This window comes from Pseudomonas sp. SWRI92, from assembly GCF_014268685.1.
Classification (GTDB): domain Bacteria; phylum Pseudomonadota; class Gammaproteobacteria; order Pseudomonadales; family Pseudomonadaceae; genus Aquipseudomonas; species Aquipseudomonas marvdashtae.
On record NZ_JABWQY010000013.1, the window covers coordinates 1 to 57,671 of the forward strand.

At 61.8% G+C, this 57,671-nt stretch carries 51 protein-coding genes (1 of these 51 running past the window's edge); 29 read left to right on the forward strand and 22 right to left on the reverse strand.

Annotated elements, in window-relative coordinates:
• Positions 1-969: 969 nt before the first annotated feature.
• From HU762_RS18975 to ubiE, 10 genes are all read right to left on the reverse strand, one after another.
• The gene (locus HU762_RS18975; protein ID WP_186639605.1) at positions 970-2,886 is read right to left on the reverse strand and encodes a methyl-accepting chemotaxis protein; all 1,917 of its coding nucleotides are present in this window, start codon (positions 2,884-2,886) and stop codon (positions 970-972) included.
• 98 nt (positions 2,887-2,984) lie between these two features.
• Positions 2,985-3,692 (reverse strand): 16S rRNA (uracil(1498)-N(3))-methyltransferase, encoded by a 708-nt coding sequence (locus HU762_RS18980; RefSeq protein ID WP_186639607.1) that lies wholly within the window; start codon positions 3,690-3,692, stop codon positions 2,985-2,987.
• Positions 3,689-4,486 carry a twin-arginine translocase subunit TatC gene (gene tatC, locus HU762_RS18985; RefSeq protein WP_186639609.1) on the reverse strand — a complete coding sequence of 266 codons (798 nt, stop codon included), beginning with the start codon at positions 4,484-4,486 and terminating at the stop codon, positions 3,689-3,691. The genes HU762_RS18980 and tatC overlap by 4 nt, the downstream gene beginning before the upstream one ends.
• Positions 4,483-4,896 carry a Sec-independent protein translocase protein TatB gene (tatB, locus tag HU762_RS18990; protein WP_186639610.1) on the reverse strand — a complete coding sequence of 138 codons (414 nt, stop codon included), beginning with the start codon at positions 4,894-4,896 and terminating at the stop codon, positions 4,483-4,485. The genes tatC and tatB overlap by 4 nt, the downstream gene beginning before the upstream one ends.
• A gap of 10 nt (positions 4,897-4,906) precedes the next feature.
• Positions 4,907-5,191, reverse strand: coding sequence for a twin-arginine translocase TatA/TatE family subunit (locus HU762_RS18995; protein WP_186639612.1), 285 nt, complete (start codon positions 5,189-5,191; stop codon positions 4,907-4,909).
• A 22-nt stretch (positions 5,192-5,213) separates the two neighbouring features.
• Positions 5,214-5,546 (reverse strand): phosphoribosyl-ATP diphosphatase, encoded by a 333-nt coding sequence (locus HU762_RS19000; protein WP_003186671.1) that lies wholly within the window; start codon positions 5,544-5,546, stop codon positions 5,214-5,216.
• Entirely contained in the window at positions 5,539-5,937 is a 399-nt protein-coding gene (gene hisI / locus HU762_RS19005; protein WP_186639614.1) for a phosphoribosyl-AMP cyclohydrolase, read from the reverse strand. Before hisI ends, HU762_RS19000 begins: the two co-directional genes overlap by 8 nt.
• An 81-nt stretch (positions 5,938-6,018) precedes the next feature.
• Positions 6,019-7,623 carry a ubiquinone biosynthesis regulatory protein kinase UbiB gene (gene ubiB / locus HU762_RS19010; protein WP_186639616.1) on the reverse strand — a complete coding sequence of 535 codons (1,605 nt, stop codon included), beginning with the start codon at positions 7,621-7,623 and terminating at the stop codon, positions 6,019-6,021.
• Positions 7,624-7,626: 3 nt separating this feature from the next.
• Entirely contained in the window at positions 7,627-8,244 is a 618-nt protein-coding gene (locus tag HU762_RS19015; protein WP_186639618.1) for an SCP2 domain-containing protein, read from the reverse strand.
• On the reverse strand, positions 8,244-9,014 hold the full coding sequence (gene ubiE, locus HU762_RS19020) for a bifunctional demethylmenaquinone methyltransferase/2-methoxy-6-polyprenyl-1,4-benzoquinol methylase UbiE (protein WP_186615663.1): 771 nt from the start codon (positions 9,012-9,014) through the stop codon (positions 8,244-8,246). Before ubiE ends, HU762_RS19015 begins: the two co-directional genes overlap by 1 nt.
• A 154-nt stretch (positions 9,015-9,168) precedes the next feature.
• Here ubiE and HU762_RS19025 point away from each other — a divergent pair, with 154 nt between their 5' ends.
• The 3 genes from HU762_RS19025 to HU762_RS19035 all read left to right on the forward strand — a co-directional run bounded on the left by HU762_RS19025 (position 9,169) and on the right by HU762_RS19035 (position 10,981).
• Complete coding sequence (locus HU762_RS19025) at positions 9,169-9,444, forward strand: polyhydroxyalkanoic acid system family protein (protein ID WP_186639620.1); 276 nt, start codon at positions 9,169-9,171, stop codon at positions 9,442-9,444.
• 201 nt (positions 9,445-9,645) lie between these two features.
• Positions 9,646-10,068 carry a phasin family protein gene (locus HU762_RS19030; RefSeq protein WP_186639622.1) on the forward strand — a complete coding sequence of 141 codons (423 nt, stop codon included), beginning with the start codon at positions 9,646-9,648 and terminating at the stop codon, positions 10,066-10,068.
• A gap of 10 nt (positions 10,069-10,078) precedes the next feature.
• A complete protein-coding gene (locus HU762_RS19035) occupies positions 10,079-10,981 on the forward strand; it encodes a phasin family protein (RefSeq protein WP_186639624.1) in 903 nt (300 codons plus the stop codon).
• A 126-nt stretch (positions 10,982-11,107) separates the two neighbouring features.
• Here HU762_RS19035 and HU762_RS19040 read toward each other — a convergent pair whose 3' ends face one another.
• The 10 genes from HU762_RS19040 to HU762_RS19085 form a co-directional block, all read right to left on the reverse strand.
• Positions 11,108-11,728 carry a TetR/AcrR family transcriptional regulator gene (locus HU762_RS19040; protein WP_186639626.1) on the reverse strand — a complete coding sequence of 207 codons (621 nt, stop codon included), beginning with the start codon at positions 11,726-11,728 and terminating at the stop codon, positions 11,108-11,110.
• A 60-nt stretch (positions 11,729-11,788) separates the two neighbouring features.
• Positions 11,789-13,471: a class II poly(R)-hydroxyalkanoic acid synthase gene (gene phaC, locus HU762_RS19045; RefSeq protein WP_186639628.1), complete on the reverse strand. Its 1,683-nt coding sequence runs from the start codon at positions 13,469-13,471 to the stop codon at positions 11,789-11,791.
• A gap of 111 nt (positions 13,472-13,582) precedes the next feature.
• Positions 13,583-14,440, reverse strand: a complete 858-nt coding sequence (phaZ, locus tag HU762_RS19050; protein WP_186639630.1) for a poly(3-hydroxyalkanoate) depolymerase — start codon at positions 14,438-14,440, stop codon at positions 13,583-13,585.
• 144 nt (positions 14,441-14,584) lie between these two features.
• Complete coding sequence (gene phaC / locus HU762_RS19055; protein WP_186639631.1) at positions 14,585-16,264, reverse strand: class II poly(R)-hydroxyalkanoic acid synthase; 1,680 nt, start codon at positions 16,262-16,264, stop codon at positions 14,585-14,587.
• Positions 16,265-16,542: 278 nt separating this feature from the next.
• The gene (locus tag HU762_RS19060) at positions 16,543-16,920 is read right to left on the reverse strand and encodes a DUF971 domain-containing protein (protein WP_186615679.1); all 378 of its coding nucleotides are present in this window, start codon (positions 16,918-16,920) and stop codon (positions 16,543-16,545) included.
• Between the two features lie 71 nt (positions 16,921-16,991).
• On the reverse strand, positions 16,992-18,329 hold the full coding sequence (hslU, locus tag HU762_RS19065; protein WP_186639633.1) for an ATP-dependent protease ATPase subunit HslU: 1,338 nt from the start codon (positions 18,327-18,329) through the stop codon (positions 16,992-16,994).
• A 41-nt stretch (positions 18,330-18,370) separates the two neighbouring features.
• Positions 18,371-18,901 (reverse strand): ATP-dependent protease subunit HslV, encoded by a 531-nt coding sequence (gene hslV, locus HU762_RS19070; protein ID WP_003186641.1) that lies wholly within the window; start codon positions 18,899-18,901, stop codon positions 18,371-18,373.
• Between the two features lie 291 nt (positions 18,902-19,192).
• The gene (locus HU762_RS19075; RefSeq protein ID WP_186639635.1) at positions 19,193-19,888 is read right to left on the reverse strand and encodes an SPOR domain-containing protein; all 696 of its coding nucleotides are present in this window, start codon (positions 19,886-19,888) and stop codon (positions 19,193-19,195) included.
• A gap of 1 nt (position 19,889) precedes the next feature.
• Positions 19,890-21,626: an arginine--tRNA ligase gene (gene argS / locus HU762_RS19080; protein ID WP_186639637.1), complete on the reverse strand. Its 1,737-nt coding sequence runs from the start codon at positions 21,624-21,626 to the stop codon at positions 19,890-19,892.
• A 155-nt stretch (positions 21,627-21,781) separates the two neighbouring features.
• A complete protein-coding gene (locus HU762_RS19085) occupies positions 21,782-24,001 on the reverse strand; it encodes a primosomal protein N' (RefSeq protein ID WP_186639639.1) in 2,220 nt (739 codons plus the stop codon).
• A 169-nt stretch (positions 24,002-24,170) separates the two neighbouring features.
• Between HU762_RS19085 and rpmE the strand changes: the two genes are divergently transcribed.
• The 3 genes from rpmE to HU762_RS19100 all read left to right on the forward strand — a co-directional run bounded on the left by rpmE (position 24,171) and on the right by HU762_RS19100 (position 26,674).
• The gene (gene rpmE, locus HU762_RS19090; protein ID WP_186639641.1) at positions 24,171-24,395 is read left to right on the forward strand and encodes a 50S ribosomal protein L31; all 225 of its coding nucleotides are present in this window, start codon (positions 24,171-24,173) and stop codon (positions 24,393-24,395) included.
• Positions 24,396-24,436: 41 nt separating this feature from the next.
• Entirely contained in the window at positions 24,437-25,219 is a 783-nt protein-coding gene (locus tag HU762_RS19095) for a thermonuclease family protein (protein ID WP_186639643.1), read from the forward strand.
• 186 nt (positions 25,220-25,405) lie between these two features.
• Positions 25,406-26,674 carry a malic enzyme-like NAD(P)-binding protein gene (locus HU762_RS19100; protein WP_186639645.1) on the forward strand — a complete coding sequence of 423 codons (1,269 nt, stop codon included), beginning with the start codon at positions 25,406-25,408 and terminating at the stop codon, positions 26,672-26,674.
• 301 nt (positions 26,675-26,975) lie between these two features.
• Here the strand turns inward: HU762_RS19100 and HU762_RS19105 are convergent, their stop codons facing one another.
• The gene (locus HU762_RS19105) at positions 26,976-29,423 is read right to left on the reverse strand and encodes a penicillin-binding protein 1A (protein ID WP_186639646.1); all 2,448 of its coding nucleotides are present in this window, start codon (positions 29,421-29,423) and stop codon (positions 26,976-26,978) included.
• A 205-nt stretch (positions 29,424-29,628) separates the two neighbouring features.
• Here HU762_RS19105 and HU762_RS19110 point away from each other — a divergent pair, with 205 nt between their 5' ends.
• From HU762_RS19110 to gspM, 23 genes are all read left to right on the forward strand, one after another.
• Positions 29,629-30,693 carry a pilus assembly protein PilM gene (locus HU762_RS19110; protein ID WP_186639648.1) on the forward strand — a complete coding sequence of 355 codons (1,065 nt, stop codon included), beginning with the start codon at positions 29,629-29,631 and terminating at the stop codon, positions 30,691-30,693.
• Positions 30,693-31,259 (forward strand): PilN domain-containing protein, encoded by a 567-nt coding sequence (locus HU762_RS19115; protein ID WP_186639650.1) that lies wholly within the window; start codon positions 30,693-30,695, stop codon positions 31,257-31,259. The genes HU762_RS19110 and HU762_RS19115 overlap by 1 nt, the downstream gene beginning before the upstream one ends.
• Positions 31,256-31,879, forward strand: coding sequence for a type 4a pilus biogenesis protein PilO (gene pilO, locus HU762_RS19120; RefSeq protein WP_186611751.1), 624 nt, complete (start codon positions 31,256-31,258; stop codon positions 31,877-31,879). Before HU762_RS19115 ends, pilO begins: the two co-directional genes overlap by 4 nt.
• The gene (locus HU762_RS19125) at positions 31,876-32,403 is read left to right on the forward strand and encodes a pilus assembly protein PilP (RefSeq protein ID WP_186639652.1); all 528 of its coding nucleotides are present in this window, start codon (positions 31,876-31,878) and stop codon (positions 32,401-32,403) included. The genes pilO and HU762_RS19125 overlap by 4 nt, the downstream gene beginning before the upstream one ends.
• Positions 32,404-32,416: 13 nt before the next feature.
• Complete coding sequence (gene pilQ / locus HU762_RS19130; protein ID WP_186639654.1) at positions 32,417-34,489, forward strand: type IV pilus secretin PilQ; 2,073 nt, start codon at positions 32,417-32,419, stop codon at positions 34,487-34,489.
• A 4-nt stretch (positions 34,490-34,493) separates the two neighbouring features.
• A complete protein-coding gene (gene aroK / locus HU762_RS19135; protein WP_186611754.1) occupies positions 34,494-35,012 on the forward strand; it encodes a shikimate kinase AroK in 519 nt (172 codons plus the stop codon).
• A 148-nt stretch (positions 35,013-35,160) separates the two neighbouring features.
• A complete protein-coding gene (aroB, locus tag HU762_RS19140) occupies positions 35,161-36,261 on the forward strand; it encodes a 3-dehydroquinate synthase (RefSeq protein WP_186611755.1) in 1,101 nt (366 codons plus the stop codon).
• A 10-nt stretch (positions 36,262-36,271) separates the two neighbouring features.
• The gene (locus tag HU762_RS19145; protein ID WP_186639656.1) at positions 36,272-37,846 is read left to right on the forward strand and encodes an AAA family ATPase; all 1,575 of its coding nucleotides are present in this window, start codon (positions 36,272-36,274) and stop codon (positions 37,844-37,846) included.
• Positions 37,847-38,196: 350 nt separating this feature from the next.
• Positions 38,197-42,645, forward strand: a complete 4,449-nt coding sequence (gene gltB / locus HU762_RS19150) for a glutamate synthase large subunit (protein ID WP_186639657.1) — start codon at positions 38,197-38,199, stop codon at positions 42,643-42,645.
• A gap of 33 nt (positions 42,646-42,678) precedes the next feature.
• A complete protein-coding gene (locus HU762_RS19155) occupies positions 42,679-44,097 on the forward strand; it encodes an FAD-dependent oxidoreductase (RefSeq protein ID WP_186639659.1) in 1,419 nt (472 codons plus the stop codon).
• A 203-nt stretch (positions 44,098-44,300) separates the two neighbouring features.
• On the forward strand, positions 44,301-45,368 hold the full coding sequence (gene hemE / locus HU762_RS19160; RefSeq protein WP_186639661.1) for a uroporphyrinogen decarboxylase: 1,068 nt from the start codon (positions 44,301-44,303) through the stop codon (positions 45,366-45,368).
• A gap of 335 nt (positions 45,369-45,703) precedes the next feature.
• Positions 45,704-47,170 carry an N-acetylglucosamine-binding protein GbpA gene (gbpA, locus tag HU762_RS19165; RefSeq protein WP_186639663.1) on the forward strand — a complete coding sequence of 489 codons (1,467 nt, stop codon included), beginning with the start codon at positions 45,704-45,706 and terminating at the stop codon, positions 47,168-47,170.
• A 204-nt stretch (positions 47,171-47,374) separates the two neighbouring features.
• Positions 47,375-47,899 (forward strand): type II secretion system protein N, encoded by a 525-nt coding sequence (locus tag HU762_RS19170; RefSeq protein WP_186639665.1) that lies wholly within the window; start codon positions 47,375-47,377, stop codon positions 47,897-47,899.
• Positions 47,900-47,907: 8 nt separating this feature from the next.
• Positions 47,908-49,836, forward strand: coding sequence for a type II secretion system secretin GspD (gene gspD, locus HU762_RS19175; protein WP_186639667.1), 1,929 nt, complete (start codon positions 47,908-47,910; stop codon positions 49,834-49,836).
• Positions 49,833-51,305 carry a type II secretion system ATPase GspE gene (gene gspE / locus HU762_RS19180; protein ID WP_186639669.1) on the forward strand — a complete coding sequence of 491 codons (1,473 nt, stop codon included), beginning with the start codon at positions 49,833-49,835 and terminating at the stop codon, positions 51,303-51,305. Before gspD ends, gspE begins: the two co-directional genes overlap by 4 nt.
• Positions 51,306-51,308: 3 nt before the next feature.
• Positions 51,309-52,514: a type II secretion system inner membrane protein GspF gene (gene gspF, locus HU762_RS19185; protein WP_186639671.1), complete on the forward strand. Its 1,206-nt coding sequence runs from the start codon at positions 51,309-51,311 to the stop codon at positions 52,512-52,514.
• A gap of 3 nt (positions 52,515-52,517) precedes the next feature.
• Positions 52,518-52,973, forward strand: a complete 456-nt coding sequence (gene gspG, locus HU762_RS19190) for a type II secretion system major pseudopilin GspG (RefSeq protein ID WP_186639673.1) — start codon at positions 52,518-52,520, stop codon at positions 52,971-52,973.
• A gap of 2 nt (positions 52,974-52,975) precedes the next feature.
• A complete protein-coding gene (gene gspH / locus HU762_RS19195) occupies positions 52,976-53,443 on the forward strand; it encodes a type II secretion system minor pseudopilin GspH (protein ID WP_186639675.1) in 468 nt (155 codons plus the stop codon).
• Positions 53,436-53,822, forward strand: coding sequence for a type II secretion system minor pseudopilin GspI (gene gspI / locus HU762_RS19200; RefSeq protein ID WP_186639677.1), 387 nt, complete (start codon positions 53,436-53,438; stop codon positions 53,820-53,822). The genes gspH and gspI overlap by 8 nt, the downstream gene beginning before the upstream one ends.
• On the forward strand, positions 53,815-54,348 hold the full coding sequence (locus HU762_RS19205; RefSeq protein WP_186639679.1) for a type II secretion system protein GspJ: 534 nt from the start codon (positions 53,815-53,817) through the stop codon (positions 54,346-54,348). Before gspI ends, HU762_RS19205 begins: the two co-directional genes overlap by 8 nt.
• Entirely contained in the window at positions 54,345-55,190 is an 846-nt protein-coding gene (locus tag HU762_RS19210) for a type II secretion system protein GspK (protein WP_186639681.1), read from the forward strand. Before HU762_RS19205 ends, HU762_RS19210 begins: the two co-directional genes overlap by 4 nt.
• Positions 55,190-56,293 carry a type II secretion system protein GspL gene (gene gspL, locus HU762_RS19215; protein WP_186639683.1) on the forward strand — a complete coding sequence of 368 codons (1,104 nt, stop codon included), beginning with the start codon at positions 55,190-55,192 and terminating at the stop codon, positions 56,291-56,293. The genes HU762_RS19210 and gspL overlap by 1 nt, the downstream gene beginning before the upstream one ends.
• A complete protein-coding gene (gene gspM / locus HU762_RS19220; RefSeq protein ID WP_186639685.1) occupies positions 56,293-56,748 on the forward strand; it encodes a type II secretion system protein GspM in 456 nt (151 codons plus the stop codon). Before gspL ends, gspM begins: the two co-directional genes overlap by 1 nt.
• 150 nt (positions 56,749-56,898) lie before the next feature.
• Here gspM and HU762_RS19225 read toward each other — a convergent pair whose 3' ends face one another.
• Positions 56,899-57,671: the 3' portion of an MFS transporter gene (locus HU762_RS19225; protein WP_186639687.1), read on the reverse strand. It continues 502 nt past the right edge of the window; the window shows 773 of its 1,275 coding nt (coding positions 503-1,275); its start codon lies beyond the right edge, outside the window; the stop codon is at positions 56,899-56,901.

The following is a 57,671-nucleotide window of genomic DNA, read 5'->3' on the forward strand; positions in this document are numbered from 1 at the left end:
GCGTCACGCTGTTCATGAGAAAGCCTCCTCAGGAAAAGGGAGAACCTCAGAAGTTTAGACCTGAGGTTCTCGCCGGGCTGACCATCTCATTAACGCTTTTGCCCCACCACTCGGTGCCTCGCCTAGGCTCGGCATGCCCGAACGAAGGCATTGCTCCGTGGGCCCGCCGCGAAGGACCATCCATGGTCCAGCGCGGCTATCCCGGCATCCATGCCGGGATGCCCACTGCGCAATGCCTGCGTTCGGCCAGCGTGGTTAACGGGGCGCCGAGGTCAACGTCCGCCGCGAGGCGGCCTGAAAGCCGACCTGTCTCTAGGTGACCGCGTTCATCCTGTAGGAATGGGTTTGCTTGCGAACAGCCTGCACATTCGACGTTTTCGTTGACGGTCGCATTTAACCCCGTGGCGAGGGAGCTTGCTCCCGCTGGGCTGCGGAGCAGCCCCAAAACCATTCTCCAAGGTGCATCCAGGAAACAGCGGGGTGGTTTTTACAACTGCGCGCAGCCGAGCGGGAGCAAGCTCCCTCGCCACGGGTTTGTTGTTTGCTAGGAAAATGGTTCTCCATGTGGGGAGCGAAGGCCAGATCATAGCCCACGGCCATCGCGAGCAAGTTCGCACTGGAGAAACCCGGTCCCCATCAAGAGCCAGGTCGGCTATAAGGCCGCCTCGCGGCGGACGTTGATTTCGGCGCCCCGTTAACCACGATGGCCGAACGCAGGCATTGCGCAGTGGGCATCCCGGCATGGATGCCGGGATAGCCGCGCTGGACCATGGATGGTCCTTCGCGGCGGGCCCACGGAGCAATGCCGGAGTGAGGGCACACCGAGCCTAGGCGAGGTGCCGAGTGGTGGGGCAAAAGCGTTTTGCTTACTTTTGCGCTTCCCAAAAGTGAGCCGCTGTAAGAGCGGAACCGTCATCAGCCGTTACCGAAGCAATGGATATGCACACGAGTGAGCAGCCCCAAAGGGCATCAAACCCTAAACCGCCCCACCAAAGTCTGCAAATGAACCCCCAACCGCGCCAGTTCAGCACTGGAGGCGGCAGTCTCTTCACTGGACGACGCCGTCTGCTCCGACACATCACGCACATTCAGCACGCTACGGTTGATCTCCTCAGCCACCGCGCTCTGCTGCTCAGCCGCCGCAGCGATCTGCTGGTTCATCGACTGGATCGCCGAAACCGTACGAGTGATGTTCTCCAGCGAGCTCCCGGCACGGCGGGTCAGTTCGACGCTGCTGTCGGTCAGGCTACGGCTGTTGTCCATGATGGTCGCGACCTGTTCGGTGCCGTTTTGCAGGCCGACGATCAGTTCTTCGATTTCTTCGGTGGACTTCTGAGTGCGCTGGGCCAGGCTACGGACCTCATCGGCCACCACGGCGAAGCCTCGTCCGGCTTCACCGGCACGGGCGGCTTCGATGGCGGCGTTGAGGGCCAGCAGGTTGGTTTGCTGGGCCACGGACTTGATCACGTCCAGGACGCTGCCGATCTTGTCGCTTTCGCGCTTCAAATCGCCCATGGCGGTGGTGGAGTTACCGACTTCCCGCGCCAGGCGTTCGATCTGGGCGATGGCTTCGCCGACGACTTTGTCGCCTTCGCGGGCCTGTTGGTCGGCGGCGACGGCGGCTTCGGAGGCTTCCTCGGCGTTGCGCGCCACTTCCTGCACCGTGGCGGTCATTTCATGCATGGCGGTGGCGACCTGATCGGTCTCGATCTTTTGGCTGTTGACCCCGGCACTGGTCTGTTCGGTCACCGCCGAGAGCTGTTCAGCGGCGCTGGCGATCTGGGTGACGCCTTCACCGATACCGCCGATCAACTGCCGCAAGCCTACGGTCATGCGTTGCATGGCACGTTGCAGTTGGCCGAGTTCGTCGCGGCGTTCGGAGGTTAGGTTGTGGGTCAGGTCGCCCGCGGCGACGCGTTCTGCCACCTTCAAGGTCTCATCCAGCGGGCCTACGATCTGTCGGGTAATCAGCAGGGCGGCGATTACGCCGAATAGCAGGGCCAGGGCGGCCGCCACTACCAGCAGCATCTTGGCTTGGGCGACGTCGTGGTCGCGCACGGCTGTCTGTGACACGGTCAGCTTCTGGCTGGAATCGATCAGCACTTGGCCTTGCTCAGCCATGCGCTGCTGCGCGGCGCCGTTATCGATCTGCGAGTCGCGGAACTGGGCGACTGCGGCGCGGTAGAGATTGAACGAGTCGTTGGCCTGTTGAAGGCTATCGGCATGCTCTTCAGGCAACTGGGCTGGCAAGCGTGCCAGTAGTTTCAGGGCATCGGTGATTGCATCGATGGCCGGCTGCTGGGCTTCGTTTTTGCCGCTGTAGGTGTAGCCGCGAACCTGATAACGGGCCTGTTGGATCGCTTTGCTCAGGGCCACCACGCTGTTGAATTGGGTGACGTCGCCGCCTTGCAACAGCGCTTTTTCCACCTCGGCGACGCGAGCCACGGCGCTATCGGCGCTGGCGCCCAGCTTGCTGCGGGCGTCTTCGCGGTTGACGGTGGCGCTGGTCATTTGGGCGAAGGCGCTTTTATATTCGGCAACGGCAGCCAGTTGTGTGTCGATCAGCGCCACATCAGCCGGCTGCTCAATCGAATCACGAGCAGTTTTCAGCCCGGCTTCGAGCCTGCCAAGCAGATCGTTGACCTGTTGCGGCCCTTTCTCGCCTCGCGTGGTGTTGTAGTCGATGCTGGCCAGGTTCAAGTCTTTGCTCAAGTCGTTGAGACTGGCAATGAACCCCAGCTTGTCACCCCGGCTGATGACATTGCCCAGGCCGGACCAACCGGTGAACGCGATCATCAAGGTAAGGAACAGCACCAGGCCGAAGCCTGCACCGAGTTTGCGATTAACGCTTACATTTCCCAGACCCTGGGCAAGCCACCGGAACATGCTGATACTCCCTTGGAGCGTTGAATTGGTTTTATGGGGACTGTATCGGCGGCTTTGGCGGGATCTGTAGAAAAGGAGGGAGGCTTTTTGTGACGGGCTTAGAACAACCGCGCCAGCAGCGCCGTTACTGCGGTCTCGACCCGCAGGATCCGCTCGCCCAGCTGCACCGGTTGCAAACCGGCCTTGCCCAGCAGGTCGACCTCGTAGGGGATCCAGCCGCCTTCGGGGCCGATCGCCAGCGTGACCGGTTCCGTCAGTGCCCGAGGGCAGGGCGGGTGATCGCCAGGGTGACCGACCAGGCCGAGGGTGCCTTCGACGATGGCCGGCAAGCGGTCCTCGACGAAGGGTTTGAAGCGTTTTTCGATGATGATTTCAGGCAACACGCTGTCCCGGGCCTGCTCCAGCCCCAGGATCAGTTGCTCGCGAATGGCTTCTGGCTCCAGGAACGGCGTCTGCCAGAAACTCTTTTCCACGCGATAGCTGTTGACCAGGATCACGCGCGGCACGCCCATGGTCGCAACGGTCTGGAACACCCGCCGGAGCATTTTCGGACGCGGCAATGCCAGCACCAGTGTCAGCGGTAATTTGGCTGGCGGTGGCTGGTCGAGAGTCACTTGCAGTTCGGCTTCGCGAGCTTCCAGGCGCAACACCTGGGCGGTGCCCATCAGCCCGCCGATGCGCCCGACCCGCAAGCTGTCACCGACAGCGCTGCGGTGGACTTCCTGCATGTGGGTCAACCGGCGATCGCTCAGGATGACCCGGTCCGGCCCGATGAAATCGGCCTCTTCGAGCAGCAGCAGGTTCACGCTTGGGTCGCTGGCGGCTGGTCGTTGTGGTCGTCCACGGGCTGGTCTTCGGGCTCTTCTTCCCGGCGCTTGCGCACCAGGCCACCGAACAGGATGCCGATCTCGAACAGCAGCCACATCGGCACGGCCAGCAAGGTCTGGGAGAAAATGTCTGGCGGGGTCAGGATCATGCCGACCACGAAGCAACCGATGATCACGTACGGCCGGATCTTCTTCAGGTAGGCAACGTCCACCACGCCGATCCACACCAGCAGCACCACCGCCACCGGGATTTCAAACGCCACGCCAAAGGCGAAGAACAGCGTCATGACAAAATCCAGGTAGCTGGTGATGTCGGTCATCATCTCGACGCCTGCCGGGGTGGCGGCGGCGAAGAACTTGAAGATCAGTGGAAACACGAAGAAATAGGCGAAGGCCATGCCGGTGTAGAACAGCAGGATGCTCGACACCAGCAGCGGCACGGCGATGCGTTTCTCATGCTTGTACAGGCCCGGCGCGATGAATCCCCAGATCTGATGCAAAATCACCGGGATCGCCAGAAACAGCGAGACCATCATCGTCAGCTTCAGCGGCGTCAGGAACGGTGATGACACGTCGGTGGCGATCATCGTCGCGCCTACCGGCAAATACTCACGCAGCGGCGTGGAGACGAAGGTATAGATCTGCTGGGTGAAGGCAAACAGCCCGGCGAAGATGACGAAAACCGCCGCGACGCAACGCAGCAGGCGGGTGCGCAACTCGGTGAGGTGCGATACCAGCGGCATCGGCTGGTCGTTTTCAGGGATATCGCTCATGGGGCTCGCGGCGGCAAAGTAGCATCGTGGGGAGTCACAGTCGTCGTGGTTGCCGGTTCAACCGGTTTTGCCGGTTCAGCGGCCACTGGCGCAGCTTCGACAGCCGGTGCCTGGGGAGCAATGGTCGGCTCGGCGACGGGCTGGACCGGCGTCGGTTCCTGCTGGGTCGGTGTGAAGATCTTCCGCGCTTCCTGCTCCAGCGAGAGGATGTGTTCGTTGTGCAGTTGCCGACGAATGTCGTCGGCACCGATTTCACGTTCAACTTCCTGTTTGATCGCATTGAAGCTGCGCTTCAGGCGCCCGATCCAGAGACCGGCGGTGCGCGCAGCACCCGGCAGGCGCTCGGGGCCCAGTACCAGCAGGGCGACGAGGCCGACGAGCAGCAGTTCAGTGAAGCTGATCCCAAACATTAGTCAGTGCTCACGAGTCTTTGCGGGTTGGCTCTTCGACTTTCTGGGCCTGCACGTCGATGGTATTCGGTGCGTTCACAGGCTGGGCGGCCTGCGGATGCACCGGTTGGGCCGGCTGTACCGGTTGAGCCTGGGCGGTGGTGTCGGCCGGTTTTTCGTCATCGTTCATGGCTTTGCGAAAGCCCTTGATCGACTCGCCGACATCGGTGCCGAGGTTTTTCAGTTTCTTGGTGCCGAACACCAGCACCACGACAACCAGAATGACGACCCAGTGTTTCCAGTCAAAGATACCCATGTGGCTACTCCTCAAAAAATGATCAGGCGGACGGGCGCGAGGCTTTCTCGACGTGCCCGGACAGACCGAAGCGACGGTCCAGTTCATCCAGTACGGCCTGCGGATGCTGCCCCAGTTGGGCCAGCATGACCAGGCTGTGGAACCACAGGTCGGCGGTCTCGTAGATCACGTCGCTGCAGTCGCCGCTGATGGCGGCGTCCTTGGCGGCGATGATGGTCTCGACCGACTCTTCGCCGACTTTTTCCAGAATCTTGTTCAAGCCCTTGTGGTACAGGCTGGCGACATAGGAACTGTCGGCCGCGGCGCCTTTGCGCTCTTCCAGCACCTGGGCCAGGCGGGTCAGGGTGTCACTCATGGGAATGTCCTGGATAGATGGCATGCGGGTCCTTGAGCACCGGGTCGACGGTTTTCCAGTCGCCGTTCTCGAAGACGCGATAGAAGCAGCTCTGCCGGCCGGTGTGGCAGGCGATTTCGCCAACCTGTTCGACCATCAGGATGATGACGTCGCCGTCGCAATCCAGGCGCATCTCGTGCAAGTGTTGTACGTGCCCGGACTCCTCGCCCTTGCGCCACAGTTTGCCACGGGAGCGTGACCAATAGATGGCGCGGTTCTCGGCGGCGGTCAGTGCCAGCGCTTCGCGATTCATCCAGGCCATCATCAGCACGCGCCCGGTCTTGTGATCCTGGGCGATCGCCGGAACCAGTCCGTCAGCGTCCCACTTGATCTCGTCCTGCCAGTTTTTCATCTTCGACTCCGACCATGGGCCGCGCACTTCGAATCGGCGGGCCCAGCGTTGAAACAGTGTGCCAGCGAGAACCGGTGATGGCTATCGGCGAACGACCAGATACAAACCCACGGCCACCATGATGCCGGCGGGCCAATGACCCAGTTCGCTCAGTGGGCCGCCGGCCGCGAGCACCGCGCCGCCACCCAGGTGGGCTGCGCCGAGCAGGCGCAGGAACCAGTCGTCCCGACGGCGTTTCCACGGTGGAGCAGGATCGTGGGCGTGGGGCTGGGACATGCGCTCGAGCAGGTCGCGGGTCATGTTGGCCAGGTGCGGAAGTTGCTCGAACTGGCTCTGCACGTTGCCCAGCAAGGTCTTCGGGCTCATCCGCTCGCGCATCCAGCGCTCGAGGAACGGCTGTGCGGTGTTCCAGAGATCCAGGTCTGGGTAGAGCTGGCGGCCGAGGCCTTCGATGTTCAGCAGGGTTTTTTGCAAGAGCACCAGTTGCGGCTGGACTTCCATGTTGAAGCGGCGCGCGGTCTGGAACAGGCGCATCAGGACCTGGCCGAAGGAAATATCTTTTAACGGTTTTTCGAAGATCGGTTCGCACACGGTGCGGATCGCCGCTTCGAACTCGTTGAGTTTGGTCTCGGCCGGCACCCAGCCAGAATCGATGTGCAACTGCGCAACGCGGCGGTAGTCACGCTTGAAGAAGGCGAACAGATTGCGCGCCAGGTAATCCTGGTCCTCGGGGGTGAGGCTGCCGACGATGCCGCAGTCGATGGCGATGTATTGCGGACTCCACGGCTGCACGGTGCTGACGAAGATGTTGCCCGGGTGCATGTCGGCGTGGAAGAAACTGTCGCGGAACACCTGGGTGAAGAAAATCTCCACGCCGCGTTCGGCGAGCAGTTTCATGTCGGTGCGCTGGTCGGCCAGGGTCGCGAGGTCGGTGACCTGGATGCCGTAGATGCGCTCCATCACCAACACTTTCGGCCGGCACCAGTCCCAATAGACTTGCGGGACGTAAAGCAGCGGCGAGCCTTCGAAGTTACGGCGCAACTGGCTGGCGTTGGCGGCTTCGCGCAGCAGGTCGAGTTCGTCGAAGATGGTTTTTTCGTAGTCCTGGACCACGTCCACCGGGTGCAGCAGGCGCGCATCGGCCGACAGCCGCTCGGCGGCGCGCGCAAGGATGAACAGCCAGGCCAGGTCCTGGGCGATGATCGGCTTGAGGCCCGGGCGAATCACCTTGACCACCACTTCCTCACCCGTCTTGAGTTGCGCGGCGTGAACCTGGGCGACCGACGCCGAGGCCAGGGGCTCGACATCGAAACGGCTGAAGACTTCGCTGATCTTCTTGCCCAGTTGCTCTTCGATCAGCGCCACCGACAGCTTGGAGTCGAACGGCGGTACGCGGTCTTGCAGCAGCATCAGTTCGTCGGCGATGTCTTCGGGCAGCAGGTCGCGACGGGTCGAGAGAATCTGTCCGAACTTGATGAAGATGGGGCCCAGGTCCTGCAAGGCCAGGCGCAGGCGTGCGCCGCGACTCAACTCCAGGGTTCGGCGTGGGAACCAGCGCCACGGCAACACCAAGCGCAGCGCCAGGAGAAACCAGGGCAGCGGCAAGGCGAACAGCAGGTCATCGAGGCGGTAGCGGATCACGACGCGCTGGATGCGCAACAGACGGCGGACGGCAAGCAGCTTCATGCGTTATCGCTTGGTTTCAAGGGATCGGGAAAGGCGCTCGAAACGCGCCTCGAGACGTTCCAGATCAAGCTTGATCTGGTCCAGTTCATCAAAACGGGCCTGGGCTTCGCGTTGGCCTACGAGAGTACGCGATTCTTCGGCCAGGTATTCACTCAGATTCTGGCCCAGGCTGGCGAAGCCCTGGCGATACCAGCGGGTACGGCTGCGCAGATGACCGCTGAGCAACTGGGTGGCCACCGGACCGATCCAGCGGGACACCTCGTATTCCCAGTCCAGCTCAAGGTCCTGGAGAATCGCTGCCAGCTCCAGCAGCACACCGCTATCGCCGTCGAGTTCGACATCGGGGCCATGCAGCACCGCGGTCTTGTTCTGGCTCAGCGCCAGCTCCAGCAGGTTCGACGCAGGGGCTCGGAGCGTGCAGTCTGCCTCGGCTTCCCAATGGGCGGCGAGCATCAGGCCTTCATCGCTGGGCAGGATAAACAGCTTGAGCGCCGGGCTGCGACAATCGACGGCAATCACCTTGCCACTCAAGTGCGCCAGGCGCATCGGCGCCGTGCTGTCCAGGCGCAGGACCCGGTTGATGCCGAGTTCGACGCCGGCGAGCAGGCCGGTGAGCAGCATCAGGGCTTGATACCGCGGTGCAGGGCAACGATGCCCGAGGTCATGTTGTGGTAGGTCACGCGGTCGAAACCGGCTTCGACCATCATCGACTTCAGCGTTTCCTGGTCTGGATGCATGCGGATCGATTCGGCCAGGTAGCGATAGCTTTCCGCGTCGTTGGTGATCAGCTTGCCCATCAGCGGCATGAAGGCGAACGAGTAGGCGTCGTAGGCCTTGGACATCAGCGCGTTGGTCGGCTTGGAGAATTCCAGCACCAGCAGCCGGCCACCGGGCTTGAGTACGCGCAGCATGGAGCGCAGCGCGTCTTCCTTATGGGTGACGTTACGCAGGCCGAAGGCGATGGTGACGCAGTCGAAGTGGTTGTCCGGGAACGGCAGCTTCTCGGCATCGGCCTGGACGAACTCGACGTTGCCAGCCACACCCAGGTCCAGCAAGCGGTCACGACCGACCTTGAGCATGGATTCGTTGATGTCGGCGAGCACCACATGGCCGGTCGGGCCAACGATGTGGGAGAATTTTTTAGTCAGGTCACCCGTGCCGCCAGCGATGTCCAGTACACGATTGCCGGTGCGCACGCCCGACAGTTCGATCGCGAAGCGCTTCCACAGGCGATGCATGCCGCCCGAGAGCAGGTCGTTCATCAGGTCATACTTGGCGGCTACCGAGTGGAAAACCTCAGCGACTTTTTCCGCCTTCTGGCTTTCCGGCACGTTCTTGAAGCCGAAGTGAGTGGTGGGTTCGGCATCGCTGCCTTTGCGCTGATCAGTCATATCGCTGTCACCAAAAAAGAATGCGGGACATTCTAATCCCGGTGGAGTGCTTTGTCTTGGCAAGGCTGCAGGTAAGATGAACCACGGCCAGGACGTTTTGACGCAGGCAGGGTCTGAACGTTCAGGCAAGTCTCGATCAAGCAGGAGTTATCAGATGGCCCGTATTACTGTTGAGCGTGCCCATGCCCTGGGCAAGGAAGCGGCCCGCGAAAAGGCTGACAAGTTGGCGCAGAAACTTTCCGATAGCTATGGCCTGGAGCCCCAGTGGGAGGGCGACACGCTGAAGCTCAAGCGCTCCGGGGTCAAAGGCGAAGTGCATGTAGGCGAAGATTCGATCCGCGTCGATGTGGAACTGGGCATGTTGATGTCTGCCATGAGCGGCACGATCAAGACGGAAATCGAAAAAGCCTTGGATAAGGCGTTGGCTTGATTTAACCCAATGGCAAATTGGGATATGGAATTCAATTGCCTGACTAGCCCTGGTGCAAGCGAGCCTGCTTCCACCAGGGCGTCATTCCATTGGGTCTATCCGTTTTGTTAGGGTGCCCTTTCTAATTATTCTCACTACTTTGTGCCTGAGTCCGACCCTGTACGGGCAGTTCCTCCCACCTGTCTTCGAGTGAGGTGCACCATGGCCAAAGTTATTTTGAAGAAAAAAAACGACATTGAATCTTCCACGCTGAGCGACGTGAAAACGTATGCGCGCAAGATCTGGCTGGCTGGCCTGGGCGCCTATATCAAGGTAGGCCAGGAAGGCAGCGAGTACTTCCAGGAGTTGGTCAAGGCTGGTGAAGTTGTTGAAATAAAAGGCAAAAAGAACATTGCCGGAAAACTTCAAGCAGCCAACAGCGAACTGATTGAAGCCAAGACCGACGTCAACACTTTCAAGGCCCGGGTTGAAGTCCAACTCGACAAAGTCGAGAAGGTGTTCGACGCGCGTGTTGCAAGTGCCTTGAATCGTATCGGCATTCCGTCTAAACATGACGTTGAGACACTCTCTGCTAAGCTCGATGAGCTAACGGCATTGCTCGAACGTGTCGCGCGTAAACATTAAGGAGAACGGGATGGCTGGCAAGAAAATCACCGAAAAAGAAGGCAGCTCGTGGGCCGGGAAGATTGAAAAGTACTCCCGCAAAATCTGGCTTGCTGGTTTAGGCGTGTACTCGAAGATCGACACTGACGGCAGCAAACTCTTCGAGTCCCTGGTTAAGGACGGCGAGAAGGCCGAAAAACTCACCAAGACGGCGGTCGGCAAACAGGTCGATGCGGCTACGGTCTCCGCCGAGTCGGCGAAATCGAGAATCGGCGGCGTGAAGGATCGAGCCCTGGGTAAATGGGATGAGCTGGAGGGTGCCTTCGACAAGCGCCTGAACAGTGCGATTTCCCGCTTGGGCGTGCCGAGCCGCAATGAAGTCAAGGAACTGCACAGCAAGGTCGACACCCTGACCAAACAGATCGAAAAACTGACCGGGGCCAAGGTCACGCCTGTCGCGACCAAGGCTACTGCAAGCAAGACGGCGGCGGCCAAACCCGCGGCGAAGACGGCAGCCAAGCCACTGGTCAAGGCAGCGGCAAAAACCGTCGCCAAACCTGCGGCCAAAGCAGCGGCCAAGCCAGCGGCCAAGGCAGCGGCTAAAACCGCAGCGGCCAAACCAGCAGCCAAGGCGGCGGCCAAACCCGTCGCGGCAAAGGCAGCAGCCAAGCCAGCGGCTAAAACTGCGGCAGCTAAACCGGCTGCGGCCAAACCTGCGGCAAAAGCCGCTGCGAAACCGGCCGCCAAACCCGCCGCGGCGAAAAAGCCAGCGGTGAAAAAAGCGACTGCGCCAAAAGCAGCCGCACCGAAGGCGCCGACCGCGACCGCCAAACCGGCAACCCCGACGAGCACAGCGAACTCCGCTTCGGCTCCGACTCCGGTGGCCACCCCGACTCCAGCGCCGGCTCCGTTGACGCCTACCAGTCAGTCCTGATTTTCCAGGGCATGCAATAACGCCCGGCTTATGTAGGCCGGGCGCTCGTTCCCACGCTCCCGCGTGGGAATGCCTCCAGGGACGCTCTGCGTTCCGCTGTTTGGGGCGCGGAGCGTCACACTGGCGTCAATCGTGCTCTTCCAGATACCGCAGCGCCATCTGTTCGGTCGCGATCTTGACCGCAGGCGGCAAGTGCGGCGCCACCAGCATCATGACCTGGTAGACCACCAGGCGAACTTCGCCTTCGCGATCCAGGATCCGTTGATAGTCCAGCGAGAACAGCAAGGTCATGGTGATCTGCTCCACCAGTTGCCCCAGTGCCTGTGTATCGCTGACCAGAAATCCCTGGGCCTTGAGTTGCGCCAGCAGTGAGGCCAGGGTCCGCTTCAGCGCGTTGAGCAACTGGCGAATCCCCTTGGCCAGTTTCGGCAGGCGCCCGGCCAGGTTCGACAGGTCCTGGAACAAAAACCGATATTGAGCCAGGCGCTCTACGATCAGATGCAGGAACAGCCAGTAATCCTCCGGCGCCAGTTGCGCATCGGCCGGTGGGTCCAGCAGCGGCGCGAGCTCGGCCTGGAATCGCTCGAACAGCCCCAGTATCAGTGGTTCCTTTCCATGGAAGTGGTAGTAGAGGTTGCCAGGGCTAATACCCATTTCATTGGCAACTTCCATGGTGGAGACGTTGGGCTCGCCCTTTTCGTTGAATAACTGCAGGGCACATTCAAGGATGCGGTCGCGGGTTTTCATCCGGTCTTCTTAGTGATGAAGTCGTGCCACGGTCGGGAGCGCGACCGTGGAGTGAGGCGCTCAGCGCACGCGCACATAGGTTCCGGGCGCTGCTTCCAGGGGTGGGTATTTCACGTTGCCCAAGGCCATCTGCGTTTCGCGCTGGGCACCGGAGCGTTCCTGGATCCAGCCCAGCCATTGGGGCCACCAACTGCCATCGATGTGCTTGGCGTCGTAATACCAGGCCCGAGGGTCACTGCTCAGTTTCGGGTTCTCGATGTAGTTGGCCTTGGGGTTGCCGGGCGGGTTGAGAATGCTTTGGACATGGCCGCTGTTGGACAGCACGAAGCGCCGTTCGCCGCCCAGCAACAGCGTCGAGCGATACACCGCGTCCCAAGGGGTGATGTGGTCGTTGATGCCGGCCACGCTGAAGCTGTCCACCGTGACTTTCTGCAAGTCTATAGGCGTGCCGCAGACTTCCAGGCCGCCGGGATGGGTCAGCGGGTTGTGCTTGAAAAAATCCAGCAGGTCGCCGTGATACGCGGCTGGAAGTCGGGTGCAGTCGTTGTTCCAGTAGAGGATATCGAAGGCCGGCGGCTCCTTGCCCAGCAGGTAGTTGTTAACGAAATAAGTCCAGATCAGGTCGTTGGGACGCATCCAGGCGAACACCCGGGCCATGTCGCGACCCTCGAGAATGCCTTTCTGGTAAGAGCGGCGCTTGGCAGCCTCAAGGGTCTGTTCGTCGATGAATAGCGTGGCCGGGCTTTCGATCTCGCTGTCCAGCAAGCTCACCAGGTAGCTGGCGCTGGCGACCCGGCGCAGTTGGCGCTTGGCCTGCAGGTGACCTTGCAAGGCGGCGATGGTCATGCCTCCGGCGCAGGCGCCCATCAGGTTGATCTCGCGCGCGCCGGTGATCTCCCGGCAGGCATTCATCGCCTCCTCCGTCGCCTCGACGTAACTGGACAAGCCCCACTCGCGGTGGCGCACGTCGGGATTGCGCCAGCTGATGATGAACACCTGCAAGCCGTTTTTCAGGGCGTACTGGACGAAGCTATTGGAAGGACTCAGGTCGAAAATGTAGAACTTGTTGATCTGCGGCGGCACGATCAACAATGGCCTGGCGTATTGCTTTTCGCTCATCGGCTTGTACTGGATCAGCTCCAGCATCTCGTTGCGAAACACCACCGCGCCGGGAGTAGTGGCGAGGGTCTTGCCGACTTCAAAGGCCTGGGGCGTGACCTGCCGGGGCAGTCCATCGTTATGCAGCAGGTCATCCACCAAGTGGCTGATGCCGCGAATCAGGCTGGTGCCGCCAGAGTTGAACAGTTCCTTGATCGCCACGGGGTTGAGCAAGGTATTGGAGGGCGATACGGCGTCGTTGAGCAGCGAAAAAGTAAAGTGGGCACGGGCGCGATCATCCGGGCTCATGTCGCTTTCGTCGATCCAGCTCCTGACCTGTTTTTGCCAGCTCAGGTACGCCTGGAGGCTGCGCCGATAGAACGGGTTGTGCTGCCAGGTGGGATCAACGAAGCGCTTGTCGTTGGGGTTGGTGGGGTGCAGCGTTTCGCCCAGCAGCACGCGCCCCAGTTGACCGCCCAGCCGCAATGCATGCCGGGCGCTGTGCACCGGATTGCGCAGGCCATGGACGGCGACGTTGCGCAAGGTGGCAAGCAGATCCCTGCCGCGCAGGCCGGTGACCGCGCTTTGTGCATTGATGAAACTGGCAGGGGCGGGCATGGAACCCTTCGCCGGTTTGTCGCGCATGAGTCAACTCCTTCGTCATCAGGCTAAAAACAAACGCACCGAACCAGACAACATAGTCGCTGTTTCGGGTGGCTGCATGATCCGGCTTCCTGCCAGGCGCTCTCGGCGGTGTCAGCCGCCACTCAGCGGCGCGGGATGCGGATGCATGACCGCGCGCTGACGTTCTTCCTCCAGAAACTTCATGATGATCGGTGCCACGGCCTCGGCCCGGGTGATCAGGAACAGATGGCCGTCATCAATGATGTGCAACTGTGAATTTGGTATACGCCAGGCCAGCATGCGCATGTTGATCAATGGGATCAGCGGGTCGTCATCCCCGGCCAGGATCAGGGTTGGCTGATGGATCTTGTGCAGCCAGTGGATGCTGGTCCAGCCCAGGCCTGCAAACAACTGCCAGTAATAACCGAGTTTGCCCGCCGACCGAACCTTGGCGGCGTGACGGGCCGCCAGGCTCGGATCGCGGCGAAACGAGCCGCCGTAGATCAACGGGGCGATGCGCATTACATGGGACGGCTGAACGTAGCGCCGGGGGCTGGCCATCATCCACAGCACCTTCGGCTTGCCCGGCACCATCACCGCGCCGGCGGCCGTAGCGGCGAGCACCAGCTTCTTGCAGCGTTCCGGATAATCATGGGCGAACTGCTGGGCCAAGGCGCCGCCCCAGGACACGCCGATCACGTTGACCTGCCCATAGTCCAGATAATCGAGCATCCGCGCGGTGAGCTTGGCCAGGCCAGGGAAGCGATAGGGCCGGCTCGGTGTCGACGAGCCGCCGACCCCAGGCACATCGAAGGCAATCACTTCCAGGTCCGGGTCCAGGGCCTCGATGAACGGGAACACCAGCTCCAGGTTGGCGCCGATGCCGTTGAAGATCAGCAGTGGCGTCAAGTGAGGCTTGCCGGGACGTACCGCGGTGCGCAAGGTCTGGCCATCCAGATCGACGGTACGGAAGATGTACGGTTGCGGCATGCTTCAAGCCCTGTGGGTTGGGTCGCTGTCTTTCATTTTTTCCCCGGTTCCTCAAGGGAACGGGCCTCGCATTCACACCATGATGTCGGCGCTCGGCTTGTTTTCGTGAGCAAGCTCACGCCCGCACCGGACGAGGTGTATCGGTCACCGCTCGTGCACATACGTACCGGGCGCCGCTTCACCCGCCACGTAAGTCTTGTTGCCCAATGCGGTCGGTGCTTTTTTCAGCTTGCCCGAGCGCTCGGCCTGCCACGCCTGCCAGTGCAGCCACCAGGAGTCGGTGTGCTTGGTGGAGTTTTCCATCCAGTCCTCGGCCTTGGCGGGCATGTCTTCGCTGGTCATGTAGCGCGACTTGGGATTGCCCGGCGGGTTGAGGATGCTCTGGATATGACCGCTGCTCGACAGCACGAATTCAACCTTGCCGCCGAACAGTTGCGCCGACTTGTAGCAGGACTTCCATGGGGTGATGTGGTCGTTGGTACCGGCCAGGGAAAAGATGTCCGCAGTGACCTGCTTGAGGTCGATTGGCGTGCCGCACACTTCCAGTGCGTTGGGGCGGATCAGCGGGTTGTTCTTGAACATCTCGATGAGGTCACCGTGAAACGCCGCTGGAAGCCTGGTGGTGTCGTTGTTCCAGAACAGGATGTCGAAGACCGGCGGCTCGTTGCCCAGCAGGTAATTGTTGACCCAGTAGTTCCAGATCAAGTCGTTGGGGCGCATCCAGGCAAAGACCTTGGCCATGTCGCGACCTTCGAGCACGCCGGCCTGATACGAGTGGCGCTTGGCGGCTTCCAGGGTCTGCTCGTCGACGAACAGCGCCACGTCGGTGTCCAGGGTGGTGTCCAGCACGCTTACCAGCAAGGTCAGGGCATTGACCTTTTTCTCGCCCAGCGCGGCGTAGTGGCCAAGCAGCGCGGTGCAGGTGATGCCGCCTGAGCAGGCGCCCAGCATGTTGACGTCTTTGCTGCCGGTGATGGCCGTGACCACATCCACCGCTTCCTTGAGCGCCTCGATGTAGGTCGACAGGCCCCACTCGCGCTGCGCCTTGGTGGGGTTGCGCCAGCTAACGATGAAGGTCTGCACGTTGCTGCGCAGGCAGAAGCGCGCCAGGCTCTTGTCCGGGCTCAGGTCGAAGACATAAAACTTGTTGATCTGCGGCGGGACCACCAGCAGCGGTCGTTCGTGGACCTGCTCGGTGATGGGGCGGTATTGGATAAGCTCCAGCACGTCATTGCGAAAGACCACGGCGCCTTCCGTCACGCCCAGGCTCTTGCCGACTTCGAACGCGCCCATATCGACCTGGCTTGGCATGCCGCCGTTGTGCACCAGGTCCTTGGCCAGGTGGGAAAGGCCATCGAGCAGGCTCTTGCCACCGGTTTCGAAGAAACGCTTGACCGCCGCCGGGTTGGCCGCCGAATTGGTCGGGGCCATGGCTTCGGTCATCAAGTTGATGACGAAGTGCCCTCGACTGATGTCTTGGGGCGAGAGGCTGCTGTCGTCTATCCAGGCATGCAGCTCCTTGCGCCACGCCAGGTAGGTTTGCAGGTAACGTCTGTAAAGCGGGTTCTGGCTCCACGCCGGGTCGTTGAAACGACGATCGTCACCGGCGGGCTGCAACTCGGATTTGCCAAACAGGACTTTCCTGAGCTCAGCGCCGAAATGGGCAACGTGCTTGACGCTGTGCAGCGGTTGTTTGATGGTCTGGGTCAGCACCATCCGGGCAGAGGCCAGCAGGTCTTTCCTGCGCAAGCCGACGACGGGATTCAAGCCCAGGGTATTTTCCGAGGCTTGGTACTTCAACTCATCGTTGTTCTTGTTGCTCATCTACGACGCTCCATTGTCCTTCAGACGAGTACCGGGATCGTGCCGTGAAGCCGCAAGGCCAATACCAGGTACGCTGCTCGGGGTGACCATTAATTCCGCATCGAGGGCAATGAGGAAACGTGTGCCAGGAACTCGCCGGTTCCTTTGCAGGGAACTTGCCAGCTCCATTGGTTACCCGAGTTTAATTTTTTTCGCAAGCAGGCCAGTCATTGACGCTGCCGCGCGGGCATTCAAGCAGATGAGTCTAGAAAATTCGCCCTAATGCGCCAGCCCTTGAGCTAGAGCATCAGCTTGACCACGGATTCGTTCGGATCGCGGGTTTTTCCGGCGGCCTTGAGCTCGGCGAGATAATCGTTCCACAGGTCCTCTTGGCGCAGCGCCAATTGGTACAGGTAGTCCCACGTGAACAATCCGCTGTCGTGGCCGTCGTCGAAGGTCAATTTCAGTGCGTACTGACCGGCCGGTTCAACCTTGGTCAGGCCGACGCCGAGCTTGCCGTATTGCAAGATGGGTTTGCCGTGGCCCTGGACCTCGGCGGAAGGCGAATGCACCCGCAGGAATTCCGCGGGCAAGTGGTACTCCTCGTCCGGCGCGTATTTCAGCGTCAGGGTCTTGGAGGCTTTGTGCAGGTTGATGGCGGTGGGGAATTTGGTCATGAGGCGTCGCTCTCTTGAAGCTTGTGGCGAGGGGATAAATCCCCCTCGTCACAGAAGCCCGCTTATGTGGCTTACAGGATATACCGCGACAGATCTTCGTTCTCAGCCAGTTCGCCCAGGTGGCTGTTGACGTATTCGGCGTCGATGATGATCGGCGCCTCATTGTGGGCGCTAGCCAGGTCGCCGGCACTGAACGAGACTTCCTCGAGCAGGCGCTCAAGCAGCGTGTGCAGGCGACGGGCACCGATGTTCTCGGTCTTCTCGTTGACCTGCCAGGCGATCTGCGCCAAGCGCTTGATGCCCTCGGGCGCGAACTCGATGTTCAGGCCTTCGGTCTTGAGCAGCGCGCAATACTGCTCGGTCAGCGACGCGTGGGGTTCGCTGAGGATGCGTTCGAAATCTTCTGGCGACAGCGCCTTGAGTTCGACACGGATCGGCAAACGGCCTTGCAGCTCGGGCACCAGGTCGCTCGGCTTGCTCAGGTGAAACGCACCGGAGGCAATGAACAGGATGTGGTCGGTCTTGACCATGCCCAGCTTGGTGTTGACCGTGCAGCCTTCGATCAGCGGCAGCAGGTCGCGTTGCACACCTTCACGGGACACGTCGGCGCCCCCGACATTGCCGCGCTTGGCGACCTTGTCGATTTCGTCGATGAATACGATGCCGTGCTGCTCCACCGCTTCCAGCGCCTTGGCCTTCAATTCTTCTTCGTTGACCAGGCGACCCGCCTCTTCGTCACGCACCAGCTTCAGCGCTTCCTTGACCTTGAGCTTGCGGCTTTTCTTCTTGCCCTTGCCCATGTTGGCGAACAGGTTCTGTAGCTGATTGGTCATTTCTTCCATGCCCGGCGGCGCGGAAATGTCGACGCCAGCCATCTCGGCCACTTCGATCTCGATTTCCTTGTCGTCCAGCTGGCCTTCGCGCAGGCGCTTGCGGAACAGCTGGCGGGTGTTGGAGTCCTGGGTTGCGGCGGAGTCGGCGTTGAAGCCCATGCGCGCCGGCGGCAGCAGCGCGTCGAGGATGCGCTCTTCGGCGGCGTCTTCGGCGCGATGGCGGACCTTGGTGATTTCCTGCTCGCGCAGCAGCTTGATGGCGGCATCGGCCAAGTCACGAATGATCGACTCGACGTCGCGCCCGACGTAGCCCACTTCGGTGAACTTAGTGGCTTCGACCTTGATGAACGGCGCATTGGCAAGCTTGGCCAGGCGACGGGCGATCTCGGTTTTACCGACGCCGGTCGGGCCAATCATCAGGATGTTCTTGGGGGTCACTTCGACGCGCAGCTCTTCGGGTAGCTGCATCCGGCGCCAGCGGTTGCGCAGGGCGATGGCGACGGCGCGCTTGGCATCGTCCTGGCCGATGATGTGGCGATTGAGTTCGTGGACGATTTCGCGGGGAGTCATGGACATAATATTGGGGTCCTCAAGCAGGAATTCGGGCCTGGACGGGCTTATTCCGCGAGGTCCTGCTCCTCAATGGTTTGGGTGTGGTTGGTGAACACGCAGATGTCGCCGGCAATGCCCAAGGCAGTCTCGACGATTTCGCGGGCCGACAGGTCGGTCTTTTTCAACAGCGCGCTGGCGGCAGCCTGGGCGTAGGCGCCGCCGGAACCCATGGCGATCAGGCCGTCTTCGGGCTCAACCACGTCGCCGTTACCGGTGATGATCAGCGAGGCGTCTTTGTTGGCGACCGCGAGCATGGCTTCGAGGCGGCTCAGGGAGCGGTCGGTGCGCCATTCCTTGGCTAACTCGACGGCGGCGCGGACCAGGTGGCCCTGGTGTTTCTCAAGTTGGCCTTCGAAACGTTCGAACAAGGTGAAGGCGTCGGCGGTGGCTCCGGCGAAACCGGCGATGACCTGGCCGTGGTACAGGCGGCGGACTTTCTTCGCGTTGCCTTTCATCACGGTGTTGCCCAATGAAACCTGGCCGTCGCCGCCCATGACGACTTTGCCGTGACGGCGGACTGAAACGATGGTGGTCAAGGGAAGAGTCTCCACGCAGCGGGGCGAAAATGCCCGGATGAAACTCATATGGGGGTGGCGTGGGGTTTTTCAACTGCGGGGTGGGGGAGGGGACGAGTGGTGCGCTGTGATTGTTCCGCGATCCTGTGGCGAGGGGATTTATCCCCGCTGGGCTGCGTAGCAGCCCCAAAAAGCTTGATGTATTCGGCCCTGACACACCGAGGCGGCAGGTTTTAGGGCCGCTTCGCGCCCCAGCGGGGCGGTGCGACGTTTCGATAAATCCCCTCGCCACAAGGGGGGGTGTCGTTTGGATCAGCGGCTCTGGCGTTGTTGTAACAGCAGGTTGCTAAACCCACTGCCGGCCAGTTGTTTCTGCGCCTTGGTCAATTCTTCGCGATTGCTGAACGGCCCCACCAAGACCCGGTACCAGGTTTCGTCCTTCACGGTCCCGGACTCCACCGACACGGATTGGCCCAGCAAAATGATCTGCGCCCGGACCTTGTCGGCGTCGGCTTCCTTGCGGAACGAGCCGGCCTGCAGGAAGAACTTCGTCACCGGCGCAGCCTTTTGCACGGGAGGGGCCGGTGGCGGCGTGATGCCGGCCAGCGCCGCCTGGGCACGGGCGGTGTCGATCTTCGCCGCTTCAGCCGGGGTCACCGGCGTGGTGGGCACTTGCGGCGTCGGCAGGGTTTTCTCCGGCACGGCGTCTGGCGGCACGATGACTTCCGATTCCGGCAGCAAGGTATAGAAGTCGTATTTCGGCTTCACCGGTTGCGTCGGGCTCGGCGGGGTCTTGTTCGCCTCGGCGATGCGCGTGGCTTTCTGTTGTTCCTGGCGGACGCGCTTGACGTCATCGCCCTGGCCCGGCTCCAGTTTCATCAGGAACACTATGAAAGCGCCAACGGTCAGGCCGATGGCCATCCACAGCCAGCCCGGAATCGGCTGTTTGGCTGGAGGCTGGTAACGACTGGCGCCGCGCTTGGGTGCAGGTTTTTTCTTGGCGGCCAACTTACATGCGCTCCAGGGTTTCCAGGCCCAGCAGTTCCAGGCCTTGCTTGAGCGTGCGCCCGGTCAGCGCGGCGAGGCGCAGGCGGCTTTGCATCTGCGTGGGAGTTTCGGCATTCAGGATCGGGCAGTTCTCGTAGAAGCTGGAGAACAGGCCGGCAACGTCGTACAGGTAGGCGCACAGAGTGTGCGGCGTGCCCTTGTCGGCGACGTTATTCAGCACTTCGCCGAACTGCGCCAGTTTCGCCGCCAGCTCCTGCTCCTGCGGGGCTTCGAGCACAATCTGGCCGTCCACTTCGTCGAAGCCTTTGCCGAGCTTGCGGAACACGCCCGCCACGCGGGTGTAGGCGTACAGCAGGTACGGCGCGGTGTTGCCTTCGAAATTGAGCATCAGGTCGAAGTTGAAGCTGTAGTCGCTGGTGCGGTGCTTGGACAGGTCAGCGTATTTCACCGCGTCAATGCCGACGACCTTGGCGATCTTGCGCAGCTCGTCCTCGGCCAGCTCCGGGTTCTTTCCCTTGACCAGGGTGTAGGCGCGGTCCTGGGCTTCGGTCAGCAGGTCGATCAGCTTCACCGTGCCGCCGTCGCGGGTCTTGAACGGACGGCCGTCGGCGCCGTTCATGGTGCCGAAGCCCATGTGCTCCATCTCCATCGGATGGGTCACGAAGCCGGCCAGGCGCGCCACTTCGAACACCTGCTGGAAGTGCAGGGCCTGGCGCTGGTCGACGAAGTACAGCACGCGATCGGCCTTGAGCACACCGTTGCGGTAGCGCACGGCCGCCAGGTCGGTGGTGGCGTAGAGGTAACCGCCGTCGGCCTTGACGATGATCACTGGCAGCGGCTCGCCATCGGCGGTCTTGAACTGGTCGAGGAACACGCACTGGGCGCCGTTGCTTTCCACCAGCATGCCCTTGGCCCTGAGATCGTTGACCACGTTGATCAGATCATCGTTGTAGGCGCTTTCGCCCATCACGTCGGCCATGGTCAATTTGACGTTCAGCAGCTCGTAGATTTTCTGGCAGTGGGACAGCGAGATGTCCTTGAACTTGGTCCACAGCGCCAGGCACTCGGCATCGCCGGCCTGCAGCTTGACCACCAGGCCACGGGCGCGGTCGGCAAACTCGGGGGATTCGTCGAAGCGTTGCTTGGCGGCGCGGTAGAAATTCTCCAGGTCCGACAGCTCGTCGCTGGTGATCGGATTTTCCTGCAAATAGGCCATCAGCATGCCGAACTGGGTGCCCCAGTCGCCAACGTGGTTCTGGCGAATCACGGTGTCGCCAAGAAACTCCAGGACCCGGGCTACGCCGTCGCCGATGATGGTCGAACGCAGGTGGCCGACGTGCATTTCCTTGGCGAGGTTGGGGGCCGAGAGGTCAACCACGGTGCGCTGCAACGGGCCGGCCTTGCGCACGCCGAGGCGCTCGTCGGCCAGGGCCGCGTCCAGGCGCGAAGCCAGGGCCTGGGTGTTCTGGAAAAAATTGATGAAACCGGGGCCGGCAATGTCAGCTTTGCTGACGTTCTCGTCGGCCGGCAGCGCGGCGATGATTTTTTCCGCCAGGTCGCGAGGTTTCATGCCGGCCGGCTTGGCGAGCATCATCGCGATGTTGCTGGCGAAGTCGCCGTGGGTCTTGTCGCGGGTGTTTTCGACCTGAATTGCCGGCGACAGGCCTTCTGGCAGCACACCTTCAGTGACGAGTTGGGTGATGGCTTGCTGAATGAGCTGGCGGATGGTGTCTTTCATGGTCTTCTCTTTCAACCGCAGGCGCGGCGGCGCTTCGATGCGCTGGTGGAAAAACTGGGCATTATCCGTGGCGCGGACGAGCTTGCCAACTGTAGCGGGTCGGTTGGGTCCATGTGATGACTATTCTGGCTTCATCGCGCGCGGACGATTGCCATCTAATACAAATCCACCGGGTCCACATCCAGCGACCAGCGCACTGCCCGCCCGCTGGGCAGTTGCTCCAGCACCAGCAACCAGGCACTCAACAGTCGATGCAGCGGCGCCCGGGCATTGGCTTGCAACAGAAGCTGGGCGCGATAACGCCCGGCCCGCCGCTCCATCGGAGCCGGGACCGGGCCCAAGAGTTCGATGCCGGTGAGGCTCTGCTCCGCCAGCAAACGCTCCGCCTCGCTGCAGGCCTCGTCAAGGAAACCTTCGGCCTGCCCCGGCTTGTGGGCTTCGGCCCGCAACAGCGCCAGGTGGGCAAAGGGCGGCAGGCCGGCGCTGCGGCGTTCGCTCAAGGCCTGTTCGGCGAAAGCGAAGTAACCTTGCTCGGTCAATTGGATCAACAGCGGGTGATCGGCCAAATGCGTCTGGATAATCACTTTGCCCGGTTCCTCGGCTCGCCCGGCACGGCCCGCCACCTGGACGATCAACTGCGCCATGCGTTCGCTGGCACGGAAGTCCCCGGAAAACAGCCCGCCGTCGGCATCGAGGATCGACACCAGCGTCACCCGGGGGAAGTGATGCCCCTTGGCGAGCATCTGCGTGCCCACCAGAATGCATGGCTGGCCCTTCTGGATCGTGGCGAACAACTGATTCATCGCGTCTTTGCGCGAGGTGCTGTCGCGATCCACCCGCAGCACCGGGAAATCGGGGAAGAGGATGCCCAGCCGTTCCTCGGCGCGCTCGGTGCCGGCGCCCACCGGGCGCAGATCCACTTTCCCGCACTGCGGACAGTGCCTCGGCACGCGCTCGGCGTGCCCGCAATGGTGGCAGCGCAATTCGCCGTAGCGTTGATGCACGGTCATTCGCGCGTCGCAGCGTTCACAACCGGACATCCAACCGCAGTCGTGGCAGAGCAGGGTCGGGGCGAACCCCCGACGGTTGAGGAACACCAGGACCTGTTGCCCGGCGGCCAGGGTCTGGCCGATGGCTTGTTGCATCGGTCCGGAAATGCCGCTGTCCAGCGGACGACTCTTGACGTCCAGGCGCAGGAAGCGCGGTTGCTTGGCGCCGCCGGCCCGTTCGTTCAGGCGTAGCAGGCCGTAGCGACCGGTGTAGGCGTTGTGCAGGCTTTCCAGGGAGGGCGTGGCCGAACCGAGGACAATCGGGATGTTCTCTTGGCGGGCGCGCACCAGTGCCAGGTCGCGGGCGTGGTAGCGCAGGCCTTCCTGCTGTTTATAGGAGCCGTCGTGCTCTTCGTCGATGATGATCAGGCCAGGGTTTTTCATCGGCGTGAACAGGGCCGAGCGGGTGCCGATAATGATGTCGGCCTCGCCATCCCGGGCGGCGAGCCAGGCTTCCAGGCGCTCGCGGTCGTTGACCGCCGAGTGCACCAGCGCGATCCGTGCGTTGAACCGCTGCTCGAAGCGCGCCAGGGTTTGTGGCCCGAGGTTGATTTCCGGGATCAGCACCAGGGCTTGCTTGCCGGCTTCGAGGGTCTCGCGAATCAGTTGCAGGTAGACCTCGGTCTTGCCGCTGCCGGTCACGCCCGCCAGCAGGAAGGCATGGTAACTATCGAAACCCGCGCGAATCGCTTCGCACGCGGCCCGCTGTTCGGCGTTGAGCGGCAGTTCCGGCTGGGCCAGCCAATGTTCATGACGCGCGCCCGGGGCGTGCTTGCGCACTTCCACCTGGACCAGGCCTTTGGCCAACAACAGGTCGAGACTGTCTTTACTGAGCATCAACTTGCTCAGTAGCTGATGCGCCACGCCGTGGGGATGCTGGGCCAGCGTCGCCAGGGCCTCGCGCTGGCGCGGCGCGCGGGCAATACGCGGATCGTCCAGCGCGGCACCGGGCGCTGCCGACCAGAATCGCTCCTGGCGCGCTTCGGCCGGTTCGCCCTGGCGCAACAGCACCGGCAGGGCCCAGCTCAGGGTGTCGCCCAGGCTGTGCTGATAGTACTGGGAGGTCCACAGGCACAGCTTGAACAACGACGCGGGCAGCGGCGGCGTAGCATCAAGCAAGGCCAACGCCGGCTTGAGCTTGTCGACCGGCACTTCGCTGTGATCGGTGACTTCCACCAGGATGCCGATCATCTCCCGCCGGCCGAATGGCACCCGCAGGCGCATGCCCGGTTGCAACTGGGCGCGCGTCACCCCGGCCGGGGCACGGTAATCGAACAAGCGGCGCAGAGGCGATGGCAGGGCGAGGCGCAGGATGGCGTCGGGCACGCGGTGGATTCTCGATTAGGCAGCGGCGAAGAAGGCCGGGAGCCTAGCAGACGGTTGGTACAAGTTGTAGCTTGCGTGATTAATGTTGTCTGGTAGAATCCGCGGCCTAATTACGTGCGGTATTCAACAATAGTGTTGGGTGGCGGCACGCTAGCCTGAGGAAAACACCATGAAAACCGATATCCATCCGGACTACCCAGCCATTGCTGTAACCTGCAGCTGCGGCAACAAGTTCGAAACGCGTTCGACCTACGGCAAAGCCCTGTCGATCGACGTTTGCAACGAATGCCACCCGTTCTACACCGGTAAGCAAAAAACTCTGGATACCGGCGGCCGCGTTCAGAGGTTTGCGGATCGTTTCGGTGCTTTCGGCAAAGTTACTCCAAAAGCCTGAGGCTGATCATTTTGGATGGTCGTCTCGACTGGTCCAGACTGATGAAAAAGGCGTCCCTTGCGGGCGCCTTTTTTGTGTCTGCAATTTGGCTCTGCGGTGCCCAGGCGTCTTGTCCCTTGCAGGCCAGCGTGCCTGAGGTGCAGGTGCAGCGCGTGGTGGACGGCGACACCTTGTACCTTGAGGATGGCCGTCGTATCCGCATGATTGGCCTCAACAGCCCGGAGCTGGGCAAGCGCGGACGTGCCGATGAGCCGTACGCCGTGGCGGCGCGCCAGCGACTCGAGGCCTTGGTGGCTGCCAGTGCTGGTCGTGTCAGGGTGTTGCCCGGCAAGGACGACCGGGACGACTACGGGCGCACGCTGGCCCACGTCTATGATCGTCAGGGCCGGAACCTGGAAGAACAGTTGATTGCCGAGGGATTGGGTTTCCTGGTTGCGGTTGCGCCGAACGTCGATCTGGTCGAGTGCCAGCAGGCGGCGGAGCGCCAGGCACGGCAAGCCGGGCTGGGCCTGTGGAAGCAGTCCCCGGTGGTGCGAGCGGAGCGGGTCAGCGCACCTGGTTTCGTACTCACCAGTGGGCGTGTAGCCAGCGTGCAGCGCAATCGCGGCGGTATCTGGATTCAATTGGAGGGATCGGTTGTCCTGCACATCGCCCCAGGCATGCAGCGAAATTTCGATGCCTCGAAGCTCAAGCGTCTGGAAGGTCGGAAAATCGAGGCGCGCGGTTGGGTCGTTGATCGCGCCCGACGTGGCGCGGCCAAGCCTGGGCAGGCGCGATGGATGCTGCCGTTGACTGATCCTGCGATGCTGCGGGCGTTACGCTGAGAAAAATAATTGTGGACATTTTTGCCTTGGATTGTATGCATCAATCCCTTGTGTTTCGTAGCTCTTGGCCCAAAGTCGTAGGGCAGGGCGCTTGACAGCAGTGACTGGTCAGTCTTGTAGGGACTTTGCGAGGCGCGTATCCTCGGCGGTCCGTCTGTCCAACACAGTAAAAAGCGGAATGCCCACATGTCTGATCTGAAAACTGCCGCTCTCGAATATCACGCTAATCCTCGTCCAGGAAAGCTGAGTGTCGAGCTCACCAAGGCCACCGCTACTGCCCGCGACCTGTCGCTGGCCTACAGCCCCGGCGTAGCCGAACCAGTACGCGAAATCGCTCGCGACCCTGAACTGGCCTACAAATACACCGGCAAGGGCAACCTGGTTGCAGTCATTTCCGATGGCACCGCGATTCTTGGCCTGGGCAACCTCGGCCCATTGGCCTCCAAGCCTGTGATGGAAGGCAAGGGCGTGCTGTTCAAGCGCTTTGCTGGCATCGACGTGTTCGACATCGAAGTCGACTCCGAAAGCCCACAAGCCTTCATCGACACCGTCAAGCGTATCTCCATCACCTTCGGTGGTATCAACCTGGAAGACATCAAGGCACCAGAGTGCTTTGAGATCGAGCGCGCCCTGATCGAACAGTGCGACATTCCGGTTTTCCACGACGACCAGCACGGTACCGCAATCGTCACCGCGGCCGGCATGATCAACGCCCTGGAAATCGCTGGCAAGACCCTGCCGGAAGCCAAGATTGTCTGCCTGGGCGCCGGCGCTGCGGCCATCTCCTGCATGAAATTGCTGGTGAGCATGGGTGCCAAGATCGAAAACATCTTCATGGTCGACCGTACAGGCGTGATCCACTCCGGCCGTGACGACCTGAACCAGTATAAGGCCGTGTTTGCCCACGCGACCGACAAGCGCTCCCTGGCGGACGCGCTGGAAGGTGCCGACGTTTTTGTTGGCCTGTCGGGTCCTAACCTGCTGAGCCCGGAAAACCTGCTGCGCATGGCGCCGAATCCGATCGTGTTCGCCTGCTCGAACCCGGACCCGGAAATCTCCCCGGAGCTGGCTCACGCGACCCGCAATGATGTAATCATGGCCACCGGCCGTTCGGACTACCCGAACCAGGTCAACAACGTCCTGGGCTTCCCCTTCATCTTCCGTGGTGCCCTGGACGTTCGCGCCAAGCGCATCAACGAAGAGATGAAAGTCGCAGCCGCCAACGCCTTGCGCGAACTGGCCAAGCTGCCGGTGCCTCAGGAAGTGTGCGACGCCTACGGCGGCATCAAGCTGGAGTTCGGTCGTGAGTACATCATTCCGAAACCAATGGACGCCCGCCTGATCACCCTGATCTCCGACGCCGTGGCCAAGGCCGCGATCGAGACCGGTGTGGCGACCCTGCCGTATCCGAAGAACTACCCGCTCAAGAGCGTGGATGACGTGTTTAACGGTTAAGCCGTTGTAACGCTTCAACGAAAAGCCCCGGCTCCTGTGAGTCGGGGCTTTTTTTTGTCGGGTTGTATGGATGGACATCCTTTGCTGGGCAAGTCGAAGACCTGTGGCGAGGGGATTTATCCCCGCTCGGCTGCGCAGCAGTCGTAATCCGGCTGACGCGGTTCATCTATTGTTCCGCGCTGTCTGAATTTGGGGCTGCTGCGCAGCCCAGCGGGGATAAATCCCCTCGCCACAGGGTCCTTGCGCGGCATAAAAAAGCCCCGCGCTTCTTCCGAAGGTTGGGCTTTTGGGTTGGGCTCGGTCAGAACAAATCGATCGGTGCCGCTTCATCCGCCGGCAGCGGGCTGCCTGGTGCTACACCGTTGCCCAGCTCGTTGGCCGACGGCGGCGTGTCTTCGCTCTTGAACAGCTCGAAGTACGCCCCCGGAGTGCCTGGCGTAGCGGCACGGCCGCTGACCGGGTCGACCCGCAGGCTGAGGATGCCTTCCGGCTCCGGTTGGGTGTGGGGCGGTTTGTCCTTGAGGGCGGCGCCCATGTAGGTCATCCAGATCGGCAGCGCCACGGTGCCGCCAAACTCGCGGCGACCCAGGCTCTCGGGCTGGTCGAAACCGGTCCAGACGGTGGTGACGTAATCGGCGTTGTAGCCGGAGAACCAGGCGTCCTTGGATTCGTTTGTGGTACCGGTCTTGCCTGCCAGGTCGGTACGACCCAGCGCCAGGGCGCGGCGACCGGTGCCGAGCTTGATGACGTCCTGCAGCATGCTGTTGAGGATGTAGGTGGTGCGGCCGTCAACAATGCGTTCGGCGATGGCTGGCGCTTGGGGGACGGCGGGGGCGGTGGTGGCTTCGCCTGCCACCGGGTTGACCGTGAACGTCTCGGTGGACGGCGCCGCGACACCCTCGCTGGCCTCTTCGCCGGAGGGCACCCGTGGCGGGTTGGCGACAAACAGGGTGTCGCCATTGCGGCTTTCGATTTTGTCGATGATGTATGGGGTGATCTTGTAGCCGCCGTTGGCGAACGTGCTCCAGCCGGTGGCGATTTCCATCGGGGTCAGGGTTGCGGTGCCGAGGGCCAGGGACAGGTTGCGTGGCAGGTCCTGCTTGTTGAAGCCGAACTTGCTGATGTAGTCGATGGTGCGGTCCACGCCCAGCGCCTGCAACAGGCGGATCGATACCAGGTTACGTGACTTGTACAGGGCTTCGCGCAGGCGAATCGGCCCGAGGAAAGTGTTGGTGTCGTTCTTCGGACGCCATACCTTGTCCAGATACTCGTCGACAAACACGATTGGCGCGTCGTTGACCAGGCTGGCGGCGGTGTAGCCGTTATCCAGTGCGGCGCTGTAGACAAACGGCTTGAAACTCGAGCCTGGTTGACGCTTGGCCTGCAACGCACGGTTGTAGTTGCTCTGCTCGAAGGCAAAGCCGCCCACCAGGGAGCGGATGGCGCCGTTCTGCGGATCCAGCGACACCAGCGCGCCTTGGGCGGCGGGGATCTGGCTGAATTTAAGGGAGTTGTCCGGCTGGCGCTGCACCCGGATCAGATCGCCGACCTGGGCAACGTCCGCGGGCTGGCGAGGATTGGCCCCCATGCTGTTGGTATTGAGGAACTGGCGGGCCCATTTCATGGTGTCCCAGGCCACGTGCTCTTCCGATTCGCCATTGCGCGTCAGCACCTTGATGCCATCCTTGTCCACTTGGGTGACGATGGCCGGTTCCAGGCTGCTGATGGTGCGTTGCTTGGTCAGTTCAAGGGCCCAGGCTTCCTTGGTCTTGCCCGGCAGGCGCGATTCAGGACCCCGGTAGCCGTGGCGCTGGTCGTAAGTCATCAGGCCTTCATGCAGCGCGGTATTGGCCATTTCCTGCAGATTGCTCGGTATCGTGGTGGTCACGCGAAAACCTTCGGTGTAGGCGTCGCTGCCATAGCGCCCGACCATCTCGGCCCGGGCCATTTCGGCGATGTACGGGGCATTCACTTCAGGGGTCGGCACGTGATAGCTGGCGTTCAACGGCTCGTTGATCGCGGCGGTGTAGTCGGCTTCGCTGATTTTTCCGAGCTTGTACATGCGCCCCAGGATCCAGTCGCGGCGCTCTTTGCTTCGTGTCGGGTTGGCCAGGGGGTTGAAACGCGACGGTGCCTTGGGCAGGCCGGCGATCATCGCCATCTGCGCCAGGCTGACGTCGCGAATCGATTTGCCGTAATACACCTGCGCCGCCGCCTCGATGCCGTAGGCGCGGTTGCCCAGGTAAATCTTGTTCACGTACAGCTCGAGGATTTCGTCCTTGGTCAGCTGCCGCTCGATTTGCAGGGCCAGGAGAATCTCGGTGGTCTTGCGCGAAAAGCTGCGCTCGCTGGTCAAGAAGAAGTTCTTGGCCACCTGCATGGTGATGGTGCTGCCGCCCGACTGGATATGACCACTCTTGATCAATTGGCTGGCCGCGCGCATCAGGCTGCCTGGATCGACACCATAGTGATTGGCGAAGTTGTCGTCTTCAGCACTTAGTAACGCATTGATGAAATTGGGGGGAATGTCGGCGAAACGGATCGGCGTGCGGCGCATTTCGCCAAATTCGGCGATCAACTTGTTGTCGCTGCTGTACACCCGCAAAGGAATCTGCAACTGAATACTTCTCAGCGCCTCCACGGACGGCAATCCCGGACTAAGGTAAAGAAACGCACCGCTCAGACCCAGCAGCAGTCCGCAGAAAACGGCGACGATGGACCATCCGAAAAATTTCAGCAGACGTATCAAGGCTTTTGGATATCCAGGCAAAGAATGAAAAAGGCGCCAGGTGCAGGGAAGGACCCGTGCTTGCAACAAAGCGAAAAAAAACGCTGGGCATTATAAGCATTTTTTTTCGTCGCAAACGCCATCCGGACATCCATCGGACCGGGGGGATTGAACGCAACGCATATTAGAGAGTCCGTAACTCACGGATAGTCATAGGGAATTGGTAGTGCTACGACTCTTCAATAAAAAAGCCCATGCGCTTCTGGGGATCGACATCAGCTCGACGTCGGTGAAGCTGCTCGAATTGAGTCGCCAGGGGGACCGTTACCGCGTCGAGTCGTATGCGGTCGAACCGTTGCCTGCCAACGCGGTGGTTGAAAAGAACATTGCCGAGCTCGAAGGTGTGGGACAGGCATTGTCGCGGGTGCTGGCCAAGGCCAAGACGCCCTTGCGCAACGTGGCGGTGGCCGTTGCGGGGTCGGCGGTCATCACCAAGACCATCGAGATGGACGCCGGGCTATCCGACGACGACATGGAAAACCAGCTCAAGATCGAAGCCGACCAGTACATTCCTTATCCCCTGGATGAGGTGGCGATCGATTTCGAAGTGGTGGGTGTATCGCCCCGCAGCGCCGAACGGGTCGAAGTGCTGCTGGCGGCGTGTCGCAAGGAAAACGTCGAGGTTCGCGAGGCCGCATTGGCGCTCGCCGGGCTGACCGCTCGCGTGGTTGACGTGGAAGCCTACGCGCTGGAGCGCGCCTTCGGCCTGCTCGCAACGCAGTTGGCCGCGTCCCAGGAGCGCCTGACCGTGGCGGTGATCGACATCGGTGCCACGATGACCACGCTCAGCGTGCTACACAATGGCCGCATCATTTATACCCGGGAACAACTGTTTGGTGGCCGCCAACTGACCGAGGAAATCCAGCGCCGCTATGGCCTGACCCCCGAGCAGGCCGGCCTGGCGAAAAAACAGGGCGGCTTGCCGGACGACTATCTCAGCGAGGTGTTGCAACCGTTTCGCGAAGCGCTGGTCCAGCAGGTGTCGCGCTCCTTGCAGTTCTTCTTCGCTTCGGGCCAGTACAGCGCGGTGGATCACATTCTGCTGGCCGGTGGCACGGCGTCGGTTGCGGGCCTGGATCGGCTGATCGAACAGCGCTTGGGCACACCGACCCAGGTGGCCAACCCGTTCACCAACATGGCCTTGAGCAGCAAGGTCAATGCGGGCGCCCTGGCCAGTGACGCGCCGGCGCTGATGATCGCCTGCGGGCTGGCCCTCAGGAGTTTCGACTGATGGCGCGGATCAACCTTCTACCCTGGCGCGAAGAGCTGCGCGAAGAGCGTCGCAAACGCTTTTTACTGGCGCTGGTGGGGGCGCTGGTCGGCGCGGTAGGGCTGACGCTGATTGCGGTGCAGTACCTGAACAGCGCCATCGACTATCAAACGGCACGTAATGGCCACATCACCGAGCAGATTGCGATACTCGACGAACGCATCCAGCAGATCAGCGAGCTCAAGGCTCGTCGGCAACAACTGCTGGAGCGCATGCGCATCATCCAGGACTTGCAGGGTAACCGACCGGTCAGCGCACGCATTTTCGACCAGCTGGCGCGGACCTTGCCGGACGGCGTGTATTTCACCGAGGTAAAGATGGAGGAGGGCACGCTCTCCATCAAGGGCGCGGCGCAGTCCAACAACCGCGTCTCGGACCTGATGCGCAACCTGGACTCATCGGACCTGTTCGACGCGCCCAGCCTGGCGGAAGTCAAGGCCACCACGGCAGGCCAGCTTGACCAGGCGAACGTTTTCCAACTGACGGTTCGCCAGACCCGCCCGGCCGATGCGGAGGGCGCCCAATGAAGCCGGGGGAGTGGCTGGACGCGCTGCGCAAGATCGATATCAGTGACCTGGATACCAACAACGTCGGTTCGTGGCCCATGGCGGTCAAGTGGCTGGCCGGCATCCTGTTGGTCATCCTGGTGCTGGGACTGGGCTATAACTTTGCTTTGAGCGACCTGCAAACCCAGCTGCAGCAGGTGCGCGAGGAAGAAAATACGCTTAAGGCGCAATTTGCGGGCAAGGCCCACATGGCGGCGAACCTGGAGCGCTACACCGAACAGATGAAGCAGATGGAGACCTCCTTCGGCGTGCTGTTGCGGCAATTGCCCAGTGACACCGAGGTGCCGGGCCTGCTGGAGGACATCACCCGCACGGGCCTGGGCAGCGGCCTGGAGTTCGAGGAAATCAAGCTGTTGCCGGAAGTCACCCAGCCGTTCTACATCGAGTTGCCGATCCAGATCACCGTGACGGGCGGCTACCATGACCTGGCGACTTTCGTCAGCGGTGTGGCCGGGTTGCCCCGGATCGTCACCCTGCACGATTTCGAAATCGCACCGATGGAGCCCGAAGCAGGGGCGAAGCTGCGCATGAGCATCCAGGCCAAGACCTACCGGTACAACGAGCAGGAGGCCCAGCCATGAGGGCGACCTGTCGCATCAGCCTGCTGGCCGGGTTACTCGCGTTGGCTGGTTGCAACAACGGCGACGGCTTCAGCGACCTGGACGCCTATATGAACGAGGTACGCCTGCGCCCGCCCGGCAAGATAGAACCCACGCCGACCTTCAGGCCTAACGAAACCTTTACCTACAGCGCCGCCAATCTGCGTAGCCCATTCTCCCAGCAGGTGCGCGTGGACCAGGCCGGCCGGCAACAGGGCTCGCGCAACGTGCGGCCCGACCCCAATCGAGCCAAGCAATACCTGGAAGGCTTCAACATCGAACAGTTTGAAATGGTCGGGACGATCTCCAATGCCAGTGGCTCCTTTGCGCTCTTGCGCGGCGCGGGTGGGGTGCATCGGTTGAAGGTCGGAGACTATCTGGGGCGCAACGACGGACGGATCGTCGCCATCAGCGCCACCCAGGTCGATGTGGTCGAAATCGTTCCTGACGGCGAAGGTGCCTGGCTGGAGCGGCCTCGGACCATTCCTTTGAAAGAGCATTCATAGTGGAATTCGAACAATGAACAGGATTTTTCCAGCCCTCGGTATTTCGCTATGGATAGCGCTGCTGTCGCCGACGGTTCATGGGGCCAGCCTGAAGACGCTCGATGTCGCGACGTTGCCGGGTGACCGTATCGAGCTGAAGCTTGCCTTCGACGGGCCACCACCGACGCCGCGAGGCTATACCACCGAACAACCGGCCCGTATCGCGCTGGACCTGCCCGGCGTGACCAGTCAATTAACCAGCAAGAGCCGTGACCTTGGCGCAGGCAACGCGCGCAGCGCCACGGTGGTAGAGGCGGGTGAGCGAACCCGGTTGATCATCGGCCTTACGCAATTGGCGCCTTATGACACGCGAATCGAGGGTAACAACCTGTTCGTGGTGGTCGGCAAGGGCGCGGCTGCCAGGACCTCCACGCAGCCCCCGCGCCCGGCAATCGCCAGCCCTGCGCCCGCCAGGCCCAGCGCCTCGCTGGGCAAAGCCATCAGGGGGGTGGATTTCCAGCGTGGCACCCAGGGTGAAGGCAATGTAGTGATCGACCTGTCGGACCCTTCCATCGCTCCCGACATCCAGGAGCGCGAAGGCAAGATCATCCTCAATTTTGCCAGGACGCAATTGCCCGAACCGTTACGGGTGCGCCTGGACGTCAAGGACTTCGCCACCCCGGTGCAATTCGTCAATGCCAGCGCTGGCGCCGATCGCGCCACCATCAGCATCGAGCCCAGCGGCACGTTCGACTATTCGACCTACCAGACCGACAACAAGCTGACCGTCAGTGTCCGGCCAATGAGCGTCGAGGACCTGCAAAAACGCAACACCGATCGTGCCGCCTATAACGGCGAAAAGTTGTCCCTCAACTTCCAGGACATTGAAGTGCGCTCGGTGCTGCAGTTGATCGCCGACTTCACCAATCTGAACCTGGTGGCCAGCGACACGGTGCAGGGCGGGATCACACTGCGCTTGCAGAACGTACCTTGGGACCAAGCGTTGGACCTTGTGCTCAAGACCAAGGGGCTGGACAAGCGCATGGTTGGAAATGTGCTGCTGGTGGCGCCGGCGGATGAGATTGCGGCACGCGAGCGCCAGGAGCTGGAATCCCAGAAGCAGATTGCCGACCTGGCGCCGCTGCGGCGCGAGCTGTTGCAGGTCAACTATGCGAAGGCGGCCGACATTGCCAAGCTGTTCCAGTCGGTCACCAGTGCCGAGGCGAAGGCGGACGAGCGGGGCACGATCACGGTCGATGAGCGGACCAACAACATTATTGCCTACCAGACCCAGGACCGACTCGACGAGCTGCGCCGGATCGTGGCGCAACTGGATATCCCGGTGCGCCAGGTGATGATCGAGGCGCGAATCGTCGAGGCCAACGTCGATTACGACAAAAGCCTGGGCGTGCGTTGGGGCGGCTCGATCCAGAACAAGGGCAACTGGAATTCGTCCGGCGTCTCCACCGGGGACTCCACCACCATTGGCACGCCGGGCAGCACCAGCACCAACCAGCCGTTCGTCGACCTGGGCGCGTCAGGCAATACGTCGGGAATCGGTATCGCGTTCATCACCGACAACGTGCTGCTGGATCTGGAGCTGACGGCCATGGAAAAGACCGGCAATGGGGAAATCGTCTCCCAGCCCAAAGTGGTGACCTCCGACAAGGAGACCGCGAAAATCCTCAAGGGCACCGAAATTCCCTACCAGGAAGCCAGCTCCAGCGGCGCCACCTCGGTGTCGTTCAAGGAAGCCGCGCTGTCGCTGGAGGTGACCCCGCAAATCACTCCGGACAACCGCATCATCATGGAGGTCAAGGTCACCAAGGATGAGCCGGACTACTTGAACATGGTGCAGGATGTGCCGCCGATCAAGAAAAACGAAGTCAACGCCAAGGTCCTGGTCAATGATGGCGAGACCATTGTGATTGGCGGGGTTTTCTCAAATACTCAGAGCAAGGTCGTAGATAAGGTGCCATTTCTTGGCGATGTGCCGTATCTTGGCCGCCTTTTCCGGCGTGATGTGGTTTCGGAGAAAAAATCCGAGCTGCTGGTGTTTCTCACTCCGCGTATCATGAACAACCAGGCGATTGCTGTGAGTCGTTGATTCTGTGCGAAATTTGATTCTTGTTGGACCGATGGGGGCTGGAAAAAGCACCATCGGTCGTCTGCTGGCCAAAGAGCTGCGCCTGCCATTCAAAGATTCCGACAAGGAAATTGAATTGCGCACGGGTGCCAATATCCCGTGGATCTTCGATAAGGAAGGCGAGCCGGGCTTTCGCGACCGCGAGCAGGCGATGATCGCCGAGCTGTGTGGTTTCGAGGGTGTGGTGCTGGCCACCGGCGGCGGCGCGGTGATGCGCGAAGCCAATCGTCGGGCGCTGCATGCCGGCGGACGGGTGGTCTATCTGCATGCATCCGTCGAACAGCAGGTCGGCCGCACCGCCCGTGATCGCAACCGCCCGCTGTTGCGTACCGCCGACCCGGCCAGGACCCTGCGGGACCTGCTGGAGGTGCGTGACCCGCTGTATCGGGAAATAGCCGATCTGGTCATCGAAACCGATGAGCGTCCGCCGCGGATGGTGGTGCTGGAAATTCTGGAGCGCCTGCAACAACTGCCCCCCCGTTAATGCGCCGCGCGAAATGCGCTATCCTCGGCATCCCGTCCAAGCCCGACTGTGGCGTGGCGGATGGCCATTAACTGGCGTCATGGCAGGCACCACGGACTTTCGTTAATTGCAGGCAGGACGCCTGATTTCATCTTCACTGTGGGGACACATGCAGACACTTAAGGTCGATCTGGGCGAGCGCAGCTACCCGATTCACATTGGCGAAGGCTTGCTGGACCAGCCAGAACTGCTGGCGCCGCACATCGCTGGGCGGCAAGTGGCAATTATCACCAATGAAACCGTCGCCCCTTTGTATCTGGAACGCCTGACTCGCAGCCTGTCGGCTTATTCGGTCATTTCCGTCGTGTTGCCTGACGGTGAGGCCTTCAAGACCTGGGAAACCCTGCAGTTGATTTTCGACGGGCTGCTGACCGCGCGGCATGATCGCCGCACCACCGTGGTCGCCCTGGGCGGCGGCGTGATCGGTGACATGGCAGGTTTTGCCGCGGCGTGTTATCAGCGCGGTGTGGATTTCATCCAGATTCCAACCACGCTGCTTTCCCAAGTCGACTCGTCGGTCGGAGGCAAGACCGGGATCAACCATCCGCTGGGCAAGAACATGGTGGGTGCGTTCTATCAGCCCAACGTGGTGCTGATCGACACCGCTACGCTCAAGTCCTTGCCGGCGCGCGAGCTGTCTGCCGGGTTGGCGGAAGTCATCAAGTACGGGCTGATCTGCGACGAGCCATTCCTGGGTTGGCTCGAAGACAACGTAGATCGCCTGCGTGCGCTGGATCAAACGGCGCTCACCTACGCCATCGAGCGTTCCTGCGCAGCTAAGGCTGCCGTGGTTGGCGCCGATGAGCGCGAGTCGGGCGTGCGTGCCACGCTCAACCTGGGCCACACCTTCGGCCACGCCATCGAAACCCATATGGGTTATGGCGTCTGGCTGCATGGCGAGGCCGTTGCCGCGGGGACGGTCATGGCCCTGGAGATGTCTGCGCGCCTGGGCTGGATCAGCGAGCAGGAGCGTGATCGTGGGATTCGCCTGTTCCAGCGCGCCGGGCTGCCGGTCGTTCCGCCCGAAGAAATGACCGAGGCGGATTTCCTTGAACACATGGCAATCGACAAAAAAGTGATCGACGGTCGTCTGCGTCTGGTGCTGCTGCGCCACATGGGCGAAGCGGTGGTGACCGACGATTATCCGAAAGAGGTTCTACAGGCCACGCTGGGAGCGGACTACCGCGCCCTGGCTCAGCTTAAAGGTTAAGAAGATTTCGATGACTAGTTTGCATGCCGACGAGGCTTTCCTCGGCCACTTCCAGTTAAGTCATGACCCATTTGCTCCTCGGGTCCCAGGCTTCAAGTTCTTCCCGGCCCAACGCAAGCCGGTGCTGGGCCAATTGCACCACTTGGCGCGCTACAGCCAGTTGCTGTTGGTCGTCACCGGGCCCCAGGGCAGCGGCAAGACGTTGCTGCGCCAGGCGCTGGTGGCCAGTACCAACAAGCAGTCGGTGCAAAGCGTGGTGGTGTCGGCCCGTGGCGCGGGCGATGCGGCGGGTGTGTTGCGTCAAGTGGCCCAGGCGCTGAATGTCGCCCAGGCGGAGATTGGCGCAATTCTCGACCAGATCGTGCAATTGGCGCTGACCGGTCAGGAAGTCTATCTCCTGGTGGATGATGCCGAACAACTCGACGAATCGGCCTTGGAAGCCTTGCTGGCCCTCGCCGCCGGTGCACCGGAAGGACGCCCTCACGTGTTCCTGTTTGGCGAGTCGTCGTTGATCGCAGTTCTAGACCAACTGGAACTTGAGGAAGAGCGTTTCCACGTCATCGAACTGGCGCCCTACACCGAGGAAGAAACACGCGAATACCTGGCGCAGCGTCTTGAGGGTGCGGGCCGGGGTATCGAACTTTTCACCGCGGATCAGATCTCTGAGATTCACGAAAGCTCCGACGGCTGGCCTGGCAACATCAACCAGGTGGCTCGAGATGCTCTGATCGAAATCATGATCGCCAGCCGCTCAGCGGTGAAGCGTCCAAGTATGGGGTTCAACATGCCGAAGAAACACGTATTGGCGATTTCCGCCGTGGTCGTGGTCGCGGTCGCTGCCGCCTGGCTGATGCCAGGTCGCAACAAGGCACCCACCACCGGCGCACCAGCCAACGAACAGGCACAGCTGCCTCTCGGTCAGGGCACGCCGCAACCCAACGCAGGTGCCGGCGCCCCGGCGGTGGAATTTGCCGGCAACACGCAGCCAATGCCGCTGCCGCTGGTCGGGCAGTCACAGCCGGTCATGCGCGGTCCCCTGGCTGAAGCGGCTGGCGGAATTACCGAAGGCGACGACGGCGCACCGCCGCCGATCGAAGACACCAGCGACGTACCACCTACCGTGACCACCACCGCGCCACCTCCCGGTGTGCCTGCCGGTCCGGCGCCGACCCCAGCTCCCGCCAAGCCGACTCCGGCGCCGACCCAGTTGGCGACCGCCAAGCCTGCTCCGGTTCCAGCGCCTGCCACCAAGCCGGCCCCAGCGGCCAAGCCTGCCGCCACCCCGGCCAAGGCCGCGGGCGGTAGCTGGTATGCCGGCCAGGCGCCGGGCAACTACGTGGTGCAGATCCTCGGCACCAGCTCCGAAACTGCTGCGCAGAGTTTCGTCAAGGAGCAGGGCGGCGAGTACCGTTATTTCAAGAAAGTGCTCAACGGCAAGCCGCTTTACGTCATCACCTACGGCAGCTTTGCCAACCGTGACGCAGCCGTTTCCGCCATCAAGGCCTTGCCAGCGAAGGTTCAGGCTGGTAAACCTTGGCCTCGCACTGTCGCCAGCGTCCAACAGGAACTGGCAGCAACTCGCTGATGATTCGGCGGCCTTACCCAGGCCGCCTCTCCCGGCAACCTCAAAATTTCCGCAACGGCGAGCGACCTTTCAGGCCGCGCGCCTTGTGGTGTCTGCGTCACAGTAGCGTTTGAGTCGTAGCGGTCGAACCCAAAAAAGTTTTGACTAGCACAGCATATAGCTTTAAACCTTTCACAAATGCGACATGGATTTGCGACAGTTCGTCGTCAAATTTGTGAGCCTCTGTGACGGTGTGTACAATGACCTCCCTTTTGCCCCCGCAAAGCTGGCGTACGTTCGGCGCGGCACGCAACTGGCTGAATTGAAAAGAAATTTGCCTCGATAAGAGGCAGCCTGGTGAGAAAGTGTCTATGAAAGCAGGTCTGTACCAACCAGATGAATTCAAGGATAACTGCGGTTTTGGCCTGATAGCCCATATGCAGGGCGAGCCCAGTCATACCCTTTTGCAAACGGCCATTGAGGCCCTGACCTGCATGACCCACCGTGGTGGGATCAACGCCGACGGCAAGACCGGTGACGGTTGTGGCTTGCTGATTCAAAAACCCGACGAGTTCCTGCGTGCCGTAGCCCAGGAAACGTTTGGCGTGACCCTGCCCAAGCAATACGCCGTGGGCATGGTGTTTTTCAATCAGGACCCGGTAAAGGCCCAAGCCGCTCGCGAAAACATGAATCGCGAGATCCTGGCCGCCGGCCTGCAATTGGTCGGCTGGCGCAAAGTGCCGATCGACACCAGCGTCCTCGGCCGCCTGGCCCTTGAGCGCCTGCCCCTGATCGAGCAAGTATTTATTGCCGGCGAAGGTCTGAGCGACCAAGAGATGTCGATCAAGCTGTTCAGCTCGCGTCGTCGCTCGTCCGTGGCCAACGCTGCCGACACCGATCACTACATCTGCAGCTTTTCCCACAAGACCATCATTTATAAAGGCCTGATGATGCCGGCGGACCTCACCGCCTTTTATCCGGACCTGAGCGACGAGCGCCTGAAGACCGCGATCTGCGTGTTCCACCAGCGCTTCTCCACCAACACCCTGCCGAAATGGCCGCTGGCCCAGCCATTCCGCTTCCTCGCTCACAACGGCGAGATCAACACCATCACCGGCAACCGCAACTGGGCCGTGGCTCGTCGCACCAAGTTCGCCAACGACTTGATGCCGGACCTGGAAGAGCTTGGCCCGCTGGTCAACCGCGTGGGTTCGGACTCCTCGAGCATGGACAATATGCTCGAGCTGATGGTGACCGGCGGCATCGACCTGTTCCGTGGCGTGCGCATGCTGGTGCCGCCAGCGTGGCAAAACGTCGAGACCATGGACCCGGACCTGCGCGCCTTCTACGAATACAACTCCATGCACATGGAGCCGTGGGACGGCCCGGCCGGTATCGTCATGACCGACGGTCGCTACGCGGTGTGCCTGCTCGACCGTAACGGCCTGCGTCCGGCACGTTGGGTCACCACCACCAACGGCTTCATCACCCTGGCCTCGGAAATCGGCGTCTGGAACTACCAGCCCGAAGACGTCATCGCCAAGGGCCGCGTAGGCCCGGGCCAGATCTTTGCCGTGGACACCGAAACCGGCCAGATCCTCGACACAGACGCCATCGACAACCGTCTCAAGTCCCGTCATCCGTACAAGCAATGGCTGCGCAAGAATGCCCTGCGCATCCAGGCGACCATGGAAGACAACGATCACGGTTCGGCTTTCTACGACGTCGATCAGCTCAAGCAGTACATGAAGATGTACCAGGTGACGTTCGAAGAGCGTGACCAAGTGTTGCGTCCGTTGGGCGAGCAAGGCTACGAAGCGGTCGGCTCCATGGGCGACGACACACCGATGGCCGTGCTATCGCAGCGCGTGCGCACGCCGTACGACTATTTCCGCCAGCAGTTCGCGCAGGTCACCAACCCGCCGATCGACCCGCTGCGCGAAGCGATCGTGATGTCGCTGGAAATCTGCCTCGGCGCAGAACGCAACATCTTCCAGGAGTCGCCGGAACACGCCTCGCGCGTGATCCTCAGCTCGCCGGTCATTTCCCCGGCCAAGTGGCGCTCGCTGACCAACCTCGATCGCCCGGGCTTCGAGCGCCAGGTCATCGACCTGAACTACGACGAAAGCGTCGGTCTGGAAGCGGCGATCCGCAACGTGGCCGATCAGGCTGAAGAAGCCGCGCGCGCCGGTCGCACCCAGATCGTGCTGAGCGACCGCCACATCGCGCCGGGCAAGCTGCCGATCCACGCCTCGCTGGCCACCGGCGCGGTGCACCATCGCCTGACCGAAAAGGGCCTGCGCTGCGATTCGAACATCCTGGTGGAAACCGCCACGGCTCGCGATCCGCATCACTTCGCGGTGCTGATCGGCTTCGGCGCCTCGGCGGTCTATCCGTTCCTGGCCTATGAAGTGCTGGGCGACCTGATCCGTACCGGTGAAGTGCTGGGCGACCTCTACGAGGTGTTCAAGAACTACCGCAAGGGCATCACCAAGGGCCTGCTCAAGATCCTTTCGAAGATGGGGATCTCGACCATCGCCTCGTACCGTGGCGCGCAATTGTTCGAGGCCATCGGCCTGTCCGAAGAAGTCTGCGAGCTGAGCTTCCGTGGCGTGCCAAGCCGCATCAAGGGCGCGCGCTTCGTCGACATCGAAGCCGAACAGAAAGCCCTGGCCGCCGAAGCCTGGAGTCCGCGCAAGCCGATCCAGCAGGGTGGCTTGCTGAAATTCGTCCACGGTGGCGAATACCACGCCTACAACCCGGACGTGGTCAATACCTTGCAGGCCGCCGTGCAGCAGGGCGACTACAGCAAGTTCAAGGAATACACCGCGCTGGTGGATAACCGTCCGGTGTCGATGATTCGCGACCTGCTCAAGGTCAAGACCCTCGACACGCCGCTGGACATCAGTGAAGTAGAGCCGCTGGAATCGGTACTCAAGCGTTTCGATTCGGCTGGTATTTCCCTGGGTGCGTTGTCCCCCGAAGCCCACGAAGCCCTGGCGGAAGCCATGAACCGCCTCGGCGCGCGTTCCAACTCCGGCGAAGGCGGCGAAGACCCGGCGCGCTACGGCACCATCAAGAGTTCGAAGATCAAGCAAGTGGCGACCGGCCGCTTCGGTGTGACGCCGGAATACCTGGTCAACGCCGAAGTGTTGCAGATCAAGGTGGCCCAGGGCGCCAAGCCCGGTGAGGGCGGCCAATTGCCTGGTGGCAAGGTCAACGGCCTGATCGCCAAGCTGCGTTATGCGGTCCCCGGCGTGACCCTGATCTCACCGCCGCCGCACCACGACATCTACTCGATCGAAGATTTGTCGCAACTGATCTTCGACCTCAAGCAGGTGAACCCGAAGGCGCTGGTCTCGGTGAAGCTGGTGGCGGAAGCTGGCGTGGGCACCATTGCCGCGGGCGTGGCGAAAGCCTATGCCGACCTGATCACCATTTCCGGTTACGACGGCGGCACCGGCGCATCGCCGCTGACCTCAATCAAGTACGCCGGCGCGCCGTGGGAACTGGGCCTGGCGGAAACTCACCAGACCCTGCGCGGCAACGACCTGCGCGGCAAAGTTCGGGTGCAGACCGACGGTGGCCTGAAAACCGGCCTCGACGTGATCAAGGCCGCGATTCTCGGCGCCGAAAGCTTTGGCTTCGGCACTGCGCCGATGATCGCCCTGGGCTGTAAATACCTGCGCATCTGCCACCTGAACAACTGCGCCACCGGCGTGGCGACCCAGAACGAGAAGCTGCGCAAGGATCACTACATCGGCACTGTCGACATGGTGGTGAATTTCTTCACCTACGTGGCCGAAGAGACCCGTGAATGGCTCGCGAAGCTGGGCGTGCGCTCGCTGGAAGAGCTGATCGGCCGTACCGATCTGCTCGAAGTGATCGAAGGCCAGACCGCCAAGCAGCAACACTTGGACCTGACTCCATTGCTGGGCAGCGATCTCATTCCCGCGGACAAGCCACAGTTCTGCCAGGTTGATCGCAACCCGCCGTTCGACAAGGGCGAGCTGGCCGAGAAGATGGTCGACATGGCCGCTGCGGCGATCAACGACATGAGCGGTGCCGAGTTCGAACTGAGCATCTGCAATTGCGACCGCTCCATCGGTGCGCGTATCTCCGGTGAAATCGCTCGCAAGCATGGCAACCAGGGCATGGCCCAGGCGCCGATCACCTTCCGCTTCAAGGGCACGGCCGGGCAAAGCTTCGGCGTCTGGAACGCCGGCGGCCTGAACATGTACCTGGAAGGTGACGCGAACGACTACGTGGGCAAGGGCATGACCGGCGGCAAGTTGGTTATCGTTCCGCCCAAGGGCAGTGTCTACCGGACCCAGGACAGTGCGATCATCGGCAACACCTGCCTGTATGGCGCCACGGGCGGCAAGTTGTTTGCCGCTGGCACCGCGGGCGAGCGTTTCGCCGTGCGTAACTCCGGCGCCCACACCGTGGTGGAAGGCACCGGCGATCACTGCTGCGAGTACATGACCGGTGGTTTTGTCTGCGTCCTGGGCAAGACCGGTTACAACTTCGGCTCCGGCATGACCGGCGGTTTCGCCTATGTGCTCGACCAGGACAACACCTTCGTTGACCGGGTCAACCACGAACTGGTGGAAATCCAGCGGATCAGCGGCGAAGCGATGGAAGCGTATCGCAGCCACCTGCAGCGCGTGCTGAACGAGTATGTCGAGGAGACCGACAGCGAGTGGGGTCGTGAGCTCGCCGAGAACCTCGATGACTACTTGCGTCGTTTCTGGCTGGTCAAGCCCAAGGCTGCCAACCTGAAGTCGTTGCTTTCCAGCACCCGTGCCAACCCGCAGTGATATGCGCCTGAAGAGTTTGATGAGGTTTTAACAATGGCTGAACGTCTGAATAATGACTTCCAGTTCATCGATGTCGGGCGCAAGGATCCGAAGAAGAAACTGTTGCGTCAACGCAAGAAAGAATTCGTGGAAATCTACGAGCCTTTCAAACCCCAGCAGTCGGCCGACCAGGCCCACCGTTGCCTGGGTTGCGGTAACCCGTACTGCGAATGGAAGTGCCCGGTGCACAACTTCATTCCCAACTGGCTGAAACTAGTGGCCGAGGGCAACATCCTCCAGGCCGCCGAGCTGTCCCACCAGACCAACACCCTGCCGGAAGTCTGCGGCCGGGTGTGCCCGCAGGATCGCCTGTGTGAAGGTGCCTGCACCCTCAACGACGGTTTCGGCGCGGTGACCATCGGTTCGGTGGAGAAGTACATCACCGACACCGCGTTCGCCATGGGCTGGCGCCCGGACATGTCCAAGGTCAAGCCGACCGGCAAGCGTGTCGCGATCATCGGCGCGGGCCCGGCGGGCCTGGGCTGTGCGGACGTGCTGGTGCGCGGCGGCGTGACCCCGGTGGTGTTCGACAAAAACCCGGAAATCGGTGGCCTGCTGACCTTTGGCATCCCCGAGTTCAAGCTGGAAAAGAGCGTGCTGAGCAATCGTCGCGAAGTGTTCACCGGCATGGGCATCGAGTTCCGCCTGAACATGGAGGTGGGCAAGGACGTGACCATGGAGCAACTGCTCGAAGAATACGATGCGGTATTCATGGGCATGGGCACCTACACCTACATGAAGGGCGGCTTTGCCGGTGAGGACCTGCCGGGCGTGTACGACGCGCTGGACTTCCTGATCGCCAACGTCAACCGCAACCTGGGCTTTGAAAAGTCGCCGGAAGACTTTGTCGACATGAAAGGCAAGAAGGTCGTGGTACTCGGCGGTGGCGATACGGCGATGGACTGCAACCGTACGTCGATTCGCCAGGGCGCCAAGTCGGTGACCTGTGCTTATCGTCGTGACGAAGCGAACATGCCCGGCTCGCGTAAAGAGGTTAAGAACGCCAAGGAAGAAGGCGTGAAATTCCTCTACAACCGCCAGCCGATCGCCATTGTCGGCGAAGACAAGGTTGAAGGCGTGAAGGTGGTCGAGACCCGTCTCGGCGAACCGGATGCCCGTGGCCGTCGCAGCCCCGAGCCGATCCCTGGTTCCGAAGAGATCATCCCGGCCGACGCCGTGGTCATCGCTTTCGGCTTCCGTCCAAGCCCGGCGCCGTGGTTCGAGCAATTCAGCATCCAGACCGACAGCCAGGGCCGCGTCGTCGCCCCGGAACAAGGCCAGTACAAGCACCAGACCAGCAACCCGAAGATCTTCGCCGGTGGCGACATGGTCCGGGGTTCCGACCTGGTGGTGACGGCGATCTTCGAAGGCCGTAATGCGGCGGAAGGGATCCTGGATTACCTGCAAGTCTGACCGCTGTAGATCGTTCCCACGCTTTGCGTGGGAATGCCTCAAGGGACGCTCCGCGTTCCAGGGGCACGCAGAGCGTGGGGAACGATCAATGAGGAGCAGCCAAACCGCGACAAATTGCCTCGATAGATAAAAGGCACGGCACTTGCCGTGCCTTTTACGTCGCGCTCTGAGAAAATGCCCGCACTTTTTTTCCGGATGCCGACATGACTGCCCTGAAGAACGACCGTTTCCTTCGCGCCCTGCTCAAGCAACCTGTAGACGTCACCCCGGTATGGATGATGCGTCAGGCCGGTCGCTACCTGCCGGAGTACCGTGCCAGCCGCGCCAAGGCCGGTGACTTCATGAGCTTGTGCATGAATCCGCAGTTCGCCTGCGAAGTCACGATGCAGCCGCTGGATCGCTACCCGCAGCTGGACGCGGCGATCCTGTTCTCCGACATCCTCACCATCCCCGACGCCATGGGCCAAGGCCTGTACTTCGAGACCGGCGAAGGCCCGCGCTTCAAGAAAGTCGTCAGCACCCTGGCCGATATCGAGGCCTTGCCGATTCCGGATCCGCAGAAAGACCTGGGCTATGTCATGGACGCGGTCAGTACCATTCGCCGGGAACTCAACGGTCGCGTGCCGCTGATCGGTTTCTCCGGCAGCCCGTGGACGCTCGCGACCTACATGGTCGAAGGCGGATCGTCGAAAGACTTCCGCAAGACCAAGGCGATGCTCTACGACAACCCCCAAGCCATGCACCTGTTGCTGGACAAGCTGGCCCAGTCGGTCACGTCCTACCTCAACGGCCAGATCCTGGCTGGCGCGCAAGCGGTGCAGATCTTCGATACCTGGGGCGGCAACCTGTCGGCGGCGGCGTATCAGGAGTTTTCCCTGGCCTACATGCGCAAGATCGTCAGCGGCCTGATCCGCGAGCACGAAGGTCGCAAAGTCCCAGTGATCCTGTTCACCAAGAACGGCGGCCTGTGGCTGGAAAGCATCGCCGATGCAGGCGCCGACGCCCTGGGTCTGGACTGGACCTGCGACATTGGCAACGCCCGCGAGCGTGTCGGCCACAAGGTCACCCTGCAAGGCAACATGGACCCGACCGTGCTCTACGCCAAGCCTGAAGCCATCCGCGTTGAAGTCGGACGCATCCTCGCCAGTTACGGCAAGGGCAGTGGCCATGTGTTCAATCTCGGCCACGGCATCACCCCTGAGGTCGATCCGGAACATGCCGGCGCCTTCCTGCGAGCGGTGCACGAGTTGTCGGCGCAATATCACGTCTGATTGCTGTCCCTGTTACCCAGCCTGTCCGGACCCGTGCCGGACAGGCTTTTTAATGTCTGGATGTTTAACAGTTCGATATAGACCAGCCGATCGCTTTAGAAGCGTTTAGTTGTTTGTTTTATGGCGATATCTGCTTGTACGATATTTCTTTCATGATGTAAGGGAAATCGATTCAGAGATCGTTCCTTCCATGTTGAGAGATTTGTCCTACATAGGAATCGGTTAACTTTCTATAAGGTTTCTGGCACTTGCGAGGTTTGGCGCTGAGCCGTCTGGTGCGCCTTTGCAAGGGGCGGTAATACGTCTTTCATTTCGATGAATAGTCTGGAACTTATATGAAAAATAACTTTAACAAGAGCAAGGTATTAACGGGGTGCACTACCTCCTTAGTTCTTTTGTCAACCATGATGACGTCTCAAGATGTGCTGGCCCATGGTTATCTCGACGTACCGCCTTCGCGCGCGTTGCTCTGCCAGAAAGGTGACAACAAAAATTGCGGTGGCGCGCAATACGAACCGCAAAGTACCGGTGAAACTTTCAAGGGTTTCCCGAACGGCGTCGGTGGGGCGCCGCTGCAAGGTCCCGTTGACGGCAAGATCGCCAGCGGCGGTCACGCATTGTTTTCTGCCTTGGATGCGCAATCGGCCACGCGTTGGCACTTGACCGAGATCAAGGACCGCAACATTGACTTTCAATGGCGATACACCGCGGTGCACCCTGCAACCAAGCACGAATATTTCATTACCCGCGACGGCTGGAACCCAAACGAAGCGCTTAAGCGTGCCTCGTTCGACAGCACGCCGTTCTGTACTGTGGAGGGTGCTAATCAGGTCCCGGTCGGAGGCGCCAAACACAACTGCGTCATTCCCGACAGCAAGTCGGGTCATCACGTCATCCTGGCCGTTTGGACAGTGGGCGATACCGACAACGCGTTCTACGACCCGGCCGATGTGAACATCCTCGCCGAAGCCGCATTGCCGGGCGGCTGGCAGCCGGTGGGCAGCATTACCCCGGCGACCCCATTGCTGATGGGTGACAAGGTCAAGGCCCGGGCGTTCTCCGCGAGCGGTGAAAGTACCGAATACAGCGTAGAGATCCGTATCGATAACGCTGAAGTAGGCAAGCCTGAAAACTGGTCGTTCAAGCTGGCCGAAGCCATCAACAACGCCCATTCCGTGATTCGTGCCGGTATTCGTGACAATGACGGCAATATCACGCCGGTCGAGGGCACCAACCGCCTGTATGCGCAGAAAGAAAGCGGTGTGACTCGCTATGAAGTGCAACTGGACATGCAGGAAGACGCTGGCGCCAGCATGGAGATTTCCTCCCTGCAACCAGAATACGTCCTCGACAAAGGTCGGGTGAGCATGGTGTTCGCCGCGCAGACAAACCGCAGAATGAACCTCGAAGCCACGCTGTTCGACGAGAAGAACAAACAGGTGGGTGTCGTGAGCAAGACCGTGGCTGAAGGCAGCACCAACCTGAACCTGGACGTGCGCAGTGCCCCTGGCGCCCATACCCTCACGCTGGTGGGAACCACCGAAGACGGGCGCACCACCCGCCAGGATACCCAGGCGGTCACCCTGACCGGTGAAGGCGCGGGCATCGAGTACGACTTCGTATTCCCTGAAGGTATCAGCGACTACACCGCCGGCACGAAAGTGCTGCAGCCCAAGACTGACGAAGTCTTCGAATGCAAGCCGTTCCCGGCGTCCGGCTACTGCAAGCAGTACGGCCCGACGTCGAACGGTTTCGAGCCGGGTGTCGGTGCGTCCTGGCAAAGCGCCTGGGACAAGCTGTAAGTCCTGACAGGCACGGCCCCAGGCATTCCGTACAGGTTGCCCGGGGCTTTCGAGCGAGGTCACAACCATGCATTCCAACTGTCTCGGGCAACGGGTTCGGCTGCGCGGGCTACCGGTCGCCAGACATGAGTTTTTCGTACCTCCGATGGCGCGGCGGCGATCCTGCGCAAAGCCTGCGGGCGCGATGGTCCCAAGGACGCAAAGGTGAACCTGTCTTTTCTGAGCGGCGGCCGCCTGCCGAAGCTGCTGGTGGTCATACCGCTGCTGTATGGCGTTTTTCTGGCCGAGCAAGAGTGGCGCTTTCGCCAGGCGTTGAGCCGTGATGCGCCAGTGGTCGTCGACACACCGGCAGTCCCGGTTCGCCAGCTACCCAACGTGCAAGCGGTGGCAACCGTACTAGGGCTGCCGCTTGGGGGGGCACAGGCATCAAGCGCTGAACCGATCACGTTGCAAGCCAGTTTTGTCGCTGGCCAAGGCTTGTCGCGGGCATTGCTGGCCGACGCCGCTGGCTCGCGAATTTACCAGGTAGGTGAGCGCTTGCCGGGCGGCAGCGTGCTGCGCCGGGTCGAGGCGAGCCATGTGCTGTTATGGCGCAACGGGCGGGAAGAGCGGCTGGCCCTGCGGCAGGAAGCCAAACCTCTGTTGCGCAAACTGGACCCTGGGGAAGGCCGCCATGCCGCGCTTCGTTCTTCGCAATACCTACGCCCGGTGGTTGGGCAATCAGAGTGATCGAATTCATGAATAGCTTCATCCGGGGCCGCACCTCGCGGTTCCTGTTCTGTCTTGCCGTGTCTTGTTCGTTGTTGCCCACCGGTTCGTTGCGCGCCGAAGAGCCCCAATGGCAACTGGCGATGAACAACGCAGAACTACGCGACGTGGTCGATGAAATCTCGGCCATCCTGGGCAAGACCGTGGTGCTCGATCCCCGGGTGACGGGGCGTATTACTGTGATGTCCCACCAGGCGCTGGACCGTGAAGGCGTGCGTCGGTTGTTCTATTCGGTGCTCGACGCCCACAACTTCACCGTGATCGACGAAGGCGAGCGGATCCTGATCGTCCCGGTCAGCGATGCCAAGACGCGGGCCAGTGCCAGCGCCGTGAAAAACACCACTCCGTCGCAGTTCGTCACCCGGGTCATCGACTTGCAGTCGGGTGTTGCCGCCGATATTGCCGGGCTGGTCCGGCCCCTTGTGTCGGGCAATGGCTATATCGGCCCTTCAGTGTCTTCCAACGCGCTGGTGGTAACCGACACCGCCGCCAACGTGCAGCGCATTGTCGGCGTGGTGCACCAGTTGGATTCTGGACGTAACCGCAACCACAGGGTGCTGCGTTTGAGTCATGCCCAGGCCGGGGATATCGCGCCGATCATGCAGGCCACGGCTGGCAAGCGCGAGGGCGATGCGGCAGGCCTGGTGATTGCCGACACTCGCAGCAATCGCCTGGTGATCATCGGCGCGCCGTCGGTGCGTCAACGCCTGGTCGACCTGGCCCGGACACTGGACGTTCCGGCGGCCGCATCCCAGGGCAACGCGCGAGTCATCCGCCTGCGCCACAGCGATGCCAAACAACTGGCCGAAGTGCTCGAAGGCATCGGACAGGACCGCAATCCGGCCCAGTCCGTGCCTGGCACTCGGGAAAACAATTCCACGGCGTCGTTCATGATCAAGGCTGATGAAAGCCAGAACGCTTTGGTGCTGATCGCCGAACCGGCGCAGGTCCGCACTATCGAGCAGATCGTTCGCGAACTGGATCAACCCCGTGCCCAAGTATTGATCCATGCGGCCATCGTCGAGATTTCCGGGGACATTTCCGAAGCGCTGGGTGTGCAGTGGGGACTCAAAACCGGAAGTGCTTCAGGGCTCATCAATTTCCCAGGAACCGATATTCCGATCATCGGCGGGCTGAAATTCAACAAACTCGACAAGGCCCCGGAAGGCGCCGTCCTGCAGCTGGGCGGCGATCGTTTCGGCGCGCTGGTGTCGGCGCTGGCGAGCAGTACTCGCAGCAATCTGCTTTCCACCCCAAGCCTGCTGACGCTGGACAACCAGGAAGCGGAGATCATCGTCGGCCAGAACGTCCCCTTCAAGACCGGCTCCTACGCCACCAACAGCAGCGGTGCGGACAATCCGTTCACCACCGTGGAACGCAAGGACGTGGGCATCAGCCTCAAGATCAAGCCCTACATCAACGAAGGCTCCACGTTGCGCCTTGAAGTCGAGCAGGAAGTCTCGGACATCGCACCGTCGGTTTCCGGCCTGGAGTCTTCCGACCTGATTACCAACAAGCGCGCCTTGAAAAGCACGATCCTGGCGGACGATGGGGAGATCATCGTTATCGGCGGCCTGATTCGCGACAGTGTTCGTACCCAGGAAAGCGGCGTGCCCCTGCTGCGCAGCATTCCGTACCTGGGAGCGCTGTTTCGCTGGAATCGCGACATCCAGACCAAAAGCAACCTGATGGTCTTCCTGCGTCCCACTATCGTGCGCAGCAAGGAAGACCTGGCCGACGTGAGCCGTCAGCGCTACGACGCGTTGCGAGACCTGAGCAGGCCGAGCCCCCGACAGAATAATTCCTTGTTGCTGCCCAAGGACGCTCGCCAGCTATTCGAGCCGTCTTCGGATGCCCCGGTGACTGACTTGCGTCAACCGAAGGCGGGTGACCTGTGAGTGAGTCGCAGGCCCGGCTGCCCTTCGGTTTTGCCAGGCGCCATGGCGTGCTGCTGGAAGGCGACGGTGCGACCCTGAGCCTGGCGATGCGCCGCGATACGCCGCTGACGGCGTTGGCCGAGGTTCGGCGCTTGTGTGGCCAGGATCCTTCGATCCAGGTGCTGGAACCGGCTCAGTTCGCCACACGCCTGGCCAGCGCCTATCGCCAGGGACAGAGCGCCGCCGAGCAAGTAGCCCAAGGGCTGGACGAGGAACTGGACCTGCTCAGCCTGGCCGATCAGGTGCCACAGACAACCGATCTTTTGGAACAACAAGGCGATGCTCCGATCATTCGTCTGATCAATGCCTTGCTCAGCGAAGCGGTTCGTGAACACGCCTCGGATGTGCATCTTGAAACGTTCGAGCAATACCTGTCGGTCCGCATGCGCATCGACGGACAGCTGCAGGAAATGCTGCGTCCGCGCCGGGAGTTGGCGAATCTGCTGGTATCGCGGATCAAGGTCATGGCGCGCCTGGACATCGCCGAAAAGCGTGTGCCCCAGGACGGTCGAATGGCGTTGCGCCTGGCCGGTCACGAGGTCGATGTGCGGGTCTCGACCCTGCCTTCAGCCCATGGCGAGCGCGTGGTATTGCGCCTGCTCGACAAACAGGCCGGCCGCTTGGATCTGCAGCGCCTGGGCCTGCCCGACGATACCCTGGCAAGTCTGCGTCGGTTGCTTTGCAAACCCCACGGCATCGTATTGGTCACCGGGCCGACGGGGTCGGGAAAAACCACCAGCCTTTACGCGGCGTTGAGCAGCATCAACGACCAGAGCCGTAATATTCTCACCGTCGAAGACCCCATCGAATATCACTTGCCAGGCATCGGCCAGATGCCGGTCAATCCCAAGGTCGACATGACCTTTGCCCGTGGCTTGCGGGCTATTTTGCGCCAGGACCCGGACGTGGTGATGGTCGGCGAAATACGCGACCGCGAAACGGCGGAAATTGCGGTCCAGGCTTCCCTGACCGGCCATCTTGTGTTGTCGACGTTGCACACCAACACCGCCGTCGGCGCATTCACGCGGTTGATGGACATGGGCGTGGATGCCTATCTGCTGGCGTCGTCCGTGGCCGGTATCGTCGCCCAGCGGTTGTTGCGAACCCTGTGTCCGTCCTGCAAGACGCCCTACGTGGCCGATGCGGCCATCTGCCGGCGCCTGGGGCTCGACGCCAACGCCGCGCCACGACTGTTCAAGGCCCAGGGCTGCGACCATTGCCAAAAAGGTTATCGCGGGCGTATCGGCATCTACGAACTGGTGAATGTCAGCGCCGCGCTGTCGCAGCTGATCCACCAGGGCGCCACCGAGCAGGCATTGACCCTCGAGGCGCGCAAGACCTCCCGCAGCCTGTTCCAGGATGGGCGGCGGCGGGTACTTGAAGGCTTGACCAGCGTCGATGAACTGCTGCGCATCACCCAAGAGGACTAGCGCATGCCGACCTTCGACTATCGGGCCGAAGATGCCCAGGGCCGGCGCTGCAAGGGGCGTATCGAGGGCGACAGCCCCCGTCATGCGCGTCAGTTGCTACGCGAACGGGGCTTGCGGCCCAGCGAATTACGCGAAGCAGCAGAGCGGACTCCTGGACGCCGGTCCAGTGGAGGCCATTTGAGCCCGGCTGATCTGGCATTGCTCACGTTGCAGTTGTCCACCTTGATCCAGGCCGGTTTGCCCCTCGAAGAGTCACTGGGAGCAGTGGCGCAACAGAGCCAGAAGCGGCGCGTCGCCAATCTGCTGGCGGCGGTGCGCAGCCGTGTGATGGAAGGCCAGGCACTGGCGACGGCGCTGGGGGCCTTTCCCCAGGCCTTTCCCGAGCTGTTCTGCGCCACGGTCGCTGCGGGCGAACAGTCCGGTCATCTGGGCCAGGTGTTGGAACAATTGGCGACCTATACCCAGGCACGCCAGGCATCGCGCCAACGCATTCAACTGGCATTGGTGTACCCGCTGATCCTGATGCTGGCCTGCGTCGCGATTGTCGCGTTCCTGCTGGGCTACGTGGTGCCGGATGTGGTGAAGATTTTCATCGACAGTGGCCAGCCCTTGCCTTGGCTGACCCAGGCGCTGATCGCCGTGAGCGATGGCTTGCGTCGCCATGGCCTGCTGCTGCTCGGTGCCCTGGCCGGCTTGTTCGCGCTGTGGCGCTGGAGCTTGCGCCAACCGGCCTGGCGTCTGCGCTGGCACCGTTTGCTACTGCGCCTGCCGCTGCTGGGCGAAGTGTCGCGGGCGATGGAAGCGGCGCGATTCGCCAGCACCCTGGCGATCCTTAGCAAAAGCGCGGTGCCGCTGGTGGATTCCTTGCACATTGGCGCGCAAGTGATCGGCAACCTGGCGATCCGCGCCCGCATGGCCGATGTCGCTCGTTCAGTTCGCGAGGGCGGGACCCTGACCCGTGGCCTGGAGCAGGGCGGTGATATCCCGCCACTGATGCTGCACATGATCGCCAGCGGCGAACGAGCCGGCGAACTCGACAACATGTTGGCCCGGGCCGCCGAACAACAGGAAGCCAGCCTCGCGGCGCGCATCGCGCTGGTGGTGAGCCTTTTCGAACCGGCCATGTTGGTGTTGATGGGCGGCGTCGTGCTGCTGATCGTCATGGCCATCCTCCTACCGATCCTGAGCCTCAACCAATTGGTGAATTGACCGATGAAATTCCAAAGCAACCGACCTGCAAGGCATCAACGCGGTTTTACCCTGATTGAAATCATGGTGGTGGTGGTCATCATTGGCGTGCTGGGCGCCATCGTGGTCCCGCAGTTCATGAGCCGCCCCGACCAGGCCAAAGTCACGGCCGCCCGGACCGACGTCCAGGCGATTGCCACGGCCCTGGAAATGTACCGTCTCGACAACTTTCAGTACCCCTCGACCCAACAAGGCCTGGAGGCGTTGAGCAAGCGCCCGTCCGGCACGCCCGTGGCAAGGAACTGGAACCCGCAAGGGTATCTGAAAAGCCTGCCGGTCGACCCTTGGGGCACGCCCTACCAGTACCTCAATCCCGGGCACAAAACCATCGATGGCAGCTATGACCTCTACTCCCTGGGGGCCGACGGCATGCCGGGCGGTGAAGGGATGGCGGCCGACATCGGCAATTGGGCCGAGTGAACATGCAGCGTTGTTGCCGCGGCTTCACCTTGCTGGAGCTGATGGTGGTCATCGTCTTGATCGGGGTCCTGGCGGGCATGGTCCGTTTCGCCACGGGGTCGAGCCCGGCGCGTGAGGCGCGGCAACACGCTCGGGACTTTGTCGCGGTGGTGCAGCAGTTGCGCGAGCGGGCGGTGTTGGACGGGGAGGAATACGGTCTGCGCGTGCAGCCTGGCGGTTATCAGGCGTTGCGACTCCAAGCCCAGGACTGGACGGCGGTGTCGGCGTTGCATCGATTGCCCGAGGGCCTGACGTTCGGATTGGAGCAGGAGGGTCATGTCCTGCGCCTCGATCACGTTCAAGGCCCACCGCAGTTGCTGATGCTCAGCAGTGACGAGACCAGCCCGTTCAGGCTGCTTGTCAACGTCGCTGGGCAGACGGTTGCCCGGGTATCGAGCGACGGTCTGGCGGAGCCGCTGGTCGATGAATAACGCACGCAGGCAGGCCGCTGGCTGCCAGGGTTTCACGCTGTTGGAAGTCATGATCGCCCTGGCCATTTTCGCCACGCTGGCGGCGGCCGTGCTCTCGGCCAGCCAGTTCGTGCTCAAGCAGAGCGCTGGCCTTGAGGACCGTCTGTTCGGTGCCTGGCTGGCGGACAATCAGTTGAGCGAACTGCGTCTGCAAGCCGTCACGACGCCCGGGCAACAGCGACTGAACCGGCACCTGGGTCGCCGCGATTGGATCTTGCAACAGCGTATCGCCCCGGCCCGTGACGGGCGCCTGCTGCAGGCCGAGATCCAGGTCAGCCGCGGCGACAACTCGATCGTCGTGCACCGCACCATCGGGTGGATCCGCAGCCGTCATGAATAGGCAGTCGGGTTTCACCTTGTTGGAGCTGGTCATCGCCATCGCCATTTTTGCCTTGCTCGGCCTGGCCAGTTGGCGGTTGTTCGATGGCGTCGTGCGGACCCAGCAAGGGGCCGGTCAGCATGAGCGCGACATCAGGGCCTTGCAGCGTGCTGTCGGCGTGATCGAACGGGATGTGTGGCAGGCGGTTGCCGACTCGGTCGTGCTCGCGCCCGGACATTTGCAGTTGCAGCGCAGCCATTGGCGCAACCCATTGGATCAGCCACGCAGCGAGCGCCAAGCGGTGATCTATCGACTTGAGGGGACGACGTTGTGGCGCGACAGTGTCGGAGAAGGCTCGACCGTTGTTCAGCGGCAGAAATTGCTCGGCGACGTCCGCAGCTTGAGCTGGCGGGTGTTCGACCGGCAACGGGGCTGGCACCGCGAAACCGCGAGTGACACCGCGCCGCTGGCGCTGGAAATGATCGTGTCGGCGGGGCGTTTCGAGCAGATTCGCCGAGTGCTGCCGTTGCCGGAGGCGTTGCCATGAAGCGCCAACGGGGCGTGGCGCTGATCAGCGTGCTGCTGGTGTTGAGCCTGGCCTTGCTGCTGGTCGGTGGGCTGTTGCGCAGCCATCGCCTGTTATTGCATAGCAGCGCGCAGCAACTGCAACAGGTCCAGTTGCGGCAATTGGGTTTGGCCGGGGAGGACTGGGCGCGGGTGGTATTGGAAAACAGTGGGATAACACCGTCCGGGCCCGTTGACCTGAGCCAGGATTGGGCCCGGCTCGGGTCCGTCTTGGAAGTGGACAGCGCCGAGCTGCACATCGGTATCGAGGATTTGTCCGGACGCTTGAATCTCAATGGGCTGCTGGCCTTGGGGCAAATCGATCAGGTCACCCTCGGTCGCTGGAGTCGCTTGCTGGCCCTGCTGGATCTGCCGCCGCTGGCGTTGCCCCAGATGGGGCCGGTGCAGGAGTTGAGTCAATTGCGCCTGCTGCCGGGCATCGACGGTCAGACGCTGCGACGCCTGGAGCCCTGGGTGGTGTTGCTGCCCAAGGACGCGCGACTGAACGTCAATACCGCCCCGCACCTTGTGCTGATGACCCTTGATGGGATGGAAACCGGGCCCGCCAAGACGTTGGCCGACCAGCGTCGCCAGGCGCCATACGCCAGTGCGCAGGCGTTTACCAATGACCCGTTGTTGTCCGGCTTGGGCCTCAGCAGCCATGGCCTGGGCGTGAGCAGCCGCTGGTTCCGAATCACCGTGAGCGTGATCCATGGCGACAGCCGTCTGCGCCTGGCCTCGGATATCGAGCGCGATTCTGAGAGCGGGCGCTGGACGGTTCGCCAGCGACGTTTCTTACCCTTGACCCCCAGCGAGCTCCCTTGATGAAAACCTGGCTTTACCTGACAGCCGAAGGCCTGGACGCGCCGTGCGCCAACTGGCCGTGTTGCGTGTGGTCGCCCACCGGCGAGCGTCGTCGCCTGCCATTGCACAAGGCGGCCGGCGAAATGCGCGGACGGCCCGTCGATGTGTTGCTGCCCATGGAAATGTCCAGCTGGTTGCGCAGCGATCCGTGGCCCTCCCGACGCCAGCCCCGGCCCCAGGCCCTGGCGTTCGCCATCGAAGAACAATTGAGTGAAAACCTGGAGACGCTGCACATCAGCGCCGGCCCGCGGGACCGTCAGCAGCGTTATCCGCTGATGGTGACGGCGCGTACCCGGTTCCAGGCGCTGCTGGCGCTGCTCGCCGAGCAAGGCATTGATACGCGCGCGGTGCATGTCGATGCTGATCTGATTGCTGATGGCCAGGCGTTTGGGGTGCGTTGGTTCGGGCGCTGGCTGTTGGGTGGAGGACTGCCCGCGCGGGTGCCGTTGTCGGCACGGGCCTTGGCGGCGCTCAAGCCCAGCCTGCCGGAAGACATTCATTGGTTGGACGAAGAGCGCGATTGCCCAGCTATCGATGAATGGCTCCTGAACGCGGGTGGACGTCCCATCGACCTGTTGCAAGGTGAGTTTCGTCGACGCCGAAGCTCGCTGCCATGGCGTGGCGCTTCGGCGGTGATGCTGGGCCTGCTGGTGCTCACCTGGGCCTTCAGCGAAGCCCGCGTGCGCTTTCTTGAAAGTGAAACCCGGCTTTTGTATGCCCAAAGCGAGCAGCGATTCAGGTCGCTGTACCCGGGGCAGGTGCGGATCGTCGACCTGGCGGCGCAGTTCCAGGCATTGCAGGGCCGTCGTGGGCAAAGCCAGGTCACCCAAGTCGCGCGTCTGGCCCGTCTGACCGAGCAGGTCATTGGCGCCAGCAACGTCGAGGTGCAGCGCATCGATTTTCGTGAGGGCGAGGGCTGGAAGATCCAACTGACGGCGAACAGTTTCGTCGAACTTGAACAACTGCGTGAGCGCGGGCTGCAAAACGGATTTTCCGTCACCCTGGGCAGCGCGAGTAAACAGAACAACCGCGTGCAGGCCCTCCTCACGCTGGAGAACAGTTGATGGGCGTCAATGGATGGCGGGTCCTGCAACAGGCCTGGGGAAACCTCTCGCGCCGAGAGCAAGGTTTGTTGCTGGGGCTTGCCGGATTGTTATCGGTGGCGTTGGCCTATACCGCGATCTGGCAACCGACCCGGCAACGACTGGAGGTTGCCGAACGACAGCATCGCCAACAGGCCGAACTGAACGCCCGGATCCAGCGCGCCGAACCCTCCCGGAATACGACGGCCGCCACCCGACCCTTGTCGGTGCGCGTCAACGCAAGTGCTACAGCGGTGGGGTTGGACATGGCGGAAATGGAGGTCGACGGCGACTCGTTGCGACTCGCCGTCAAGGGTGAGGCGAATGCGTTGCTGCATTGGTTGGATCAACAAGAGCGGGAGGGCGCGGTGCTTCAGTCGCTGACCTTGGAAGTGCGTGATGATGTGTTAGAGGCGCGAGTGGTTTTGCGTCAATGACCGACCGAGCGCACCTAAATGCCGACAACGCCGTGTGTCAGGCAGATTGAGTTGACTGCTTAGGGGGCTGCTACGCAGCCCAGCGGGGATAAATCCCCTCGCCACAAAGTGTTCGCTCTGTTCCGGGGTTGGACAGGGCTCTCGCGATGGCTAGACCTGCACATTCCCCGGCAACAACGGCAATTTTGCCAGCTTCACCGCCACCCACAACGCAATCACCAGCAAGCCACCGATGAACAGGCCGATCCCGTTCCAGCCGCCCAGGTGCCAGGCAACGCCGCCCGCCGTACCCGCGACGCTTGATCCGGCGTAATAACTGAACAGATAAAGCGACGAGGCCTGGCCCTTGGCTTGGAGCGCGCGGCGGCCGATCCAGCTGCTGGCGACCGAATGGGCGCCGAAGAAACCGAAGGTGAATACCAACATGCCCAGGATCACCAGCCACAGCGGCGTGGCCATGGTCAGCACCAGGCCGGCGAGCATCAGCGCGATGGTTGCCCAGAGCATTTTGCGCCGACCGAGTTTGTCCGCCAGGGCGCCGACTTTTGCCGAACTGTAGATGCCCGACAGGTACACCACCGACAGCAACCCGACGAAGGCCTGATCCAGATGATAAGGCGCGGCCAGCAGGCGATAGCCGATGTAGTTGAACAGCGTCACGAACGCGCCCATCAGCACGAAGGCTTCAAGAAACAGCAGCGGCAACCCGGCGTCGCGAAAGTGCATGACGAAACCGTCCAGCAGGCTGCGCGGGTGCAGCGAACGGGGACGGAAGTTGCGTGACTCGGGAAGAATCCGCCAGAACACCGCCGCCGCGATCAGCGCCAGCCCGCCAACCACCAACATCGCCGTGTGCCAGCTGACAAAGTCGATCAAGACCCCGGTGATCAGGCGTCCGCACATGCCGCCAATGGCGTTGCCGG

Coding starts and splice junctions, on each gene's coding strand:
- HU762_RS19035 (WP_186639624.1), top strand. CDS start 10,079: ATGGCTGGCAAGAAAATCACCGAAAAAGAAGGCAGCTCGTGGGCCGGG.
- pilO (WP_186611751.1), top strand. CDS start 31,256: ATGAAGCCGGGGGAGTGGCTGGACGCGCTGCGCAAGATCGATATCAGT.
- hslU (WP_186639633.1), bottom strand. CDS start 18,329: ATGTCCATGACTCCCCGCGAAATCGTCCACGAACTCAATCGCCACATC.
- HU762_RS19025 (WP_186639620.1), top strand. CDS start 9,169: ATGGCCCGTATTACTGTTGAGCGTGCCCATGCCCTGGGCAAGGAAGCG.
- gspI (WP_186639677.1), top strand. CDS start 53,436: ATGAATAACGCACGCAGGCAGGCCGCTGGCTGCCAGGGTTTCACGCTG.
- HU762_RS19100 (WP_186639645.1), top strand. CDS start 25,406: ATGTCTGATCTGAAAACTGCCGCTCTCGAATATCACGCTAATCCTCGT.
- HU762_RS19125 (WP_186639652.1), top strand. CDS start 31,876: ATGAGGGCGACCTGTCGCATCAGCCTGCTGGCCGGGTTACTCGCGTTG.
- rpmE (WP_186639641.1), top strand. CDS start 24,171: ATGAAAACCGATATCCATCCGGACTACCCAGCCATTGCTGTAACCTGC.
- phaC (WP_186639631.1), bottom strand. CDS start 16,264: ATGAGCAACAAGAACAACGATGAGTTGAAGTACCAAGCCTCGGAAAAT.
- HU762_RS19060 (WP_186615679.1), bottom strand. CDS start 16,920: ATGACCAAATTCCCCACCGCCATCAACCTGCACAAAGCCTCCAAGACC.
- HU762_RS19115 (WP_186639650.1), top strand. CDS start 30,693: ATGGCGCGGATCAACCTTCTACCCTGGCGCGAAGAGCTGCGCGAAGAG.
- HU762_RS19155 (WP_186639659.1), top strand. CDS start 42,679: ATGGCTGAACGTCTGAATAATGACTTCCAGTTCATCGATGTCGGGCGC.
- ubiB (WP_186639616.1), bottom strand. CDS start 7,623: ATGAAGCTGCTTGCCGTCCGCCGTCTGTTGCGCATCCAGCGCGTCGTG.
- HU762_RS19000 (WP_003186671.1), bottom strand. CDS start 5,546: ATGAGTGACACCCTGACCCGCCTGGCCCAGGTGCTGGAAGAGCGCAAA.
- HU762_RS19040 (WP_186639626.1), bottom strand. CDS start 11,728: ATGAAAACCCGCGACCGCATCCTTGAATGTGCCCTGCAGTTATTCAAC.
- gspL (WP_186639683.1), top strand. CDS start 55,190: ATGAAAACCTGGCTTTACCTGACAGCCGAAGGCCTGGACGCGCCGTGC.
- gbpA (WP_186639663.1), top strand. CDS start 45,704: ATGAAAAATAACTTTAACAAGAGCAAGGTATTAACGGGGTGCACTACC.
- phaZ (WP_186639630.1), bottom strand. CDS start 14,440: ATGCCGCAACCGTACATCTTCCGTACCGTCGATCTGGATGGCCAGACC.
- ubiE (WP_186615663.1), bottom strand. CDS start 9,014: ATGACTGATCAGCGCAAAGGCAGCGATGCCGAACCCACCACTCACTTC.
- gspH (WP_186639675.1), top strand. CDS start 52,976: ATGCAGCGTTGTTGCCGCGGCTTCACCTTGCTGGAGCTGATGGTGGTC.
- tatB (WP_186639610.1), bottom strand. CDS start 4,896: ATGTTTGGGATCAGCTTCACTGAACTGCTGCTCGTCGGCCTCGTCGCC.
- HU762_RS19210 (WP_186639681.1), top strand. CDS start 54,345: ATGAAGCGCCAACGGGGCGTGGCGCTGATCAGCGTGCTGCTGGTGTTG.
- hisI (WP_186639614.1), bottom strand. CDS start 5,937: ATGAAAAACTGGCAGGACGAGATCAAGTGGGACGCTGACGGACTGGTT.
- argS (WP_186639637.1), bottom strand. CDS start 21,626: ATGAAAGACACCATCCGCCAGCTCATTCAGCAAGCCATCACCCAACTC.
- gspG (WP_186639673.1), top strand. CDS start 52,518: ATGAAATTCCAAAGCAACCGACCTGCAAGGCATCAACGCGGTTTTACC.
- tatC (WP_186639609.1), bottom strand. CDS start 4,486: ATGAGCGATATCCCTGAAAACGACCAGCCGATGCCGCTGGTATCGCAC.
- HU762_RS18995 (WP_186639612.1), bottom strand. CDS start 5,191: ATGGGTATCTTTGACTGGAAACACTGGGTCGTCATTCTGGTTGTCGTG.
- HU762_RS19145 (WP_186639656.1), top strand. CDS start 36,272: ATGACTAGTTTGCATGCCGACGAGGCTTTCCTCGGCCACTTCCAGTTA.
- HU762_RS18975 (WP_186639605.1), bottom strand. CDS start 2,886: ATGTTCCGGTGGCTTGCCCAGGGTCTGGGAAATGTAAGCGTTAATCGC.
- HU762_RS19095 (WP_186639643.1), top strand. CDS start 24,437: ATGAAAAAGGCGTCCCTTGCGGGCGCCTTTTTTGTGTCTGCAATTTGG.
- HU762_RS19015 (WP_186639618.1), bottom strand. CDS start 8,244: ATGCTGCTCACCGGCCTGCTCGCCGGCGTCGAACTCGGCATCAACCGG.
- hemE (WP_186639661.1), top strand. CDS start 44,301: ATGACTGCCCTGAAGAACGACCGTTTCCTTCGCGCCCTGCTCAAGCAA.
- pilQ (WP_186639654.1), top strand. CDS start 32,417: ATGAACAGGATTTTTCCAGCCCTCGGTATTTCGCTATGGATAGCGCTG.
- aroB (WP_186611755.1), top strand. CDS start 35,161: ATGCAGACACTTAAGGTCGATCTGGGCGAGCGCAGCTACCCGATTCAC.
- gspD (WP_186639667.1), top strand. CDS start 47,908: ATGAATAGCTTCATCCGGGGCCGCACCTCGCGGTTCCTGTTCTGTCTT.
- HU762_RS19030 (WP_186639622.1), top strand. CDS start 9,646: ATGGCCAAAGTTATTTTGAAGAAAAAAAACGACATTGAATCTTCCACG.
- phaC (WP_186639628.1), bottom strand. CDS start 13,471: ATGCGCGACAAACCGGCGAAGGGTTCCATGCCCGCCCCTGCCAGTTTC.
- gspF (WP_186639671.1), top strand. CDS start 51,309: ATGCCGACCTTCGACTATCGGGCCGAAGATGCCCAGGGCCGGCGCTGC.
- HU762_RS19205 (WP_186639679.1), top strand. CDS start 53,815: ATGAATAGGCAGTCGGGTTTCACCTTGTTGGAGCTGGTCATCGCCATC.
- gltB (WP_186639657.1), top strand. CDS start 38,197: ATGAAAGCAGGTCTGTACCAACCAGATGAATTCAAGGATAACTGCGGT.
- gspM (WP_186639685.1), top strand. CDS start 56,293: ATGGGCGTCAATGGATGGCGGGTCCTGCAACAGGCCTGGGGAAACCTC.